At 61.9% G+C, this 57,671-nt stretch carries 45 protein-coding genes (2 of these 45 cut by a window edge); 19 read left to right on the forward strand and 26 right to left on the reverse strand.

The window, feature by feature from the left end:
* Positions 1-1,044, reverse strand: partial view of a methyl-accepting chemotaxis protein gene (locus tag GJA_RS22050; protein WP_038496631.1) — the 5' portion only. The gene continues 606 nt to the left of window position 1, outside the view; the window shows 1,044 of its 1,650 coding nt (coding positions 1-1,044); its start codon is at positions 1,042-1,044; the stop codon falls past the left edge of the window.
* A gap of 338 nt (positions 1,045-1,382) precedes the next feature.
* Positions 1,383-3,557: a DEAD/DEAH box helicase gene (locus GJA_RS22055; protein WP_081905669.1), complete on the reverse strand. Its 2,175-nt coding sequence runs from the start codon at positions 3,555-3,557 to the stop codon at positions 1,383-1,385.
* A gap of 312 nt (positions 3,558-3,869) precedes the next feature.
* On the opposite strand from GJA_RS22055, the gene GJA_RS22060 reads away from it, so the two are divergent.
* Positions 3,870-5,507: a M28 family peptidase gene (locus tag GJA_RS22060; protein ID WP_038496633.1), complete on the forward strand. Its 1,638-nt coding sequence runs from the start codon at positions 3,870-3,872 to the stop codon at positions 5,505-5,507.
* Between the two features lie 394 nt (positions 5,508-5,901).
* Here the strand turns inward: GJA_RS22060 and GJA_RS22065 are convergent, their stop codons facing one another.
* From GJA_RS22065 to GJA_RS22080, 4 genes are all read right to left on the reverse strand, one after another.
* Positions 5,902-6,336, reverse strand: coding sequence for an SRPBCC family protein (locus tag GJA_RS22065; protein WP_038496636.1), 435 nt, complete (start codon positions 6,334-6,336; stop codon positions 5,902-5,904).
* Between the two features lie 125 nt (positions 6,337-6,461).
* On the reverse strand, positions 6,462-7,160 hold the full coding sequence (locus GJA_RS22070; protein WP_038496639.1) for a dienelactone hydrolase family protein: 699 nt from the start codon (positions 7,158-7,160) through the stop codon (positions 6,462-6,464).
* A 114-nt stretch (positions 7,161-7,274) separates the two neighbouring features.
* Positions 7,275-10,292 carry a polymer-forming cytoskeletal protein gene (locus tag GJA_RS22075; protein ID WP_038496642.1) on the reverse strand — a complete coding sequence of 1,006 codons (3,018 nt, stop codon included), beginning with the start codon at positions 10,290-10,292 and terminating at the stop codon, positions 7,275-7,277.
* A 168-nt stretch (positions 10,293-10,460) separates the two neighbouring features.
* Entirely contained in the window at positions 10,461-10,664 is a 204-nt protein-coding gene (locus GJA_RS22080; RefSeq protein WP_038496645.1) for a hypothetical protein, read from the reverse strand.
* A gap of 29 nt (positions 10,665-10,693) precedes the next feature.
* Here GJA_RS22080 and GJA_RS28540 point away from each other — a divergent pair, with 29 nt between their 5' ends.
* Positions 10,694-10,825, forward strand: a complete 132-nt coding sequence (locus tag GJA_RS28540) for a hypothetical protein (protein WP_277914407.1) — start codon at positions 10,694-10,696, stop codon at positions 10,823-10,825.
* Between the two features lie 26 nt (positions 10,826-10,851).
* On the opposite strand, the gene GJA_RS22085 is transcribed toward GJA_RS28540, so the two are convergent.
* Positions 10,852-12,156 carry a glucoamylase family protein gene (locus GJA_RS22085; protein WP_339325668.1) on the reverse strand — a complete coding sequence of 435 codons (1,305 nt, stop codon included), beginning with the start codon at positions 12,154-12,156 and terminating at the stop codon, positions 10,852-10,854.
* Between the two features lie 339 nt (positions 12,157-12,495).
* Here GJA_RS22085 and GJA_RS22090 point away from each other — a divergent pair, with 339 nt between their 5' ends.
* The 3 genes from GJA_RS22090 (at position 12,496) to GJA_RS22100 (ending at position 13,572) form a co-directional block, all read left to right on the forward strand.
* Positions 12,496-12,783, forward strand: coding sequence for a PQQ-dependent sugar dehydrogenase (locus GJA_RS22090; RefSeq protein ID WP_038496650.1), 288 nt, complete (start codon positions 12,496-12,498; stop codon positions 12,781-12,783).
* The gene (locus GJA_RS22095) at positions 12,777-13,019 is read left to right on the forward strand and encodes a hypothetical protein (protein WP_038496653.1); all 243 of its coding nucleotides are present in this window, start codon (positions 12,777-12,779) and stop codon (positions 13,017-13,019) included. The genes GJA_RS22090 and GJA_RS22095 overlap by 7 nt, the downstream gene beginning before the upstream one ends.
* A gap of 109 nt (positions 13,020-13,128) precedes the next feature.
* Positions 13,129-13,572 (forward strand): thioesterase family protein, encoded by a 444-nt coding sequence (locus GJA_RS22100; protein WP_038496656.1) that lies wholly within the window; start codon positions 13,129-13,131, stop codon positions 13,570-13,572.
* A gap of 14 nt (positions 13,573-13,586) precedes the next feature.
* Here GJA_RS22100 and GJA_RS22105 read toward each other — a convergent pair whose 3' ends face one another.
* Entirely contained in the window at positions 13,587-14,078 is a 492-nt protein-coding gene (locus GJA_RS22105) for a DUF3016 domain-containing protein (RefSeq protein ID WP_038496659.1), read from the reverse strand.
* Positions 14,079-14,460: 382 nt separating this feature from the next.
* Here GJA_RS22105 and GJA_RS22110 point away from each other — a divergent pair, with 382 nt between their 5' ends.
* A complete protein-coding gene (locus tag GJA_RS22110) occupies positions 14,461-15,975 on the forward strand; it encodes a DUF3369 domain-containing protein (RefSeq protein WP_038496662.1) in 1,515 nt (504 codons plus the stop codon).
* A 15-nt stretch (positions 15,976-15,990) separates the two neighbouring features.
* Here GJA_RS22110 and GJA_RS22115 read toward each other — a convergent pair whose 3' ends face one another.
* Positions 15,991-17,931 carry a GAF domain-containing sensor histidine kinase gene (locus GJA_RS22115; RefSeq protein WP_038496665.1) on the reverse strand — a complete coding sequence of 647 codons (1,941 nt, stop codon included), beginning with the start codon at positions 17,929-17,931 and terminating at the stop codon, positions 15,991-15,993.
* 301 nt (positions 17,932-18,232) lie between these two features.
* Between GJA_RS22115 and GJA_RS22120 the strand changes: the two genes are divergently transcribed.
* The 5 genes from GJA_RS22120 to GJA_RS22140 all read left to right on the forward strand — a co-directional run bounded on the left by GJA_RS22120 (position 18,233) and on the right by GJA_RS22140 (position 25,692).
* Positions 18,233-19,639 (forward strand): C13 family peptidase, encoded by a 1,407-nt coding sequence (locus tag GJA_RS22120; protein WP_051781244.1) that lies wholly within the window; start codon positions 18,233-18,235, stop codon positions 19,637-19,639.
* A 25-nt stretch (positions 19,640-19,664) separates the two neighbouring features.
* A complete protein-coding gene (locus GJA_RS22125) occupies positions 19,665-20,012 on the forward strand; it encodes a hypothetical protein (protein ID WP_038496668.1) in 348 nt (115 codons plus the stop codon).
* A 94-nt stretch (positions 20,013-20,106) separates the two neighbouring features.
* The gene (locus GJA_RS22130; RefSeq protein WP_038496671.1) at positions 20,107-21,330 is read left to right on the forward strand and encodes a TolC family protein; all 1,224 of its coding nucleotides are present in this window, start codon (positions 20,107-20,109) and stop codon (positions 21,328-21,330) included.
* 12 nt (positions 21,331-21,342) lie between these two features.
* Positions 21,343-22,530, forward strand: coding sequence for an efflux RND transporter periplasmic adaptor subunit (locus tag GJA_RS22135; RefSeq protein ID WP_038496674.1), 1,188 nt, complete (start codon positions 21,343-21,345; stop codon positions 22,528-22,530).
* Positions 22,531-22,548: 18 nt separating this feature from the next.
* The gene (locus GJA_RS22140; protein WP_038496677.1) at positions 22,549-25,692 is read left to right on the forward strand and encodes a CusA/CzcA family heavy metal efflux RND transporter; all 3,144 of its coding nucleotides are present in this window, start codon (positions 22,549-22,551) and stop codon (positions 25,690-25,692) included.
* Position 25,693: 1 nt separating this feature from the next.
* On the opposite strand, the gene GJA_RS22145 is transcribed toward GJA_RS22140, so the two are convergent.
* Both GJA_RS22145 and GJA_RS22150 read right to left on the reverse strand, forming a co-directional pair.
* Positions 25,694-26,191, reverse strand: coding sequence for a hypothetical protein (locus tag GJA_RS22145; protein WP_038496680.1), 498 nt, complete (start codon positions 26,189-26,191; stop codon positions 25,694-25,696).
* 122 nt (positions 26,192-26,313) lie between these two features.
* Positions 26,314-26,490, reverse strand: coding sequence for a hypothetical protein (locus GJA_RS22150; RefSeq protein ID WP_156484136.1), 177 nt, complete (start codon positions 26,488-26,490; stop codon positions 26,314-26,316).
* A 314-nt stretch (positions 26,491-26,804) separates the two neighbouring features.
* Between GJA_RS22150 and GJA_RS27570 the strand changes: the two genes are divergently transcribed.
* Both GJA_RS27570 and GJA_RS22165 read left to right on the forward strand, forming a co-directional pair.
* Entirely contained in the window at positions 26,805-27,272 is a 468-nt protein-coding gene (locus tag GJA_RS27570) for a hypothetical protein (protein ID WP_144241621.1), read from the forward strand.
* 241 nt (positions 27,273-27,513) lie between these two features.
* Positions 27,514-27,882 carry a hypothetical protein gene (locus GJA_RS22165; protein ID WP_038496693.1) on the forward strand — a complete coding sequence of 123 codons (369 nt, stop codon included), beginning with the start codon at positions 27,514-27,516 and terminating at the stop codon, positions 27,880-27,882.
* A 3-nt stretch (positions 27,883-27,885) separates the two neighbouring features.
* Here GJA_RS22165 and GJA_RS22170 read toward each other — a convergent pair whose 3' ends face one another.
* A complete protein-coding gene (locus GJA_RS22170; protein WP_038496696.1) occupies positions 27,886-30,936 on the reverse strand; it encodes a CHASE domain-containing protein in 3,051 nt (1,016 codons plus the stop codon).
* Between the two features lie 419 nt (positions 30,937-31,355).
* Here GJA_RS22170 and GJA_RS22180 point away from each other — a divergent pair, with 419 nt between their 5' ends.
* Entirely contained in the window at positions 31,356-31,760 is a 405-nt protein-coding gene (locus tag GJA_RS22180) for a hypothetical protein (RefSeq protein ID WP_038496701.1), read from the forward strand.
* Between the two features lie 52 nt (positions 31,761-31,812).
* Here GJA_RS22180 and queC read toward each other — a convergent pair whose 3' ends face one another.
* A complete protein-coding gene (gene queC / locus GJA_RS22185) occupies positions 31,813-32,526 on the reverse strand; it encodes a 7-cyano-7-deazaguanine synthase QueC (protein WP_038496704.1) in 714 nt (237 codons plus the stop codon).
* 207 nt (positions 32,527-32,733) lie between these two features.
* Here queC and GJA_RS22190 point away from each other — a divergent pair, with 207 nt between their 5' ends.
* Entirely contained in the window at positions 32,734-34,617 is a 1,884-nt protein-coding gene (locus GJA_RS22190; protein WP_038496707.1) for an autotransporter assembly complex protein TamA, read from the forward strand.
* Positions 34,617-39,059 (forward strand): translocation/assembly module TamB domain-containing protein, encoded by a 4,443-nt coding sequence (locus GJA_RS22195; protein ID WP_038496710.1) that lies wholly within the window; start codon positions 34,617-34,619, stop codon positions 39,057-39,059. Before GJA_RS22190 ends, GJA_RS22195 begins: the two co-directional genes overlap by 1 nt.
* An 18-nt stretch (positions 39,060-39,077) precedes the next feature.
* Here the strand turns inward: GJA_RS22195 and GJA_RS22200 are convergent, their stop codons facing one another.
* The 3 genes from GJA_RS22200 to GJA_RS22205 form a co-directional block, all read right to left on the reverse strand.
* Positions 39,078-39,314: a hypothetical protein gene (locus GJA_RS22200; protein ID WP_038496713.1), complete on the reverse strand. Its 237-nt coding sequence runs from the start codon at positions 39,312-39,314 to the stop codon at positions 39,078-39,080.
* 16 nt (positions 39,315-39,330) lie between these two features.
* On the reverse strand, positions 39,331-39,471 hold the full coding sequence (locus GJA_RS27890; RefSeq protein ID WP_167541141.1) for a hypothetical protein: 141 nt from the start codon (positions 39,469-39,471) through the stop codon (positions 39,331-39,333).
* A gap of 78 nt (positions 39,472-39,549) precedes the next feature.
* Positions 39,550-42,039, reverse strand: coding sequence for an alpha/beta hydrolase family protein (locus GJA_RS22205; RefSeq protein ID WP_038496716.1), 2,490 nt, complete (start codon positions 42,037-42,039; stop codon positions 39,550-39,552).
* Positions 42,040-42,232: 193 nt separating this feature from the next.
* Between GJA_RS22205 and GJA_RS22210 the strand changes: the two genes are divergently transcribed.
* A complete protein-coding gene (locus GJA_RS22210; RefSeq protein ID WP_038500770.1) occupies positions 42,233-42,751 on the forward strand; it encodes a CcdC protein domain-containing protein in 519 nt (172 codons plus the stop codon).
* A gap of 225 nt (positions 42,752-42,976) precedes the next feature.
* Here GJA_RS22210 and GJA_RS22215 read toward each other — a convergent pair whose 3' ends face one another.
* The 5 genes from GJA_RS22215 to GJA_RS22235 form a co-directional block, all read right to left on the reverse strand.
* Entirely contained in the window at positions 42,977-45,805 is a 2,829-nt protein-coding gene (locus GJA_RS22215; RefSeq protein WP_038496719.1) for an ATP-binding protein, read from the reverse strand.
* Positions 45,806-45,813: 8 nt separating this feature from the next.
* The gene (locus GJA_RS22220) at positions 45,814-46,548 is read right to left on the reverse strand and encodes a hypothetical protein (protein ID WP_038496722.1); all 735 of its coding nucleotides are present in this window, start codon (positions 46,546-46,548) and stop codon (positions 45,814-45,816) included.
* The gene (locus GJA_RS22225; RefSeq protein WP_038496725.1) at positions 46,541-47,923 is read right to left on the reverse strand and encodes a hypothetical protein; all 1,383 of its coding nucleotides are present in this window, start codon (positions 47,921-47,923) and stop codon (positions 46,541-46,543) included. Before GJA_RS22225 ends, GJA_RS22220 begins: the two co-directional genes overlap by 8 nt.
* 427 nt (positions 47,924-48,350) lie before the next feature.
* Complete coding sequence (locus GJA_RS22230; RefSeq protein ID WP_051781245.1) at positions 48,351-49,124, reverse strand: DUF3108 domain-containing protein; 774 nt, start codon at positions 49,122-49,124, stop codon at positions 48,351-48,353.
* Position 49,125: 1 nt separating this feature from the next.
* On the reverse strand, positions 49,126-49,914 hold the full coding sequence (locus tag GJA_RS22235) for a DUF3108 domain-containing protein (RefSeq protein ID WP_242404600.1): 789 nt from the start codon (positions 49,912-49,914) through the stop codon (positions 49,126-49,128).
* Here GJA_RS22235 and GJA_RS28375 point away from each other — a divergent pair.
* Positions 49,902-50,270 carry a hypothetical protein gene (locus GJA_RS28375; RefSeq protein WP_242404601.1) on the forward strand — a complete coding sequence of 123 codons (369 nt, stop codon included), beginning with the start codon at positions 49,902-49,904 and terminating at the stop codon, positions 50,268-50,270. The genes GJA_RS22235 and GJA_RS28375 overlap by 13 nt on opposite strands.
* A 147-nt stretch (positions 50,271-50,417) precedes the next feature.
* Positions 50,418-51,089: a PhaM family polyhydroxyalkanoate granule multifunctional regulatory protein gene (locus tag GJA_RS22240; RefSeq protein WP_038496728.1), complete on the forward strand. Its 672-nt coding sequence runs from the start codon at positions 50,418-50,420 to the stop codon at positions 51,087-51,089.
* 54 nt (positions 51,090-51,143) lie between these two features.
* Here the strand turns inward: GJA_RS22240 and GJA_RS22245 are convergent, their stop codons facing one another.
* From GJA_RS22245 to GJA_RS22265, 5 genes are all read right to left on the reverse strand, one after another.
* Positions 51,144-51,359, reverse strand: a complete 216-nt coding sequence (locus GJA_RS22245) for a hypothetical protein (RefSeq protein ID WP_038496731.1) — start codon at positions 51,357-51,359, stop codon at positions 51,144-51,146.
* Positions 51,360-51,584: 225 nt separating this feature from the next.
* Positions 51,585-53,270 (reverse strand): response regulator, encoded by a 1,686-nt coding sequence (locus tag GJA_RS22250; protein ID WP_038496735.1) that lies wholly within the window; start codon positions 53,268-53,270, stop codon positions 51,585-51,587.
* Positions 53,271-53,295: 25 nt separating this feature from the next.
* On the reverse strand, positions 53,296-53,976 hold the full coding sequence (locus GJA_RS22255) for a sensor histidine kinase (protein ID WP_242404602.1): 681 nt from the start codon (positions 53,974-53,976) through the stop codon (positions 53,296-53,298).
* A 267-nt stretch (positions 53,977-54,243) separates the two neighbouring features.
* Positions 54,244-55,791 carry a histidine-type phosphatase gene (locus GJA_RS22260; RefSeq protein WP_038496740.1) on the reverse strand — a complete coding sequence of 516 codons (1,548 nt, stop codon included), beginning with the start codon at positions 55,789-55,791 and terminating at the stop codon, positions 54,244-54,246.
* A 3-nt stretch (positions 55,792-55,794) separates the two neighbouring features.
* Positions 55,795-57,671: the 3' portion of a TonB-dependent siderophore receptor gene (locus GJA_RS22265; protein WP_038496743.1), read on the reverse strand. The gene runs 274 nt beyond the window's last position; 1,877 of the gene's 2,151 nt are visible here — the last part of the coding sequence; the start codon falls outside the window, past its right edge; it ends in the stop codon at positions 55,795-55,797.

The following is a 57,671-nucleotide window of genomic DNA, read 5'->3' on the forward strand; positions in this document are numbered from 1 at the left end:
ATTGCCGCCCTGCGCGGCGATCGCCGACGCCTGCAGCGCCAGTTCGTTGGCGCTGCTCACGTGGCTGGCGCTGTTTTGCACGGTCGACGTCAATTGCTCCATGCTGGCGGCGGTTTGCTCCAGGCTGGACGCCTGCGATTCGGTACGGCTCGACAAATCCATATTGCCGGTCGCGATTTCCGCCGTGGTGACGCGGATATCCTCGAAATTGGCGCGCACGTCGCCGATGATGCTGTGCAAATTGATATTGGTCTGGCGCAAGGCCGCCATCAACTGGCCCATGTCGTCGTCGCGCACCTGGTCGATCACGCCGGTCAAGTCGCCGCCGGCCATCTTGCGCGCCACGCCGACCGCCTCTTGCAGCGGCGCCACCAGCGCATTATGCAGGCTGAGCCAGAAATACAGCATCACCACCACCGACACCGCCGCCGCGCCGCTGAGCCAGCTGCGCAGCGCATTGCTGGTGTTGCCGTCGATAGTACAGATGGCGCTGCCCAGCATCATCAGCACGAGCGTGATGAAAATCGCATTGAGACCGATATGCCCGGCCAGGCTCAATTTGCGCCACTGATGCAATTTTGCGGCCCAGCCTTGCTGGATCACGCGGCCCTTGCGGATCGCCAGCCGGGCCGGATTGCCATCTTTAAAACCCTGGTACAGTGCGCTGGCTTCACGCACTTGCTCGCGGGTCGGCTTGGTGCGCACCGACATGTAGCCGATCGGGCGGCCGTTTTCGATGACCGGCGTGATATTCGCCAGCACCCAGTAAAAGTCGCCATTCTTGCAGCGGTTCTTGACCATGCCGGTCCACGGCATGCCGGTCTTGATGGTCGCCCACAGGTCGGCGAACGCTTCCTGCGGCATGTCGGGATGGCGCAAGATGTTTTGCGGCGCGCCCATCAAGTCGGACTCTGAAAAGCCGCTGACTTCAATGAAATATTGATTGGCGTAGTTAATGTTTCCCTGTAAATCAGTGGTGGAAACAATCGTCATGCCGTCATTTAAAACATATTCATTTTGCGTGATAGGCGTATTGACCCGCATCGTCGCTCCCTTAATTTTTTGCAATTACCATAGTCTAGGCAGAAAAACAATATAACACATCAACAGGGGGCGACAAATCAAACTCATGCTATACAGCAATATATCAAATGGTAAAAAGAATTTAATTTACCATGGATATTATTAATTAATAATAAATTAAATTAACGATCTAAAACCGCTACACAGCGTTTCATCCGGCTTGGCCGTGCGCCGTGGATGCGTGATCCAACAATGACATGGAGAAATAATGCGGCGCAAAATGTCTCCAATCCGATACAGACAAAAAAAAGGACAGGCATGCAGCCTGTCCCTTTTTTCAAGTACTGATTAACTTGACATTACTTATAGGTCTTGCGCGGTTTCGATTTCGATTTATCGTCGAAGGAACGCGGTGCCGATTTGAATTCAGGCTTGCGCGGCGAAGTGCCGTCATCGAGCTTGATCTCCAATTGCTTGCCGGCGACCCAGACTTTTTTCAAATGGTCGAGAATATCGGGTGGCATGCCCTCGGGCAAATCCAGCACGGTATAACCGTCGAAAATATCGATGCGGCCGATATGTTTCGCTTCCAGGTTGGCTTCATTGGCGATCGCGCCGACGATATTGCTTGGCGTCACAGCATGGTCGCGGCCCACTTCAATCCGGTACGCGGTCATGCCGGCCTTGGCCTTGGCTTCTTTTTTCGGACGCACTGGAGCGGTCTCGGCGGCGGCCGCGGCAGCCAGCGCCGCATCGCTGAACGATGGCTTGGCCGCGGCTTTGCGCGGTGCGGCGGCTGGCGCCAGGTTAGGCGCTTCGCCGTCGCGGCTGATGCGCAATTGCTGGCCGGCGACCCACACGGTTTTCAATTGGTCCAGCAATTCGTTTGGCATGCTGTCCGGCAAATCCAAGACGCTGTAGTCGTCGTAGATTTCGATGCGGCCGATGTTTTTCGAATCGATGCCGGCTTCGTTGGCGATCGCGCCGACGATATTGCCCGGCTTGACGCCGTGCGCATGGCCCACTTCGATGCGGAAGGTTTGCATGCCGGCGTCGGCCGGACGCATGATGCGTTCTTTTTTAGGGAAGGCCGGACGCTCGCTGCGTTCAAAACGGTCATTGCGCTCGAAGCGCTCATTGCGCTCAGGACGGTCAAAACGTTCCTGGCGGGCCGGACGCTCGTCTTGCCAGGCCGCTTGCGGTTCGCGTTTGTTTTTGTCCAGCAGCAAAGGCACATTGCCGCGTGCCATTTTTGCCAGTGCGGCGGCGATTTCAATCGCCGGAATATTCTGTTCGCGCTCGAAATCTTCGATCAGCGACTGGAATTGTTCCAGTTCGCCCAGCGCCAGCGTCTGGCTGATCTGTTCCTTGAACTTGGCGATGCGCACGTCGTTGACCGCCTGGATGGTCGGCAATTCCAGCATGCCGATCGGCTGGCGGGTCGAACGCTCGATGGCTTTCAACAAGTTCTTTTCACGCGGGGTAATGAACAGTATCGCTTCGCCGCTGCGGCCGGCGCGGCCGGTACGGCCGATCCGATGGGTATAGCTTTCAGGATCGTGCGGCACGTCGTAGTTGACCACGTGGCTGATGCGCTCGACGTCCAGACCGCGCGCGGCGACGTCGGTGGCGACCAGGATGTCGATCTTGCCATCCTTCAATTGCTGGATGGTGCGCTCGCGCTGCGCCTGCTGGATGTCGCCATTGATGGCGGCGGCAGAGAAACCGCGCGCCTGCAATTTGCCGGCCAATTCTTCCGTGCCCAGCTTGGTGCGCGCAAAAATGATCATGCCGTCGAATGCTTCGGCTTCCAGGATGCGGGTCAGCGCGTCGAGCTTGTGCATGCCCGACACCAGCCAGTAACGCTGGCGGATATTGTCGGCGGTGCCAGTCTTGGCGGCCACCGTCACTTCGGCCGGCTTGTCCAGGTAGGTGGTGGCGATGCGCTTGATGACGGAAGGCATGGTGGCCGAGAACAGCGCCGTTTGATGGCCTTCCGGGGTTTCTTGCAAGATGCGTTCGACATCGTCGATAAAGCCCATGCGCAGCATTTCATCGGCTTCGTCCAGCACCAGCGTTTTCAGTTGCGACAAGTCCAGCGAACCTTTGTCGAGGTGATCGATGACGCGGCCCGGCGTGCCGACAACCACGTGCACGCCACGGCGCAAGGCCGACAATTGCGGACCGTAGCTTTGGCCGCCGTAAATCGGCAATACATGGAAACCCGGAATATGCGCGGCATACACCTGGAACGCTTCGGCGACCTGGATCGCCAGTTCGCGGGTCGGCGCCAGCACCAGCGCTTGCGGGGCAACTTGTTTCAAATCGATGCGCGACAGGATAGGCAAGGCGAACGCGGCGGTTTTGCCGGTACCGGTTTGCGCCTGGCCCAACACGTCGCGGTTGGCGAGCAATAATGGAATCGTGGCCGCCTGGATAGGCGACGGTGTTTCGTAACCGACATCCTTGAGCGCCCGCACCAGCGCTTCGCTCAAGTTAAGGTCGGAAAATAGGGAAATTGGTGTATCAGACATGAATTCACTCACAAGTTCGCTCGAATCGCCCAATGCGAAAGAGTGTAGCCGCTAGTTTACTCTTTACTGGCACGATTCGTGCTGTGGCAATCCATTATTTGTCGGATTTTTAAGGCAAAAATCCGACAAATACCGCTAATCGGCGCGAAAAATGACAAATATTGTCGGTAACATCACGTTTTTACACTTTTCGACCAGCAGCACCGGCATGGCCGATTTGGCGCTTTTCCCGCCTATACTGTAGAGTAAGTCCGCCCATCGGCTGCCTGTCCGCCCCAGGCAGCCGCCACCCTTACTTTTCTCGGAGTTTGCATGCGTCGTCATTTCACCCCTGCCCTCGGCTTGGGCCTGGCCCTCGGCTTGGCCAGCAGCCACGGATTTGCCCAGCAATTGCCGGTCGTTAGCGAAGCGCCGTTGCGCGCCCACTTGTCGTTCCTGGCCGACGACTTGCTCGAAGGCCGCGGCACCGGCCAGCGCGGCGGCGACCTGGCGGTGCGCTACCTGGAAACCCAGGCGGCGGTGATCGGCTTGAAGCCGCTGAAGAACGGCGGCTACCGCCAGGCGCTCAATATCGTCGGCAGCAAGGTGTTGCCGGAAAGCCGCGTCACCTTCGAGGCCGGCGGCCAAACGCTGAGCCCGGCCTTCGGCAGCGGCATCGTCTACGGCGCCTCCAACGGCAAGGCCAGCGTGGCCTTCGATGCGCCGGTGGTGTTCGTCGGTTACGGCATCCGCGCGCCAGAGGAGCAGTGGGACGATTTCAAGGGCGTCGACGTCAAGAACAAGCTGCTGGTGATGATGGTCAACGATCCGCAGCCAACCGCCGGGGAACCGAACCGTTTCGGCGGCAAGTCGCTGACGTTCTATGGCCGCTGGGTCTACAAATATGAAGAAGCGCTGCGCCAAGGTGCGGCCGGGGTGTTGCTGATCCACACCACCGAATCGGCGTCGTATCCCTGGAGCGTGCCGGTCAACGGCTTCAACCATGAACGCTTCAACCTGGCAGGCGCCGGCAACCAGCTGGAAGGCTGGCTGCAGGAGGACGCGGCGCGCGACCTGTTCAAGGCCGCCGGGCAGGATCTGGATGCGTTGCGGGCCAGGGCCGAGTCGCGCGACTTCCAGCCGGTCGAGCTGAACGCCAGGGTGCACGTCAAGCTCGATAGCGCGATCCGCCATATCGAGCAATACAATGTGGCCGGCATCGTGCCGGGCACCGATGCCAGGCTGAAACAGCAGGCAGTGATTTATTCGGCCCACTGGGATCACCTGGGCATCGATCACGAGCATGTCGGCGAAGACAAGCCCGACCACATTTTCAATGGCGCGGTCGACAATGCGTCCGGCGTGGCGGCCTTGCTGGCCATGGCGCAAGTGGCGGTGCAGCATCCGGCCAGGCGCACCCAGATCTTCCTGTGGCCGGCCGGCGAAGAAACCGGTTTGCTGGGCAGCGCCGCCTATGTGCGCGACCCGATCTGGCCGCTGGCGCAAACCGCCGCCGACCTGAACCTGGACAGCATGAATTTTGTCGGCAAGACGCATGACATCGGCGTCGCCGGCGCCGAGCGCAGCAGCCTGTACGCCAGCGCCGGCAAGGTCGCCAGGGCCATGGGCTTGAAGCTGGCGCCGGCGATCCCCGACTTGTCCGGCTCCTTCTTCCGTGCCGACCATTTCAATTTCGCCAAGGCTGGCGTGCCGGCGTTCAACGTCGGCTCGGCGGTGTTTTCCGGCGATGGCTACTTTGACTTCGTCAAGGACCCGGCCGCGTCCGGCGCCCGGATGGTGGCGTTCAAGAAGGATTACCACCAGGTCAGCGACGAATACCACGCCGACTGGGATTTGTCGGGCATGGTGCAGCAGGCGCAATTTACGCTGAACCTGGGTTATGAAGTGGCGAACGGCAAGACCATGCCGGTGTGGAACAAGAACGACGCGTTCGGCAAGGTCAGGCGCTGATTAATCTGCACCGGCGCAATGTCGGGTTACGCTCTGCGAGCTAACCTGACCTAAGTAATCCCCGGGAAATTATTGTGAATTTATGACGAACAGAACTGGATGCGGTGCAAGGCGCTCGTTGCGACGCAGTGCGAGCACTGCTAGCAGCGAGCAACACAGCAACGCGCCGGTTATGGCAGTCAGAAATCACAATAATTTATTGGGGGTTACTTAGAGCCTATCCCAGTAGTGAGAGCGTCTTGTTCTGGCCGCGCATCGGGAGCGCGGACCAGGCGTGAGGAGGACGCGTGGCGGGCCACGCGACGACGAGCAACGCAGTCCCCGTTCCTGAGGAGCGCCAGAACAGGGCGTATTCATCTACTGGGATAGGCTCTTAGCTCCAGCCAACGGCCAATCAGGCGATCACGTCGCCGGCGATGCCCATGATGCGCTTCAAGTCGACGAACGCGCTTTGATACAGATGCTGGAAGGCGCCCACCATGGCTTCTTCCGCGCCAGCCACCGCATCGAAGGTGCCCGACCATTGCACCAGGCAATCGGCGGCGCCCGGCTCGCCGCTCACGCGCAAGGTCGAACGGTAATTGCTGACCGGTATAGGACCGGATACGATCGCATAGGTATAGCTGCGGTCTTCTTCGCTGAAGTTCAGCAAGCGCTCGGCGATCACGGCGCCATCGGTGGTTTTCAGGCGCCGTACGCGGCCGCCCTGTTCCGGCACGCTGCTCTTGATCGATCCCGACCATTCGACCAGCGACTGGAAGCCGCCGATGAAATCCCACACACGTTCGGCGGGCGCCGCCAATTTCACTGTCACGATTACTTCGGCCATCTTTATTCCTAAATCCTACCTTTATTATTTTTCAAGCAAGCACTAACGCTCATCCGGACCGGGCAGCTCCCGGCACAGGCGCTATTTTAGCGCCCGGCTCGCTTGCTTGCAGGCAATTGCCCGTTTTACAGGTTTTCAGCCAGGAACAGCAGCGAGTTGCCGTGCGACTGGGCCGCCGCGCGCTGCTGGTAGCTGGCCCGGTGCGAGCAATTGAAACCGTGCTCGGCGCCCGGATAGATATGGATTTCCACTTCCGGATGGTCTTCGAAGCGCTCGGCGATCTTTTGCACGGCGTCGTTCGGGATATGGCTGTCCTGGCCGCCGAAATGCATCAGCAGCGGCACCTTGATCTGGTCGGCCAGATCCAGCTTGTTCTGGATGCCGCCGCCGTAATAGGCGATCGCCGTATCGACCCATCCTTGCGCCGCGACCTGGTACGACAAGCGGCCGCCGAAGCAATAACCGATCGAGGCGATCTTGCCTTCGACGCCAGGCAGCGCGCGCAAGGTCTTGACGGTGGCATCCAGGTCGGCCAGCACGTTCGGGTTATCGGTGGCTTGCATCAGCTCGACCGCGCGTTTCCAGCCGGCTTCCTCGTAATCGAGTTCGATGCGCGGGCCGCTGCGCCAGAACAGGTCCGGCACCAGCACCACATAGCCATCGGCCGCGTATTGGTCGGCCACGCTGCGGATGTGCGCGTTGACGCCGAAGATTTCCTGGATCAGGACGATGCCCGGTCCCTTGCCGCCGCGCGGCAGCGACAGGTAGGCGCCGAAGGTGCCGTCGGCGGCTTGAATGTCGATCCATTTCGAAGTTGCAGTCATGTGTTTTTCCTGTGGGCGTAAATGTGGATGAAGGGAGGCGATTAACGTGGAAAACATGTTACTGCGTTTTGGCTGGCTTTGCTTTGAAGCGCCTTAAACTGCCTGATTAATAGGCTAATAGGCTTCCCGGACGTAGATCACCGGTTCCGAACGCAACACCCCAAACACGGTGCGGCCGACCGTGCCGGGCAGGTAAGGCGTGTTCGTGACCGACACCTCGACGCTGCCGTTATTGCCGGTGCCGGGCGGATTGAGCCCGAATATGCCCACGCCATTGCTGAATTGCGCATTGCTATTTTTTACCGACAACGCCGCCTTGCACGTCGCCTTGCTGTCGGCAGCAAGGTTCTTTTTGCAATTCGCCAGGACCAGTGCGGCTGGCGGCAACACGGTGATGCTGTCCGACACATTGTTACTCCAGGCGCCAGCCGCACTCCAGTATTGTGCGAACACCTTGATCTTCATCGGCAATAGTTCGGAGCCATAACTGTGTTGCACCATCGCACGGCCGCTCAGCACCGTCAACTGGCCTTCCACCGTGGCGCTGGGCGGATTGCGCAGCGAAGTCACGTTACCGTCGGCTTGCCTGGCGCGCAACAGGATATCGGTCGGCGCCGCAAGCTGGCCGCTGTTGCCGGCCGCCGCATACGCATTCGCGAACTGATAATTGACGCTCACCCTGGCCTCGCCATTGTTAAAGGACGCCAGCGGAATCACGGCATTATTGAGCGTATTATTGGCTGGCGCGGCCGGTGGATTCTTGTTTTTCCCGCTGGCCGCATCCCATGCTTCGAGCACGCTGTCTTTCGCGTAATTGGCATTCACGGTTTCTTTGCCAGAATAGTTCTGCGTGGTGACGCCCTGCGCATTGCGCGCCAGCACGCTGACGCCGAAATTTTTCGCCGAGTAGACAAAAACGCCCTTGACGCCAGTACTGCCCTTGGCCGCTCCGGCACACGGCAGCCAGGCCGTCTGGCAATCGCCAGGGAAACCATCATTGAGGAAGTTCGCGATGATGGCGCTGTCGAAATGGTCGGGAATGAAGACCAGTCCGCCGCTGTCGCCGAGCGGCTTCAAGCCGCTGTCCAGGTAACCGTTGGGATTATTCAGCGATGCTTGCAGGCTGATCTTGCCGACCTCGCCCCACGCCAGGCCATTGGCCGCCGCCACGCCCTTGATGAAATTGTCGAAACCGCCGCTCAGGCCCGGATTGACGCCCGCTGTCTTGCCGGTCCCAAACACCGGCTCCACATAGGTTTTCAGCACTTGCACGGTTTGCGGTGCCGTTTCGGCGCCGAAATTGGGCGTCGCCGCGCCAGCGCTATTGAGCGCCGACAAGGTGGCCGGCAGCGCCGCGCCGGCGCGCAAGGTCTGGTTCAGGCCGCCAAAGGCGAACGAGGCCGGCGCGACGATGGCCAGCCCGGAACCGATCACCGCGGTATTGGCATCGGCGCCGGGCGCGGTATAAGCAGCGCTCAGGCTGACCCGGCCGGCGTCGGCGTACAGCATGGCCGGCTGGGCAATGCCATTGGCGTCGAAGGCCAGGCTGACGCTGGCGCCGCTGCTGCCGCACGCGCTGGCCGCATTGCCCGCCAATGGAAGATAACTTCCATTGGCGGCCGCGATCTGCGACGCGATACGCACCGGCAAAGTACCGGACGATGGATTATCGTAGCCGCATTTGAGATTGATATTCTTGCTGCTGCTGGCAAACAAGGGCACGCAAGACTGGCCGCCGCCTGGATCCTTCAATGCCTTGATCGTAAAAGCCGTGGCTTTTTCGGCAAACTGCGGCGGCACGCTGATTTCCAGGCCGGTGTTGGAAAATACCATCGCACAGCTATTCGAACCGGTCACGCTATTCCTGCAGACCAGCGCGCCGCTTTGCGCCGGCGTGCCGCTCAGGCTCAGATTGCTGACGCCGGGCGTCGATTGCTGCACCGTCGCCACCGTGGTGACGCCGCTGGCCCCGATCGTGAAGGGCTGGTTACCCGGCGTCATCACCACCGTCGCGCCATTGGTATACGTGCTGCTGCAACTACTGTTGGCGCAAGCGGTCACCGTCACGGTTTGCGGGCTGCATGTCAGGGCCGTGCCGCCATGGGTGATCTGATAATGATCGACGGCGCTGGGCGGCAGCGTGCCGGGACTGCACACCGGTCCCTGGGTGGTGCCGGCGTCGTAGCCGCTGTTATTGCTCACGCAGCGGCATGGGTTGGCGGGAGTGGAGATATTGCAAGTAATTTTCTGCTGTACCCGGCCATGCCAGCCGAGGATGATGGAATCAACCCGGGCGTTGCCGGCGATGGTCGCATCGGACGATTGCAACTCGACCGCGCCGCCGATGACATTGCCCGAAATATTTCCGCTGGAACCGAGATTGAGCGATTTCGACGCCGTCACATTGCCGTTCACTACCACATTCGACGAATCGAGCTGCACCGTCGGCGACGTCAGGTTGCCCTTGACGGTATTGCCCGAGCCCACGGTTATCGAGGTGGATGCGACGATATCGCCAGTCACCTGGGTGCCCGACGCTTCGATGCTGACCAGCGGCGCCACCAGCTTGCCGGTCAGGCGCCCGCCCGACGCCAGGTTGAACGAGGTACTGGCGCTGACGTCGCCATTGATCGTCACAGGCGAGCTGGTGCGCACGGTGCTGCCGCTGAGCGGTCCGTTGATGGTGACGTTCGATGCGATATCGATGGCGCCGTCGGAGGTCAGCGTGCCGGTGACGTTGGTGGTCGAACCATCGCCGATATGCAAGACGGCACCGCTGATGTTGGCGACGATGGTTTGCGCCTGGCCGCCCATGCTGAAGGTGCCGCCCTTGGCGCTCAGGCTGCCGCCGCTGACATTCAGCAACGACGTGCTGATATTGCGGATATCGAGGTCGCCATTGACCACCAGCGCCGCCGTGCCGCTCATGGTCAAGCCATTGTTGAAACCGAGCGCGATATTGCCCGGCACCGTCACCGTATACCCGCTGGCGATCGTGATGCCATCGTTGAAATTGGGCAGATCGAAGGCGCTGCACGTGTATTGCTTGCCTGATAGCGCGCATTTCGATACCGTTGCGCCATTAAAATTCAAGTTACCGGCCTCGGCCAGACCGGTGATTGCCAACAGCATCAAGCCTGCCGCAAGATATGTGATCGATGCTTTATTCATGCGCCCGATTATAGAATGCTTATCTGCCTCATCAGCAATCTATGTTGACTTTTGGCATGCAACTTCAGCATCAGTCTTGATATGTAGCAAATCCTTCACGCCCATTGCATCAGCTTGCCGCAAACATGTTCAATCGATCAGCGCCTCGATCAGCCGTAGCCCGCGCTGACACATCGCGCCGGAAAACGCCGCATCAAAACCGGCCGTGGAATCGACCCGGACCGCCTCGACGCCCATGCCCTTTGCCAGCGCGACCCAGTCGAGCGACGGATTGCCCAAATCAAACAACGGCGCTGCCAGACGGCCATCGCTCGATGCGCCGACGCGCTTCAATTCATTGCTCAGTATCTTGTATCCGCCTGGTGCACCCGTCCACCACCGCGCACTGGGAATTGGTGAGCGGCGCCGCCATGTGCGCGGCCGATACCCACGGGCCGGTGATCGGCGATATACCGGAAGTGGTGTTGCAAGCGCTACTGGATGGCTTGGGATGAGCGGTTCTTTGCCTGAGCAGCGGGCATCATGCGAGCCAGCCGCCGCGAAATCCGGCGCGCCGCAAGCCGGTCTTGATAAACGGGCATTGGCGCGTCAGCGACCAGACCAGGTCGCTGCGGTAGTTTTCGATCATGATCACGGTCGGCCCTTCATTGATGCCGAAATGATAGGGCGAGACCCAGCCGCAGCGGCGCTGCGCATCGCAGGGATAGGTGGGGTTGAACGATGCCTTGAAGCCGTAGGGATTAACTTCCCGCAACTGCAACTTCTGGAAATACCGCACGGTCGGCAACACGATTTCCGGCGCGAATGGCAAACACGCCACCACCGCCCACGGCGCCAGCGTGCCGTCGTCGGGACCGTAAGGCACGCCGCGCGCGACATAATCGTGGAAAATCCGTTCGACGCCATTGATCTTCTTGCTGGTATCGCCCGGACCGTCGCTGGCCGTGATGCCCCAGCAAAACTCGCCGTATTGCTGGAAGCCGAGCGGGTTATGCATCGCATATTGCTGCTGTACCCGCGTGGCGCGCCGGCTATTATCGAAATAATCGCTGCCATGCCGGCGCATGAAGTCATCCTGGATGGCCCGGAAATCGATCCATACATGCGACATCTGGTGAATGAACAGCGGGCCCGCATACAGGAACTCGATGCCATATACCTGCTTCCATTCATAGCTGGCGGTCCACGCCGTGTAGCTGTCCGGTCCGACTGGAAAAGTCGGCGACCCCAGCGCCAGCACATACAGGATCAGCGCCTCATCATAGCCTTCCCAGCGCCATGGTAAAAAGCCGTGTTCGGGAGTCCAGCCATGGCAAATCAGCGTATTGCCATTGAGCATCCAAGTCCAGTCGACACGCCGGTACAATTGCCCGGCCAGGCGGCGCACTTCGCTTTCATCCGGCGTATCGTTTTGAAAATACGCGGCGGCGGTCAGCATGCCGGCAATCAATAGCGCGGTATCGATGCTCGACAATTCGCTGCCCCATGCGCGGGTACCGCTTTCCATGTCGAGGAAGTGAAAATAAAAACCCTTGTAGCCGGTGGCGCCGGCACCGCCGCTCTGGTCGCTGCCGGCAAAAAAACGCAGCGTCAGCAAGGTGCGGGCCAGCGCCGCGTCGCGGCTCATGAAACCGCGTTCGACGCCGACCGGATACACCGTCAGCGCCATGCCGACCGCGGCGATGCTGGCCGGCCAGCCGGCGTGGGTCTTATCGCAAATCAGGCCGTTGACGGAGTTGTATTCGTGCAGGAAATACTCGAATGAATCGAGCTGCAACAGGTGCAATAACTCTTCGATATTTTGCTCAGCATTTTGATTTGTCACTGCGTCAGGTTCCAGCATACCGCTCTCCCCTCGATAATGTAGAGCAATTCTAGCGCCGGCCAGCAATACGCGGCGGACGCCATGCGCAGTCCCTATCTGTCGCCGTGTTTGCGGCTGATCAAGACCTGCTGATGATTCTGGCCGACACGCAAGCACAGAACCTGAACCTGCCACGCACCTGTTCAAGCTGCAAAAGCCCGGGTGCATCACCGTTGCACTTGCCGCCGGAGGCTGACATGCTGATCCATTACCACACTTGTTATACGGCATTGCTGTCGAGATTGACCGCAATGCTGCTCTGTTTGTTACTGCCCCGGCTTTTCCAGCCATAACGGCGGCTTGCCGAGCTTCGGCCTCGACGGTTTCCTGTATGCCGGCGCCGGCGATCCCCCCGGCAATGGTCAAAACCTGAATGTCTTGCTGGGCAAAATGCTGCGCCTCGATGTCCGCACGGCGACCGTCGCGCAAGCGTATCTGATTCCGCCCGGCAATCCCTTCATCAACCAGTCCGGCAAGCGCGGCGAGATCTGGGCCTACGGCTTGCGCAACCCGTGGCGCTACGCCTTCGATACGGTCGACAATCGGCTGTACCTCGCCGATGCCGGCCAGCGAATACGATCATGGTAGCTGGCGGCCACGTGCATCGCGGCAAGGCGCTGCCGGAATTGAATGGCCATTATCCGTATTCGGATTATTGCGACGGCGGGCTGAAAAGCTTTGCCTACCGCAATGGCACGCTGACACAGGCGAACGACTGGGGCATCGCCAGGGGCGGCAATATCATGTCCTTCGGCCAGGATGGCCAAAACGAGCTGTATATGCTGAGCGGCGCCGGCGGCGTCTATCGCATCGTCCGTCAATAATCGGACCGCAACAGCGATTGGCGCCGTTCGCATCTTGCGGCGGGACACGCTAAAATTGGCTTTTCCCGCAAAGCGTTGCGACTGAGCATGCGTCGCCCAAGAGAACCCCATGGCCCGTTTGAACCTTGATTTTCCTGAAGATCAATACTGCTATTCATCGCAACTGACCGTCCGCGTGACCGACATCAATGGCGCGAATCACCTTGGCAACGATTCGATGATTTCGATGATCTCCGAAGCCCGCGCGCGCTTTCTGCTGGAATTGGGCGTGCGTGAAACCGAGAGCGACGGCACCGGCATGATCGTCACCGACCTGGCCACCGCCTACAAGGCGGAAGCCCATGCGCATGACCAGTTGCTGTTCGAAGTAGGCGTGATGGATTTCAACAAATACGGCGGCGACATCACCTTCCGCATCAGCCGTCCGCGCGACCAGGTACTGATCGCGCTGGCCAAATCCGGCTTTGTTTTCTTTAACTATAAAAACAGCCAGGTGGTGCCGATGCCGGACGAATTCCGCAGCCGGTTCCCGCAAGTGAACTGGATCGACTGACGCCTGAAGCCGATTTATTTGCTGCTGGTCTGCGGCTTGAAAGTCTTGTTGAACCAGTCGTCGAGCATCTGTTTTTCATAACGCAGGCTTTCGCCGGACGGGTAGCGGTTGATGCGGTTCAGGTAAGACAGGTCCGACAACTGGGCATCGCCGCTGCTGATCACCTTGCCATCGGCTTCCAGCTCATACGTCACATGCATGCGCGGCCAGTCGGCGCCGCCGTTCATGATGCGAATATCGTCCAGCGCGCGCCGGCTTGGCTGCAGCCGTCCGGCCAGGTCGATATCCAGCACTTCCACTTTCAGGTTTTGACCGGCAGGCAAATTTTTCCCCAGCAATTCCAGGTGCTTGCCCACTTTATCCAGCACCGCCTCTTTTTCACTTTGATTAAAAGGCATGTCTGAAAACTGTTCCGGCTTGACGAAATCGACCGTCACGCCCGCCCACGCGGCGCTACTGGCCAGCAAGGACAAGCTCACGAGCAAGGTTTTGGAAAAAGGTTTCATGGTAATTCCTTTCGATAAGGACGGCGCCGCGCCCCAGCTGGAACGCGTTTCATTTTGACTATAGTCCCTTTTCCGGCGGCGGGCAGCGAAAACAATATTTTGTTACTTTTGCTTGCCATGATGCACTATCATGATAATTTAAATATTAAAGTAGCAATCTTGTTAAAAATAAAGTATTGTCTGTAGCTATATTGATACGTGCTCAATGCAATATCTGCCCTGTGATATCTGCAATTATTTTTGCATGTTGTTAATAGCTCGCCGTCCGTCTACAATCGATCGAATGCGCCTAAAAAATGCGCAGCGCCATGCAGCTCGGGGCTTCCCTGTGTCGCGGCGTCCAGCATTGCGCCAGTTGTGCCTTTTTGCGGAACTCGTCCCTATGTCTTTTTTGTCTTCAGCCTCGCCCAAGTTAGCGCCGTGGAAAATCCTGCTCGTCGATGATGAACCCGATATCCATGACATCACCAAACTGACGCTGAACCGCTTCCGCCTCGAAGGACGCGGCCTGAGCTTCGTGCATGCGTACAGCGGCGCCGAGGCCAAGCAAGTGCTGGCGGCCGAGGCCGATATCGCGCTGGTATTTCTCGACGTGGTGATGGAAAAGGAAGACAGCGGCCTGGAAGTGGCGCGCTGGATGCGCGAAGACCTGGGCAACCAGTTCACCCGCATCGTGCTGCGCACCGGACAGCCCGGACAGGCGCCGGAAGAACGGGTGATCGTCAATTACGACATCAACGATTACAAGGAAAAGACCGAACTCGACCGCACCAAGCTGTTCACCACCACCTTTGCCGCGCTGCGCGCCTACCGCGACATCATGAAAGTCGAAGAAGCGCGGCTGGCCCAGCTGAATTACCGCGAAGGCCTGGAACGGGTGATCGCCGCGTCGGCCCATATTTTCCAGCAGCGCAACCTGCACGATTTCGCCAGCGGCTTGCTGCAGCAAGTGGTCGCGCTGCTGCGCCTGGAAACCAGCATGCTGCTGCGCCTGCGCGGCGCCAGCGCCATCAGCGGCGAGCAGGATTATGAAATCCTGGCGCGCATCGGCGCCAACGACACCGACGACGACGGTTTCCTGCATCCTGAATTGCTATCCCAGCTGGACGATGCGAAAAGCAACAAAATCTCGCGTCTGCATGGCGATACCTATGTCGGTTATTTCCCGAACAGCAGCGGCAAGGCATCGTTGCTGGTGTTAAAAGGCGTCGATGAAATTTCCGACATCGACGCCCAATTGCTGGAAGTCTTTTGTTCCGGCGTGGCGATCGCCTTCGACAATATCTTGCTGACGCAGGAAATCACCGATACCCAGGCCGAACTGATCCTGCGTCTGGGCGACGTGGTCGAATCGCGCTCGCACGAAGCGGGCAACCATGTGCGGCGCATGGCCGAGGTATGCGCATTGCTGGCCAAGGCGTCCGGCATGCCGGACGATGAAACGGCGGTACTGAAGCACGCCGCGCCGATGCACGACATCGGCAAGATTTCGACGCCGGACGCGGTCTTGCTGAAACCGGGCAAGCTCGACGCCGGCGAATGGGAAGTCATGAAACAGCATCCGTCTGTCGGCATGTCGATACTCGACGGTTCGCAGCGCCCGCTGTTAAAAGCGGCGGCGGTGATCGCCCACCAGCATCACGAAAAATTCGATGGCAGCGGTTATCCGCAAGGCTTGGCCGGCCAGCAAATCCACCACTACGCGCGCATCGTCGCGGTGGCCGACGTGTTCGACGCGCTGATGCACAAGCGCTGCTACAAGGAAGCATGGCCGGTCGGCCGGGTGGTCGATTATTTACGCGAAGTAAGCGGCAAGCACCTCGATCCGCTCTATGTCGAATTGCTGATCCAGCATATCGACAAGGCGCTGGCGGTCAACCAGCGTTTCCCGGATTGATGTCGGGCGCGGAGGTCAGGCGCGCCGGCTTTGCGGAAACCGCAGCCGGTAGCGCAAGCCCTGCCCCGGCGCGCTGTCGGCCTTGACGCTGCCGCCCAGCGGGCCGGTAACCAGGTTGTACAAGATATGCGCGCCCAGGCCGCTGCCGCCGGAACCGCGCTTGGTGGTAAAAAACGGATCGAATAATTGTGCCAGCGTCGCGCCATCCATGCCGATGCCGTCGTCGCTGTAATCGAGGTACACCTGGCCCTGATCGAGCCGCACCGCGATCGCGATATGGCCCGGCGTGTCTTCCGCAAAACCGTGCACCAGAGAATTGACCACCATATTCGTGACGATTTGCGACACCGCGCCCGGGAAACTGTCCAGTTGCAGATCCGCCGGGCAATCGAGGGCCACCTTGACCGGCTTGCCCTTCAACTTGGGCTGCAGCGACAGCAGCACTTCAGCCAGATAATTGTGCAGATTGAAGCTGCGGATATCGTCCGACGACTGGTCCACCGCCACTTGCTTGAAGCTGCGCACCAGCGCCGCCGCGCGCTGGGTATTGGTGGTCATGATGCGCAGCGTCTGGTCGATGATGTCGAAAAACTGCTGCAAGCCGTCTTCATTCAACTCGCCGGCGGCCAGCTCTTCCCTGGCCAATTTCAATTCCTGCACCAGATGGCTGGTGGCGGTGACGCAAATGCCCAGCGGCGTATTGATTTCATGCGCGACGCCGGCCACCAGCCGCCCCAGCGAGGCCAGTTTTTCCTGGCGCACCAGTTCCGATTGCGCTTCCCGCAACGCGGTCAGCGCCGAATTGAGCGCCGCATTCTGCTCTTCCAGCGTCTCCTTGGCCTGGCGTATCGCGCGGTCGGCTTGCATACGCGCAATCGCCACCGCCACGTGGCTGGCCATGAAGGCCAGGATATCCAGGTCCGGCTGGCTGTAAATCACCGACTGGTCGTAGCTTTGCACGATGATCACGCCATAGGCGCGGTCGCCCAGCAGCATCGGCGCGCCCATCCAGCTGGTCATGCCGGCATTGCCCAGCGCCTCGTCCATTTCGCCGCTGGCCACCAGTCGTGCATAAGCGGCCGCATCGAGCAGGCTGGCTTGCTTGCGCGCCAGCACATAAGAACTCATGCCGACGCCGTAATGGAAACGCTGGACCGGTGCTTGGGCATCTTTTTCATCGACAAAATACGGGATGCTGATGTCCTTGCTGTCCGGGTGATACAAGGCGATCAGGAAATTCTTGGCTGTCACCAGTTCGCTGATAATTTCATGCAAGCGCTGATACAAGGTGCCGGCGTCCGACGCCAGCGCCGACAAGTTGGCGATTTCATACAGCGCATGCTGCAGGTTTTCGGCGCGGCGCCGCTCCGCCACTTCATGCGCCAGCAAGGCGGTGCGCTCCTGCACCGCGCGCTCCAGCCGGTCCATGCTTTGCATGCCTTGCAAGGCGCTCGACACATGGTTGGCGATCAGCGCGAACAGCGCCTGGTCTTCCTGGTGGAAAGTATGCCGCGTATCGTAACTCTGGATCACGATCGCGCCCAGCGCCTGGTGCTGCTGGTCCAGCAGCGGGCAACCCATCCAGTGCTCGGCCGAGGTGCCGCCGCCCCAGGTGCTGCCGTCGCCTTTCTTGGCGGCCTCTTCTTCCGCCGTCATCACCAGCCGCTGCCGGTTCAGCATCACCCAGGCGGTCGGCGACTGTTCGCTCGACGCCAGCCTGACGCCCACCTCCGGATCGGGCGGCAAATCGAATTCATCGACGAAATACGGAAAGCGCACCAGGCCGTCGTCGCGGTCGCTCAAGGCCACATAAAAATTGGCGGCGTACATGATGCGGCCCAGCGCCGCATGCACCGCTTGCAGGAATTCGCTGATGTCGCTGCAGGTGCTCGACCTTTGCCCGATTTCCAGCAACACGGTTTGTACGGCTTCGAGACGCTTGAGACGGTTTTCCATCAATCTTCCTTATGAGCACCTCGAAAAACCTACTGCGCCGCCCACTTCCGGGCCTGCGTTGCTCGCTGACTCGGCGTCTCCGTACCTCCGTACAGCTGTGCTACTTGACCCGGAATTGAGCTTGCTCGCGACGGTTTTTCGAGGTGCCCGATTGTGACGTAGGGCGGTTCCATAGTACAGATAGGAAATACTATCAGTTCAGCAAGGCATTGGCACTGGCCGGCATCAAAATTGGCGTGCCGATTGCGCAATCTTCAACAGAAAGGCACACTATGCCGTTTTCCACCCAAAAACCGAACTCATGAACCGCATCTATCCGCATCCATGGAAACCGTTGTTATCCCGGCTGGCGATCGCCACCGTGCTGGTATGCGGCGCCGCTGCGATTGCCTCGCCGCAACCGACGGCGCAAACGGCGGATGGCGGCAAATATTACGGCCCGCTGGTACATGGGAAAATGCAAGGCAGCGGCAAGCTCAGTTATGCCAGCGGCGCGTATTACGAAGGCCATTTCGAGCAGGGCTTGTTTTCGGGCAGCGGCAGCTACCACCAAAGCAACGGCACCGTGTCGCAAGGCGAATTCCATCAGGGCGTGTTCCAAAGCGGAAAATTCACTGATGCCGACGGCAATGTCTACCAAGGCAAGTTCGCCGCCGGCCAGCCGGTCGGCAAGATCATCTGGCGCAGCAAGGAAGGCGACCGTTACGAAGGCCAGTTCAAGGAGTGGAAATTCGACGGCCCCGGTTATCTGCGCAGCGCCGAAGGCGATGAATACCGCGGCAATTTCCGCAATGGCCTGTTCGAAGGCGAAGGCACGCTGACCTACGCCCAGCCGCAGCCGGACGGCCGCGGCACCTTCAGCGGCACCTGGCGCGAAGGCGAGTTCCAGGATCCGGTCGCCGACCGGCAAACCCGGGCCAATATCGAAACCGCGCTATATGGCCAGCGCGCCCTGCTCGACCGCACGCTGGCCGGCTTGCTGCCGCATCAGCCGGGCAAGATCAATCTGTATTTGCTGGCGGTCGGCGGCGATGGCGCACAAGAAGTCTTCCACCGCGAAACAACATTCGTGCAACAGCAATTCGACCGCGATTTCGGCACCAAGGGCCGCTCGATGGTCTTGCTCAACAGCCGCAACACCGTGGCGCAACAGCCGATGGCAACCGTGACCAGCATCCGCGAAAGCCTGGCGGCCATCGGCGCCAGGATGGACAAGCAAAACGACATCCTGTTCCTGTTCCTGACCAGCCACGGCTCGCCCGACCACCAATTGTCGCTGGCGCAAAACGGCATGGACTTGCAAAACCTGGAAGCGAAGGAACTGGGCACGCTGCTGAAACAAAGCGGCATCCGCTGGAAAGTGGTGGTGCTGTCGGCCTGTTATGCGGGCGGTTTCATTCCCGCGCTGCAAGACGAGCATACCCTGGTCATCACGGCGGCGCGCAGCGACCGCAGCTCCTTCGGCTGCGCCGACGATAGCGAATTCACCTATTTCAGCGAAGCCTATTTCAAGGATGCCTTGCCACGCAGCAGCAGCTTCATCGACGCCTTCGAGAAGGCCAAGGTACTGGTCGCCGCGCGCGAAGCGGAAGACTTCAAGCAGGCCGGTGCCGATGACGAAAAAAATCATTCCGAACCGCAAATCCATCATGCGGCACCGATCGACCAGTACTTGCACACCTGGCGCACAGAACTGAAACAACCTTGAAGCGCTGGTACAATAAGCACCGCTTATGAAAAAATTCTTCCTGATCATGCTGTTGTTCGTGCTTCCGCTCCAGTTGTCCTGGGCAGCGGCGAGCGCCTATTGCATGCACGAAGAAGGCAAGGCCGCACGGCACCTGGGCCACCACGGCCACCAGCACCAGGCCAAGTCCGACCAGCCGGCCGAAAAAAAATCGCCCGGCCAGCCGCATAGCGATTGCAACTTTTGCCACGGCATCGGCCAGGCATCACTGCCGGCGCCGGCCAGCCTGATGTTGCAGCGCCAGGGTTCAGTGGCCATCGCCGCATCGCCCTTCTTTTACGCTTCCCACATTCCGGACGGCCCCAAGCCACCCGATTGGACTCCCGTCGATTAGCTCGACGGGACCACACATACACTATCAACGCTGATTTCCCAGCGCGAAGATGCCCTGGTCTCGTCGAATTCCTTCCATTCTTCAGGAGAATTCGATGCACCGTTTTTTATTGTCATTCAGCATGGCCGTGCTTGCCATGCCCGCCACTGCCGCCACGGCACTGGAACCGGCCGCGCCATTGACCTTGCCGGCGGCGCTGAACCTGGCCTTGCAAGCCAATCCCGACCTGTCCGCCGCGCAACATGAGCTCGATGCGCTGGGCGGCGCCACGCTGCAGGCGCAAGCGTTGCCGAACCCGGAATTGCAAACGCTGGTCGAAGATAGCCGCAAGGCCAGCCGCACCAGCACGCTGCAGCTGAACCAGCTGGTCGAACTGGGCGGCAAGCGCGCCGCGCGCATCAAGGTCGCGCAGCAAGAGCAATCCGCTGCCCAGGCCGAGCTGGCGGCGCGCCGGGCCGATACCCGGGCCGCCGTCATCGGCGCGTTTTTCGACGTGCTGAGCGCACAGCAAGGCTTGTCGCTGGCCGACAGTTCCAGCGCGCTGGCGCACCGTGCCAGCGACATCACCGGCCGCCGCGTGATCGCCGGCAAGGCGTCGCCGGTCGAGGAAACCCGCGCCAGGGTCGCCGAAGCGAGCGTGCGGCTGGACTGGAACCTGGCGCGCAGCGCCTTGAACACGGCGCGCCAGCGGCTGGCCGCCTTATGGGGCAATCCGGCGCCGCGCTTCACGATGGCCGAGGGCGCACTGGAGCAGTTGCCGGACTTGCCGCCGCCAGAGCAGCTGGCGCAGCGGCTGGAACAGGCGCCGGCCATGCTGAAGGCGCGCAGCGAACTGGCGCGGCGCCAGGCGATGGCGGACCTGGAAAACCGGCGCCGCATGCCGGACCTGACCGTCAGTGTCGGCATCAAGCGTCCCGAAGAACTGGGCCGCAACCAGGCCATCATCGGCGTATCGGTGCCGCTGCCCTGGTTCGACCGTAACCAGGGTAATTTACTGGAAGCATTGCGGCGCGGCGACAAGGCCAGGGATGAACTGGCCGCCACCGCCATCCGCACGCACACCGGACTGGCCGAGGCCAGCGAGCGGCTGGCCGGCGCGCGGCACCAGGTCAACGCGCTGCAAAACGACATCCTGCCGGGCGCGCAAAGCGCCTACGACGCCGCGTCCAAGGGTTTCGAGTTCGGCAAATTCGCCTTCCTCGACGTGCTCGACGCCCAGCGCACTTTGCTGCAAGCCAAATCCCAATACCTGCGCGCATTGTCCGAAGCGCATCAAGCCGCCGCCGAGATCGACCGCATCCTCGGCGCCACGGAATAAGGAAACCACACCATGACATTTAATCTGAACAAGAAGCAAGGCATCACCATCGGCGCCATTGCCGCCATTGGCCTATTGCTGGCCGGACTGATACTCGGCACCGCTAACACCACGCACGAAGCACCGGCGCCAGTCGCCGAAGCCGAGGCCAAGGCCGGCCACCATGAAGAAGGCAAGGTCGCATTGAGCGACGCCAGTATCAAGGCGGCCGGCATTACCCTAGCCGCCGCCGGTCCGGGGCGCATCAAGACCAGTATCGCCCTGCCCGGTGAAATCCGCTTTAATGAAGACCGCACCGCCCACGTCGTGCCGCGCCTGGCCGGCGTGGTCGAGCTGGTGCACGCCGACCTCGGCCAACTGGTCAGGAAGGGCCAGATCCTGGCGGTGATCGCCAGCACCGGCTTGTCGGAACAGCGCAGCGAATTGCTGTCGGCGCAACGCCGCCTGAGTCTGGCGCGTTCGACCTACGAACGGGAGCACAAGTTGTGGCTAGAAAAAATCTCGGCCGAACAAGATTATCTGCAGGCCCGGCAAGTGTTGCAGGAAGCGGAAATCGCGGTGCAAAACGCCAGCCAGAAACTCAGTGCGCTGGGTGCCAGCGCGGCCGGACCCGGTGCGCTGAACCGTTATGACATCCGCGCACCGTTCGACGGCATGGTGCTCGAAAAACATATCGCGCTGGGCGAAGCGGTCAAGGAAGACGCGAACATCTTCGTCATTTCCGACTTGTCGACGGTGTGGGCCGAAATCGCCGTGCCGGCCAAGGACTTGAATACCGTGCGTGTCGGCGGCCAGGTCGCCATCAAGGCCAGCGCGTTCGACGCCAGCGCCAGCGGCACCATCACCTATGTCGGCGCCTTGATCGGCGAACAGACCCGCACCGCCAAGGCGCGTCTCACGCTGGCCAATCCGGCGATGGCGTGGCGGCCCGGCCTGTTCGTCACGGTGGAAGTGGTGTCCGGCGATGCCGACGCGGCCGTCACGGTGGCCAGCGACGCGATCCAGAGCATCGAAGACAAACCGGCCGTGTTTATCAAGCTCGCCGACGGTTTCAAGGCCACCCCGGTGACGCTGGGACGCAGCGACGGCAAGCTGACGGAGATTACCAAGGGATTGCCGGCCGGCGCCGTGTATGCGGCCAGCGGCAGCTTCGTGCTCAAGTCCGAGCTGGGCAAGGCCGGCGCCAGCCATGAACATTGATGCGGAAAGGTCAACAGCATGTTTGAACGATTGATACGCTTTGCCATCGAGCAACGATGGCTGGTGATGCTGGCGGTGGCCGTGATGGCTGGGCTGGGCATCTACAATGTCCAGAAACTGCCGATCGACGCGGTGCCGGACATCACCAATGTGCAAGTGCAAGTCAACACGCAGGCGGCTGGTTATTCTCCGCTGGAAACCGAGCAGCGCGTGACTTTTCCGATCGAAACGGCGATGGCAGGTTTGCCCAACCTGGAACAAACCCGTTCGCTGTCGCGCTATGGCCTGTCGCAAGTGACGGTGATCTTCAAGGATGGCACCGATATTTATTTCGCGCGCCAGATGATCAACGAGCGCTTGCAGCAAGCGAAGGAAAAGCTGCCGGCCGGCACGGTACCGGCGATGGGACCGGTTTCCACCGGCCTCGGTGAAATCTACCTGTGGACGGTGGAAGCCAGGCCCGGCGCGAAAAAGCCGGACGGCACGCCGTACACGCCGACCGACTTGCGTGAAATCCAGGACTGGATCATCAAGCCCCAATTGCGCAACGTTAGCGGCGTCACGGAGATCAATGCCATCGGCGGTTACGCCAAGGAATACCAGGTTGCGCCGCTGCCGGAAAAACTGGCGTCGTACGGCATGAGCTTGCAAGATATCGTCACCGCGCTGGAGCGCAACAATGGCAACGTCGGCGCCGGTTATATCGAAAAACGCGGCGAGCAATTATTGATACGCGCGCCGGGCCAGGTGCGTTCGATGGACGATATCCGCAACATTATTCTTGGCAATGTCGAAGGCGTGGTGATCCGTATCGGCGATGTCGCCGAGATCGGCATCGGCCGTGAATTGCGCACCGGCGCGGCGACCGAAAACGGCCGCGAAGTGGTGCTTGGCACGGTGTTCATGCTGATCGGCCAGAATAGCCGCACGGTATCGCAAGCCGTCGACAAGAAGATGCTCGACATCAACCGCACCTTGCCGGAAGGCGTGCACGCCGTCACCGTGTATGACCGCACGGTGCTGGTCGACAAGGCCATCAATACCGTCAAGAAAAACTTGCTGGAAGGCGCGATCCTGGTGATCGCCATCCTGTTCCTATTCCTTGGCAATATCCGCGCCGCCATCATCGCCGCGACGGTGATTCCGCTGGCCATGCTGTTCACCTTCACCGGCATGGTCCATTACCACGTCAGCGCCAACCTGATGAGCCTGGGTGCGCTGGACTTCGGCATCATCATCGACGGCGCCGTGGTGATCGTCGAAAACTGCGTGCGCCGGCTGGCCCATGCGCAAGAAAAAATGGGCCGTCCTTTGACGCGGGCCGAACGTTTCCAGGAAGTTTTTTCGGCCTCGCAAGAAGCCCGCCGGCCGCTGCTGTACGGCCAATTGATCATCATGGCGGTGTACCTGCCGATCTTTGCGCTGAGCGGCGTCGAAGGCCGCATGTTCACGCCGATGGCGCTGACGGTGGTGATCGCGCTGCTGGGCGCGATGGTCTTGTCGATCACCTTCATTCCGGCCGCCGTGGCGCTGTTCATCGGCGACAAGGTGGCGGAAAAGGATAATGTCCTGATGACTGCCGCCAAGCGCTGCTACGCACCGGCGCTGGATAAGGTGATGGGCAACACGCCGGTGCTGCTGGCCTTTGGCGCCGTGCTGGTGATACTGTCCGGCTTGCTGGTGACGCGCATGGGCAGCGAATTCGTGCCCAGCCTGAACGAGGGCGATATCGCGATCCAGGCGCTGCGCATCCCCGGCACCAGCCTGACGCAATCGCTGGCCATGCAGCAGCAGCTGGAAACCGCGCTGCTCCGGCGCCATCCGGAAATCGAGCGGGTGTTTGCGCGCACCGGCACGGCGGAAATCGCGTCCGACCCGATGCCGCCGAATATTTCCGACGGCTACATCATGCTGAAACCGCGCAGCCAGTGGCCGCAGCCGGGCAAGACCAAGGAGAAATTGCTGGAAGAAATACAGGCGACGGCAGAAGGCTTGCCTGGTAACAACTACGAGTTTTCCCAGCCGATACAGCTGCGCTTCAACGAATTGATTTCCGGCGTGCGCAGCGATGTCGCGGTCAAATTGTTTGGCGACGATATGGACGTGCTGGACGATACCGCCGCGAGCATCTCGGCGGTGCTGGCAAAGGTTCCCGGCGCGGCCGAAGTCAAGGTCGAGCAAACCACCGGCTTGCCTATGCTGACAGTCAATATCGACCGCGAACAAACCGCGCGTTACGGCTTGAACATCGCCGACGTGCAAAACACCATCGCCACCGCGATCGGCGGCCAGCAAAGCGGCACGCTGTTCCAGGGCGACCGCCGTTTCGACATCGTGGTGCGGTTGCCGGAAAACCTGCGCAACGATGTCGAGCAACTGAAACGCTTGCCGATACCGTTGCCGCGCGGTGAAGGCGCAGACAAGCGCGCCAGCTTCATTCCACTGGGCGAAGTGGCCAGCCTGGAACTGGCGCCGGGGCCGAACCAGGTCAGCCGCGAAGACGGCAAGCGCCGCATCGTCATCAGCGCCAATGTGCGCGGGCGCGATATCGGCTCCTTCGTCGCCGACGCCGAGCTGAAAATCCGCGAACAGGTCAAGGTGCCGGCCGGCTACTGGACCAGCTGGGGCGGCCAGTTCGAGCAATTGCAATCGGCCACGCACCGCTTGCAACTGGTGGTGCCGCTGGCGCTGTTGCTGGTGTTTATCTTGCTGTTCGCCATGTTCGGCAATCTCAAGGATGGTTTGCTGGTGTTTAGCGGCATCCCGTTCGCCTTGACCGGCGGCATCATCGCGCTGTGGCTGCGCGATATCCCGATGTCGATCTCGGCGGCGGTCGGCTTTATCGCGCTGTCCGGCGTGGCGGTGTTGAACGGGCTGGTGATGATCGCCTTCATCCGCCAGCTGCGCGAACAGGGCCGCACGCTGGACCAGGCGATACGGGAAGGTGCGCTGACGCGCTTGCGGCCGGTGCTGATGACGGCGCTGGTGGCGTCGCTGGGCTTCGTGCCGATGGCGATCGCCACCGGCACCGGCGCCGAAGTGCAGCGGCCGCTGGCCACCGTGGTGATCGGCGGCATCCTGTCATCGACGGCGCTGACCTTGCTGGTGTTGCCGCTGCTGTACCGGCTGGCTTACCGGCGTGAAGAATCGTACGTCAAATGAATCAAGGCTTCCGGTAGCCGCCTTCGATCCATTTGGCGGCGCTGGCGGCGCTTAACTTGAACCCGGCCGAGGTACGCACCTTGGCCAGTTGTTCGCCCTCCTGGTCGTAGGCGCTCAGCTCGGCGTACGGATGGTCTTCATCCGGCACGATGTCGAGCATGACCTTGATCTGTCCATCGTCAGTGCTGACGTACAAGGTCTTGTGCAATTGCGCGTGCAATTGCTGTTCATGCCGGCGCAGCACTTCCGACGCGGTCTTGACCAGCGTATTGAAGGCGTTGACATCGAGCGGCTTCGGATTTTTCTTGTCGCGCCCCATGGTCCACGGGCCGACCAGCGCCGGTTCCGGTTCGCCATCCTTGATCATGGCGACCGCCCAGCCTTCATCCTCTTCATTCTTGATGACGCGCGCGGTCCAGCCATTGCCTGCCCACAGGCGCGGTTCCTGGATCGGGGCGCCATCGTCCGGCTCGGGGATATCGGTGAATTCGGTACTCATGGGGGCAAACTCTATCAAGATGGGGAGGCTGGCATGATAGTCGAAATCAGCCGGCCGCGCCGCATCATCGTGTGTTTACCACGAGCATTATTCCCGAAACGAATCCCTTAACGCCGGTCCAGCTACAAGGACATCGATGGCCGGCACGGCGGCCTGACCGGCGGGCCGGGCGGGCGCCGCTGCGGGTCGATGGCCGGACCCGGCGTATGGTAGCTGAATGGCGTGATGATGATCGGCGGAATCGCCGGCGGCGCGCCCTTCGGCCCTGAGCAATCCATCTGTGCGCTACGCTGGCGCATGGTATTCAGGGATATCGATTGATCCCCGGTCGCAAAAAACACAAGCATTTTGAGCCTCCCTGAGTCTCCCTGCGCAAGTGCAGACATTCAGTATAGGACGCTATTACTCCAATACAAGTTAAATCGACCACATTGTTCATGCAGCGGTCTTGCAGAATATGCTCATCAAGACTCTTGAGGCATGGGCGCCGGTAAGGTAAAGTCATTGTCAACGCCGGCCCAGGCGCTCGATCATGCCGGGATGACTGGGACATGGCGCTATTTTTTCGCTGCCGGCCAACAGCGGCCCGTCCCCAAACAAGTTGACTTTGATCATGACTTCATCCATCACCAGAAACCGGACCACCCTTTTGTCGGCAATTTTGCTGATCGCGATTGTTGCCTGTAGCAATGACTCAGAGCTCAGTGGTTCGATTGGTGAACTCATACGGACACCGGACACGCAGAGCATTCGCCTGGCGGACGCTACCCGCTTCGAGTGGGATCAGGTCTACCTTTTCGCCCCTTATGCACCACGATCAGCGGTGTGCGGCACATTGCATATCTCCGTCAACGATTGCGCGCGTCTGGTTCCCTTTGAGTCCAGGGATGACGGGGAAATGTCGCTGGCCTTCCTGGCACGCGGCCGCCTGGTTCATTATGCGCGGCACGACCGCAAGAATGGCGACTTCACTCCGCTGCCTGCCAGACAGCCCATTCCGGTCACATCCGCGGTATTTCGCGTCGTGCGCAAAGGCGTAGCGAGTGACCTGCCGGCCTGGCGCACACTTGTGCTGGAATGACACGCCATCGACAAGTTCCACCCCTGACAGGCAAAGGAAAATGGTGTTTTCCTTGTCACGATGGATACAAGGGAAGAACTCCGAAGCACGGCACGGCGGAATAATATTGGCATTCATCGGCTGGAAAAACCGTTCATGCCGCGGATCTGACGGCCTGTCGCACGGCGCTCGATCCAGGGAGCGGCGCTGGCTACAGTAGCAATATCGCCAACCGTAACACCACCATACTCAGGGGACCATCATGAAAAAATTCCTTACGCTCGTCATCGTCTTGTTGATCGCCATGCTGATGCTGAAATCGATAGGTTCCCATGACATGATGGTCCGCTGGGATGGCGATGACATCGGCGGGCCGGCCGGCGCGCTGATCGCCATGCTGTTTGCCGGCGGCGGCCTGATCTTCGGCGTGGTGGCGCTGCTGTGCGCCGCGCTGTTCACCATGGTCGTGCTGGCCGGCGTCAGTGTCTTGGCGGCAGGCATTATCGCCATGTGCGTGCTGCTGGCCGTGGCCTTCAGCGCACCGTTGCTGCTGCCGCTGCTGATCGTGGCCACCATCGTGTGGCTGGTCGCGCGTAACCGCAAGCAGCGCAATGCCAGCCAGGCTGTGTAAATATTAATTTGCCGCCTGTTTACCGATCCAGCCGGAGCCGCCGCTGATACTCTGTTCGACCCGGTTGCGCCCGCCGCGCTTGGCGCAATACAGGGCCTGGTCGGCGCGCAGCAGCACCGAGTCGCAATCGGCTTCGGCGCCGGACATCGCGGCGATGCCGATGCTGACGGTGACCGCGATATTGCCGTAGCCATTGCTCAGTTGCAATGGCGTCTCGGCGATGTGGCGCCGCAGCCGCTCGGCGTACAGGCCGGCCGCCACGGTGTCGGTGCCGGGCAACAAGATCGCGAATTCCTCGCCGCCGACGCGTCCCAGGGTATCGACCTTGCGCTGGATTTGCCGCATCAAGCCGCCCAGGTGGCGCAAGACCGCATCGCCGACCGCGTGGCCATATTCATCGTTGATGTGCTTGAAGTAATCGATATCGAGCATCAATACACTGGCGCAGCTTTCGATTTCGCGCTGCAAGCGGGCTTGTTCATCATCGAGGCGCGCCATGAACTGGCGCCGGTTCGGCAAGCCGGTCAGGAAATCGGTGGTCGCCAGCAACAGCAATTCGGCGTTCATGCGTTTGCGTTCGGTAATATCGAGCGTCGACACGATGACAAAATCGAGGCTGTGTTCATGGCCCGGCATCACCAGCAAGGTCAATTCGTTTTGCCGTTCGACACCGTCGAGCCGCAAGAAACTGCTTTCGCATTCGAACAGATGGGCGCCGCGCGCCAGCGCCGCCAGCGTCCGCGCAAAACTTTCCATCGCGCTGTCGTCGAAATTTTGCGCCAGGCTCAGGCTGGCGATTTCGCCGGGTCCGGCCGCGCCGACCTGGGCCAGCGCCGCGGCGTTGACGTCGAGTATCCTGACCATGCCGGCCAATTCCTTCAAGCGCTGCGGAGCGGCCAGCAAGTGATGTTCCAGGTCTTGCACGCCGGACAAATCGAGCTCGGCCAGCGCCTGGTTCAAGGCCGACCAATCCTGCTCCCACAAGGCGACCGGGGCATTGTCGTACAGGCTGCGGAAACGCGCTTCGCCGGCGCGCAGCGCCAGCGCCGATTGCGCCTGTTCGATCGCGATGCCGGTCAGGTGCGACGCTTCTTCGATCAAGGCAATATTGGTCCGGCTGGGCCGGTGCGCGCTGCGGTGGTAAATCGCGAACGTGCCCAGCAGCTTGCCGCTGGCGCCGCGTATCGGCTCCGACCAGCACGATCCAAGCTCGGCGCGCCGCGCCAGCTCGCGGTAGGCCGACCATAAGGGATCGCTGGCGATATCTTCGGCAATCACCCTTTTGCCACTGCGCAGCACTTGCCCGCAAGAACCTTGCAAAGTGTCGAGCGAATGGCCATGCACTTCGGCGTTAAAAAAAGCCGGCAGGCTGGGCGCGGCCCCGACCAGCAAATGCTTGCCCTCGGCATCGAGCAGCAAGATGCTGCACAACATGCCGGGATTGGCCAACTCGACGCCCAGCACCACGTTTTCCAGCACCGCGCCCAGCGGCGCGCCGGTGGCCAGCAATTCCAGCACATGGCGCCGCGTCCGTTCGCGCTGCTCCACCTGGTTGCGCTCGGTGATGTCGCGGAACGACCATAGCCGCGCCACATCATTGCCCAGTTGCATGCTGCGGATGAATTGTTCAAATACCCGGCCGTCGCGCAGTTGCAGGATATCGCGCTGTTCGCGGTGGCCTTGCGGCATCTGCTGGCGGCCCAGGTTCAACGGCGCGGCTTGTTCCAGCTGCTGCTCCAGATAGTCGAACAAGGCGGAGCCGTTGGCTTGCCAATCGAGCGCATCGGGCACATGCCACAATTCGCGGAAGCGCCGGTTCGACGTAAAAATCCGCCCCTCGATGGTATCGACCAGGATGCCGTCGACGGTCGAATCGAGTATGCTGCGCAGCATCGCCTGGCTGCGCTGCGACGCTTCCGCCATCGCCAGCAGGCTGGCCTGGCCATCGTTCAATTGCCGCGTCAGCAAACCAGCCTGGTGCAGCGCCGCCTTGGCGTGGAAGCGGCTGCGCGCCAGCAGCCAGGTCAGCACCGTCAAGCCGAGGCTGAGCAGCACGCCGGCCCAGGCGATCAGGCGCGGCTTGTCGGTCACGGCCTCGTCGAAGCCGGGCAAGGCGCCGACCAGCACGGTCCAGCGGTGGCCGGCCAGCGCGATCTTTTGCTGCGCGGTGCGGCGCATGCCGTAGGCCGCGCCGGGCGCCGCGTCATACATGCGGCTGGCCTCGCTGACCACGTCGCCATCGTAGATTTCCAGGTCCAGCAAGCTGGCATGGGCGCCGCTCAGGCCGGCCATCAAGTCGTCGATGCGGAACGGCGCAAAAATCCAGCCGAGCAAACCGCGCCGGCGCTGCGCCACCGTGGCCGACGGACGGCTGTTGTCGTAGGCCGGCAAGACGATCAGGAAACCGAATTGGCCGGCCCGGCCCGGCAGCGGCAAGCCGGCCGCGTCGTTGTCCTGCACCAGCCGTATCTTGCCGGTCATCGCCGCCTGCCCGCTGTCGCGCGCCCGCTCCAGCGCCGCGCGCCGCAGCGGCTCGGAATACACATCGAAGCCGAAGGCGCGCAAATTGCTGTCGTTGAACGGTTCCAGGAAAACGATGGGCGCATACAGCGCGCGCTGGCCGGCTGGCCGGATCGCATACTCGGGAAAACCTTCCGCCTTCAGCGCCGCGACATGCGCCTCGCGCGCGGCCAGCGGCACTTGCGGAATATAGCCGACGCCATGGATGCCGGGGAAATGCTGGTCGATGTGCTGCACGTCCAGGTAGGCATGGAAAGCCTGGCGGTCGATCACGCCGTTGCTGTTATACAAGCCCTGCACGCCATACAAGACTTGCAGATAAGTTTGCATGCGCGATTCCAGCTGTTGCACCAGCTCGCGCACCCGGTAATGAAAATCGGCTTGCACCTGCTGCTCGGCGGCATCGCGGGCACTGCGCCAGACACCCACCGTAAACCCCAGGCAAATGGCCAGCGTCAACACGGCGACAAACCGCGGCTGCATCCAGTCCGGAAATACGCGGATGGCGGTAGGCGGAGCGGCGGGTTTGTTCATGACAGGATGAATTGTTTGACCGGTGAAACCCATCAAAACGTCGCAACGGCGGCCGGCAGGCTCCGCATTCCCAGCCACTATTGGTCAAGGATAACAATGATAGTACGTGACAGTGCACCGCCTTGCAATAAAGTGCATGTATAAAAACGACCACATGTATTCATTCAGCAAAACTGCTTTCATTGCATCGTCCGCCAGGCCCGCATGTGACTGGCAAGACGATAGGCGCCGCTGCCGGTCGCCACGGCATGACTTCCGATCAGCCCATCGCTAACGTCGGGCGCCTTGCCGGCGCCGGCCTGCCTGGCCCCCGAGAATTGTTGCAATAATAGTACAATAAAAGAAAAGTTGGCACGCCATCGCCGGCATTCCGGACTTTCCCCGACCGGCCTCGGGACGTGCGTCATCAGGAGTCTTCCATGCCAGAATTGCTCGCGCTGATCGCTGTTGTCGCATCGCTGCTGCTGGGGCCGTGTCTGATCAAATTGGCCGCAAGGATATTGCGGCGCATAGCCGTCAGTTGGCAGGATTGCTTCCTGTTCTCGCTGCTATTGACGGCGCTGTACATGATTCCGTCCATGGCCGGCATGTCATGGCCGAAAGGGCTGCCGCACAGCGTGACCGGAACGATCACGTTCGCGCTGATACTGTTCCTGAGCACCTGGTATTTCAGCACGCGGGCCAGCACCGCACAAGGCGTGCTGCTGGGCTGGCGCGGCGCCTTGCGGCTCAGTCTGGTGGCCGGCGGCCTGGCGCTGGCGACGACACTGGTGCTGGCGGCAATAACCTTGCTCGGCCTGGTGCAGGTCTTCCGCCATCTGTAGCACTCGTCAAGCATGCTCTCGGCGGAGCATGCATCGTCTGCCGAAACAGCGTTTAAACGGCGCCGCTGCGCGCCGCATATTCCTGGTAACCCTTGGCGCGCAAGGCGCAGGCCGGGCAAGTGCCGCAGCCGTAGCCCCAGTCGTGCAACTGGCCACGTTCGCCCAGGTAGCAAGTGTGGGTGCCGCTGCGGATCAGGTCGACCAGCGGCTGGCCGCCCAAGCCATGCGCCAGGTCCCAGGTCTGGCTCTTGTCCAGCCACATCAGCGGGGTTTCCACTTTCAAGCGGGTCGCCATGCCCAGGTTCAGCGCCACTTGCAGCGCTTTCATCGTATCGTCGCGGCAATCCGGATAACCGGAGAAATCCGTTTCGCACATGCCGCCGACCAACACCGTCAAGCCGCGCCGGTACGCCACCGTGGCCGCAACCGTCATGAACAGCAAGTTACGACCCGGCACGAAGGTATTCGGCAAGCCGTTTTCCTGCATCGCGATTTCGACGTTTTGCGTCAGCGCCGTATCGGAAATGGCGGCGATCAGCGACAGGTCGATCATATGATCCTGTCCCAGGCGGCTATGCCACTCGGCCGACTGGCCGCGCATCTGCTCCAGCAGCGTCGGGCGCACCGTCAATTCGATCGCATGGCGCTGGCCGTAGTCAAAACCGATGGTTTCAACCCGCGCATAATGTTCCAGGGCCCAGGCCAGGCAAGTGGTGGAGTCTTGTCCACCGCTAAACAGCACCAGTGCGGAGTCAGTTGCAAGCATAGTAGTCTTTCCTTATTTCGTGGTGTGAACGCCGCGACACGCATTCTCAGCAGCATTAAAATTATTCGTCCGCCATCGGTTTCCCTATTCCGGTAACATACAGAAAGCACACCATCCTGGAGCAACATGTTTCCTGTACAACCCATCCAACGAGCCGCCGGCGATCCGGCAAGACCACGAATTTTGGCACAAGTGGTGACAAAAGTAATGGGACAAATGACACTGGCGGTGGCCAGCGGCGCCGTGCTGGCCTTGCCGGTGCATGCTTTTGCCGCATTGCAAGACGCAGCGGCTAACGAAACCGAAGCGTCCCCGGCCGCGGCACCAGCCGCATTGCACTATGTCGTCAAGGTCGACGCCCCCGATCCGCTCGATGACTTGTTGGAAAAAAACCTGGACCTGTTCCGCTTCCAGGACAATCCGCGCACCGACCGCGAGCAATTGCAGCGGCTGGTGCGCGGCGCGCCGGAACAAGTCAGGAACCTGGTCGCGACCGCCGGCTTTTACACGCCCGACGTCAGCGTCAGGCTCGATGACGGCAGCGGCACGCCGACGGTGCATATCAAGGTCGAGCCGGGCCAGCCGGTGGTGGTCGGCCAGGTTGAACTGGTATTACAGGGTTTTGATACCACGCCGCCGCTGGCCAGCAGCGATCCCTTCGATACCGACGCGTTGAAAGCCAGCTGGACCTTGCAGCAAGGCCAGGTATTCCGCCAGGCCGAGTGGGAACAAGCCAAGCGCGGCTTGCTGCGGCAAGTGGTGCAAACCCGCTACCCGCGCGCGCAACTGGTCGACACCGAGGCGCAAGTCGATCCGGACACGCATACGGTGGCCTTGAAGGTGGTGCTCGACAGCGGTCCCGAATTACGGTTTGGCGAATTGCGCATCGAAGGCTTGAAGCGCTATCCGGCCTCGGTGATCCGTAATCTGAACCAGATCCACCCCGGCGATTATTACGATGAAGCATCGCTGCAGGCCTACCAGGCGCGTTTGCAAGATACCGGTTACTTCGCCAGCGTCGAAGTCAGCGCCGACATGAGCAGCGTGCTGAGCGAACAGCTCGATGTCGTCCAGCAAAGCCAGGAAGTCAGGCAAGACCCGGCCGCCGTCAAGCCGAAAGGCCCGGGCGTGATGGCGCCGCTGCCGCTGCTGGTGCGCGTCACCGAAAACAAGCAGCAAAACGTCAGCGCCGGTCTCGGTTACAGCACCAATACCGGTAACCGCGCCCAGTTGAACTATGACAACCTGAACGTCATGGGCCTGAAGTTGAAAAGCGCGCTGACGATGGAAACCAAGAAACAAAGCGCGCGCGGCGACTTTTATTTCCCGACCACGCCTGACGGCTACAACGACAGCGTCGGCGCGTCGTTCGAGCGCAGCGACATTTCCAACGAAATCACCAGCGTGTCGACCATCGCCGCCAAGCGCCGCTGGGGCACGCCGCAGCTGGAACGCAGCCTGTCCTTCGAATTCTTGAGCGAGGGAAAAACCGTCGATGGCCTGGACCCGACCCGCAGCAAAAGCTTGCCGCTGACCTTTTCGCTCACCAAGCGCCGCCTCGACAATCTTTTATTCCCCAGCCAGGGTTACGTCATCAACGCCCAGCTGGGCGGCGCCCTGCTGCCGATCCTGACCGATGAACGCTTCGTGCGCGGCAGCGCCAAGTTCGTGTACTACCAGCCGGTCGGCGCCAAAGGCACGGTGATCGTGCGCGGCGAAGGCGGCGCGCTCGGTTCCAAGGAAAAAGCCGGCGTGCCGGCGGTGTACCTGTTCCGCGCCGGCGGCGACCAGTCGGTGCGCGGCTACGCCTACCAGGACCTGGGCGTGCGCGAAGGCGACGCCATCGTCGGCGGCCGCTACCTGGCCACCGCCAGCGCCGAATACCAGTACTGGTTCAAGCCGAAATGGGGCGCCGCCGCGTTCTACGACGCCGGCAATGCGGCCGATACGCTGAAGGACCTGCATCCGAAATCCGGCTATGGCCTGGGGGTGCGTTATAAAAGTCCGGTCGGCCCGATCAATGTCGATGTCGCGTATGGCCACGCGGTCCAAAAATACCGTATGCACTTTTCTCTGGGATTCACGTTCTAATGTCCGATACCACCCCACCTACCCCGCCTGACTCCCACGTCCCCGCGCCGGCGCCACAGGCAGCGCGGCGCTGGCCGCGCTACACCCTGATCGGCATCGGTTCCGCCGCCGTGCTGCTGGGCGGCGCGCTCTGGCTGCTCGGCCGCGAATCGACGCTGCAAGCGTTGCTCGACAAGGTGTCCAGCGCCAGCGGCGGCCAGATCGTCGTCAGCGGCGTGTCCGGCTCGCTGTACAACAAGATGCACCTGGGCCACGTCAGCTACCGCGGCAAGAGCCAGACAATTACTGCCGAGAATATCGACATCAACTGGTCGCCGTTGCAGTTTTTTTCGGAAGGCATCGCGATCAGCGAATTGCACGTGGCCAGCATGGTGGTGAAAAGCACCGGCCCGTCGGAACCGTCGACCTTGCCCACCAGCCTGGCCGCGCCATTCCAGCTGAGCATCGCCGATGCGCGGCTGGACAAGATCACGCTGCAAGGCGACAGCGGCAGCAATGTGATCGAAAAAGTGCATTTCAATTTATCTGGCGGCAAGACCGAATGGCGCCTGCAAGACGCCAGCGCGATCACGCCGTGGGGCGCCGTGACCGCCAATGCCAGCGTCGCTACAAATGCTCCGTTCAAGCTGGACGGCAAGGCCGGCTGGGCGCAATCAGTGCCGGCCGCCGGTGAAAAACCGGCGGCGCTGACGATGCAAGTGGGCGGCGACCTGGCGCTGGTCGATATCAAGGCCAGCGGCAGCGCCGGCCCGGCCAGCGCCGATGCGCACCTGGCGCTGGCGCCGTTCGACCCGGTGATCATCTTGCGTTCGGCCAGCATCCAGGGCCGCAACATCAATCCCGGCCGCTACGACGCGACATGGCCGCAAGCCGAGCTGAGCCTGGATCTGGACGCAAGCATCGGCAGCAAGCAGGAAGTGTCCGGCAAGCTGGCCATCAGCAACACAGCCGCGCCCGGCCCGCTGGACCGGCAGCGCTTGCCGCTGCACAGCATCAGCGCGCAAGTGGGCGGCACGCTGACCGCGACCACCATCACCAGCGCGCTGCTCGACTTTGCCCAGGCCGGCAAATTCACCGGCAGCGGCAGTATCAACCGCGATGCGGCGGATGGCCCGGTCGGCAGCGCGCTGTTCACCTTGCACACCGACAAGATCGACCTGAAGGCGATCCAGGGCAGCCTGAACAGCACTCATATCGCCGGCGACATCAAGCTCGGCAGCGACGGCAAGACGCATACCGTCAGCGCCAGGCTGGCCGAACTGGGCAAGACCACCTTGCGGCTCGACGTGCAGGCCAGCCTGCTCGACTCGCTGCTCAGCATCCAGCAGGCGCGCTTGCAAGCCGGCAAGGGGCAATTGACTGTCAGCGGCCAGGCCAGCTTGAAAGATGCACAGCAATTCAAGGCCACGGCCAGCGCCAGCCGTTTTAATCCGGCCGATTTCGGCGCCTATCCGGTGGCCGACCTGAACGCCGCTATCAACGTCGACGGCCATGTGGCGCCGCAATGGCTGGTCAACGCCGACGTGGCGCTGCGCCCCAGCCGCTTGCTGAACCAGCCATTGAGCGGAGCCGGCAAAGTCACCGCCGATGCGCGGCATGTCAGCGGCGTCGACGCCAGGCTGGCGCTGGGCCGGAACTCGGTCGAGGTGCGCGGCAACTTCGGCGCGCCGGGCGAGCGCTTGAACTGGACAGTCGACGCGCGCCAATTGTCGGCCGCGCACAGCGACTTGCTGGGCTCCCTCAACGCCAGCGGCGTCGCCAGCGGTACGCTGCAGGAACCGCGCAGCACCTTTGTCGCCGACGCCAAAGGCCTGGGCCTGAGCGCCGCCAAACGGCCGGGAGTGGGCCAGGACAGCGTGCTGCACGCCAGCGGCGAAGTCGGCTTGAGCGGAGCGAAACAGGTCGCCGACCTGAAGCTGACCGGCTCCGCGCAGAAATTCAATCCCGCCGCCTTTGGCGCTTATCCGAGCGGCAATATCAATGCCGATTTTAATGGCGGCGGCCGCCTCGGCGGCGACTGGAAACTGGCGCTGAACCTGGCCTTGCAACCGGCTTCGACGCTGCAAAATGTGCCGCTGACCGGGTACGCCAAGGTCAGCGCCGATGCCAGCCGCATCGACAGCGCCGACATCGATCTGCACCTGGGACCGAACAGCATGCAGGCGCGCGGCAGTTTTGGCGGCGCGCGCGACAAGCTGGACTGGAAACTGGATGCGCCGCAACTGGCCAGCCTGGGTGCGCAATTTGGCGGCGTGTTGCATGGCAATGGCGCTTTGTCCGGCAGCATGAAAGCGCCGGCGCTGAGCTTGAATATCGATGGCCAGCAACTGCGTTTCTTTGGCGAACACCAGGTCAAGGCGCTGCGCGCCAGCGCCAGCCTCGGCGCCGGCCAGGGCGCGGCCGATCCGCTGGTCAGCGATATCGACGTGACCGGCTATAGCAGCACCGCCTTCAAGCTGGCCAGCGCGCGCCTGTCGAGCAAGGGTACCCTGGCGGCGCACAGCCTGCAACTGACGGCGCGCAACGATGACTTCGACGTGTCGGCCACGGTCAAGGGCGGCTTGAATCAGGGTGTGTGGCTTGGCAGCCTGGACGCGCTGCAAAACCGCGGCCGCTTTGCGCTGGCCTTGCAGGCGCCGGCGCCGATCCGGGTCGCCGGTCCCAAGGATGGCGGCCTGGCGGGACTGATGCATCCGGAACAGATCTCCGTATCGAATGCCGTCATCAAATTGCCGGCCGGTAGCATCAGCCTGCAAAGCCTGGAAAAAGCCGGGCCGCGCTGGGCCAGCAGCGGCCAGGCGGCCGGCGTGCCGCTGAATTACCTGACCCAAGCGGTGCCGGATTTGCAGCAAACCATGCGCAGCGACATGACCCTCGGCGCGCAATGGAATCTGGATCTGCGAGCGGCGGCCGGCAAGGACCCCGCGCTGGCCGGCATGCTGCATGTCTTCCGCGAAAAAGGCGACATCACGGTCGGCAGCGAACAGCCTCTGCTGCTCGGCTTGCGCACGCTCGATGCGCGCGCCGACGTCGCCAACAGCCAGTTGCGCATGCAAGTCGCGCTGGACGGCGCGCGTTCCGGCCAGGTGCGCCTGGACGGCACGGTGCAAATGCAGCAAGGCCGCATCGCCGGCGACAGCCCGCTGAACTTGACCGGCAGTATCGACATGCCATCGCTGGCGTGGCTGGGGCCGCTGACCGGGCAAGCGGGACTGGAGCTGGGCGGCGCGCTGAAACTGGCGCTGACCAGCGGCGGCACCATCGCCGCGCCCTCGCTGAACGGCGACCTCAGCGGCGATAAACTGGTCGTCAACTGGGCCGACCAGGGCTTGAAACTGCGCAATGGCGTATTGCAGGCAAAATTGGCCGGCGACCAGTTGCAATTGCAACGCCTCGCCTTCGATGGCGGCGACGGCAAGGTGCAGGCCGACGGCTGGGTGCGCTTTGCAAATGCCGAAGCCAGCATGGAATTGAAACTGGTGGCCGACAAGCTGCAGGCACTGGCGCGGCCCGACCGCACGCTGGTACTCAGCGGCAGCAGCACGCTGGTGCGCAACGACAAGCGCTTCAGCTTCGAAGGCAAGTTCAAGGCCGACCGCGCCACCATCGAACTGGCGTCGCAAGATACGCCGACCCAGAGCGATGACGTGGTGGTGCTGGGCAAGGCCGGCAAGGGCACCGGTCCCGGCGGCGCCAAGGCGGCGCCGTCGCTGCCGCTGAATATCGACCTGGAAGCCGACCTCGGCAACCGTTTCCATTTAAAAGGCATGGGCCTGGACGCCGACCTGGGCGGCAACCTGCGCATCCGCGTGCTGGACCGCCGCCCGCCGCGCATCACCGGCAGCATCCGCGTCGACAATGGCAACTATGCCGCCTACGGCCAGAAGCTGAGCATCGAACGGGGCGTGATCAACTTCACCGGCGCCTACGACAATCCGGGCTTGAACATCCTGGCGGTGCGCAAGCGGCCGGAAGGCGAAGCCTTATCCGAAACCAACGTCGAGGCCGGGGTCGAAGTGCGCGGCACGGCGCAGGCGCCGACCGCCAAGCTGGTATCGACGCCCTCGGTGTCGGACAGCGACAAACTGGCGTGGCTGATCCTCGGCCATGGCACCGAAGGCACGGCCGGCGATGAAATGGGCTTGCTGACCACGGCGGCCGGCGCATTGTTCGGCGGCACCGGCGGCGGTATGCAAGGCAAGCTGGCCAACTCGCTGGGACTCGATGAAGTGGGATTATCGCAAGCCAAGGGCCTGGAAAGCACCGTCGTAACGGTCGGCAAGCGCATCTCGTCGCGCGCCTACCTGAGCTTCGAGCAAGGCGCCAGTTCGGCGTCCAGCCTGGTCAAACTGCGCTATAAATGGAACCGGCGCATCACCTTGCAATTCCAGACCGGCACCAATAATGCCCTGGACGTGTTGTACACCTGGGCATTCGATTAATTTGCCGAAGAGCGCGGCTTACTCCAGGTCGAGGCCGCGCTCGATCATGCCTTCGACATAACCCGTCAGATATTGCAGCAAGGCGGGACCGGACAACACATTGCCGGTCAGCGCGCCATGCGGCGAACCCTTCAGGTCGCCATCGCGGTACACCCGTGCAATCCACGCCACGTCCGTGCCCGGTGTGTAGTCGAGCTCGTAATCGAATACTTCACCGCTGACCTTGCGTGTGTACGCTTCCTTGATAATTGCCATGTAAAAACAGCCTTTCTTAACTGGGGTTGGGATCGGGTACGGGATCGTCTTGCGGCACCGGATGCACCGGATGCGGATGCGGCGACGGTTCCGGCATCGGGTCATCCACCGGCGCCGGGTCTGGCGCGCGGTGGGCGTGAATCGCGACTGGGTCCATGGCGAGTCCTCCATACTGATGATGAAAGGATGACATTACCATGAGTCGGGCCGAACCCGCCAGCATCGGCCAACCGTCTCACTGAAACTTGTTACTTACCGCTTCCGGCCTGGCGTTCTTCACATATTTATCCAGCCAGTTATTGGTTTCATACAACATCTGCATGATCGATTCGCGCGCCCGGTAAGCGTGGCTTTCATTCGGTAACATCACCAGCCGCGCGGTGCCGCCCAAGCCCTTGATGGCCTGGAACATGCGCTCGCTCTGGATCGGGAACGTACCGGGATTATTGTCTTGCTCGCCGTGGATCAGCAGCATCGCATCCTGGATCTTGTCGGCGTAATTGAATGGCGACATGGCCTGGTAGACGTCTTGCGCCTTCCAGAACGGCCGCTCTTCCGACTGGAAGCCGAATGGCGTCAAGGTGCGGTTATAGGCGCCGCTGCGCGCGATGCCGGCGCGGAACAGGCGCGTATGCGCCAGCAGGTTAGCGGTCATGAACGCGCCATACGAATGGCCGCCGATCGCGATGCGGTGGCGCTCGGCCACGCCGCGCCGCACCACTTCATCGACCGCCGCCTGCGCATCGGCCACCAGTTGCGGCAGATAGGTATCGTTCGGCTCCTCGCCGTCCTTGCCGCCGACAATCGGGAACGATGGATTGTCGAGCACCGCGTAGCCCATGGCCAGGAACGCCGACGGTCCCGAGTAGCCGACCGCGTTGAAGCGGTACGGCGAACCGGTGGTCTGGCTGGCGGCGGCGGCCGACTTGAATTCATGCGGATAGGCCCAGATCAGCATCGGCAATGGGCCGTCGCGCCTGGCGTCATAGTTCGGCGGCAACAGCAAGGTCGCGGTCAGGCCGACGCCATCGGCGCGTTGATAACGGATCTGCTCTTTCTGCACATCCTTCAATTGCGGCAGCGGATGCGGGAAATGCGTCAGCGCGGTCAGTTGTTGCGCCGCATCCAGCTTCAGGTCGCGCACATAATAATTCGGCCGCTCGGCCGGCGATTCGCGGGTCGACAGCAAACGGCTGCCGTCGTCGCTCAATACCGCCACCACGTTTTCATAATACGGCGCGGCGCTCTGGAACAGCCGTTCCTTCTTTTTAGTAATCAGGCTGAGCCGGTCGATGAAGGGACGGTCGCCCTCGCTCGACGCGCCCGAACCGTCCAGCAAGATGGTGTCGCCGGGGCCGATCAGCAAACGCGGCAAGCCGGCGCTGTCCGGCTGCATCACCGGCTTGCCCGGATCGTTGTAGCGGTCTTCCGACGAACCGGCGTACACCAGTTCGGCTTCCTTGCCCGGCTGGTCGGGGGCGATACGCCATTGTTTCAGCGCGCGGGTCTGGTACCAGTGTTCGACCAGCAAGGCCATGTCGCCGCGGCCCCAGGCGATGCCGGCATAACGCGAACCGAGTTGCGCCAGCACCTCCGGCCGGGCCGTGAACGGCGCCGGCTGGCTGTAGACGATGTCGCGAATGTCCGCCGCCCTGGCCGGATCGCCGCCATCTTGCGCTTCGACCCACACCAGCGTGGCCGGCGCATCGACGCGCCAGGACACTTCGCGCACGCCGGGCGGCACCGCATCGTTACCTGGCGGCAAGCCCTCTTCCAGCGCGCGCTTGAGCACCGTGTGCACCACCCGGCCTTGCAAGTCGCGCACCTCGATGCGCTTGCCGAAGCTCGACGCCGGCACGATATAGGAATACGGCCGCTCTATGCTTTGCGTCAGCAGATATTGGCCGCCCGGCGCGATCGACACGCGCGAAAACTGGTCCGGCGCACCGATCGGGCGTGTCTTGCCGGCGAGATCGATCTGCGCCAGTTGCACCGTCACATAATGTTCGAACAGCCTGGCGTCCGCTTCATTTTTCAACAGGTCGGGATAAGTGCGCAATTGCCGGATGGCGCCGCCCGGTTCGCTATCCTGCGTACTTGGGCCGCCCGGAATGCCGTTCGAGCGCGGCGCCTCGCCCAGCTTGGCCGGTTTCAATTGCACGATCAAGCCTTTGCTGTCCGGCAGCCACGAAAAACCGCGGCCATACACCGCCGACAATGGCTGCGCGGCCAGCTTGCGCGCGACCTTCGTACGCACATCGAGCAGCCACAGTTCGACACCCGGATGTTGCGCGCCAGCCGCTTCGGCATACGCGATATGGCTGAAGGCCAGGTAATGCTGGTCCGGCGACCAGGCCAGGTCGGCGATGCGCAGCGCGGCCGGCAAGCCGCTGATCTTGATGTCCTGCTGGGTTGCAATGTCCAGCAAGCTCAAACCGGCGCCAAACGAAAAACGGCTGGCCGAATAGGTGCGCGGGTTGATGCGCAGACCGGCCAGCTTCAATTCCGGCTGCGCCACTTCGCTCATGCCCGGCAAGGCCGGCGTTTGCAACATCGCCGCCAGATTGCGTTTCGGGCTCAGGCTCAGCGCCGGCGCGCGCGGCGCATCGACGATGGCTTGCAATGGCGCCGGCGGCAATTGATAAGCGGCATTCTGGGCGCCGGCCGTCGAGGAAGCCGCCATCAAGCCTAGCGTCACCGGCAGCAGGGGGGAACGTGCAGTCATGAAAATCCGATCAGCAATGACAAGGAGGAAAGTCGGCACCATGCCGTGCGTGGCGGCATTTTGTGATCGTTTATATTGCTTTCATGCCATAAAAATGTCAATAAGCAATACCGGGATCAGCTGCCGCGGCAACGGCAATCTGGCTTACAATCGTCGTTTTATTTGCGCCCGTCGCGGGCTGCCGGATGCCTTCATGGAAACCACTACTCTTGCCCTGCTCGTCCTCGTCCCCTTGCTGGTCTGGCGGATTTATTCGCGTCTGAAACGTTTGACGGCGCGCCAGCAATCGCACCTGTGGCGCCACTGGACGGCGGTGATCCTGTGCCCGCTGCTGCTGCTGGGATTGGCGTTCTCGACCAGGTTCGACGTGCTGCCGCTGTCTTGCCTGGCGGCCGGCGCACTGGCTGGCGGCTGGCTGGGTTTTTTCGGCATCAAGCTGACCCGTTTTGAAAACCATGGCAAGGCGCTGTTCTACACGCCGAACCGCTATCTGGGCATGTCGGTGGCGATGCTGTTCGCGGCGCGCATGATTTATCGCGGCATGGAGCTGTACATGAATAGCCGCGCGCTGATACCGCAACCGAACGAACCGTTCGGCCAAAGCCCGCTGACCTTGCTGACGCTGGGCCTGGTGGCCGGTTATTACGCGGTCTACGGCTGGGGCCTGGTGCGCTGGCGCCAGCGCCAGAAAGCGCTGCCGGCAAGCGCCTGACGGTTTTCGTTTTCCCCCGCGCCGCCTTTGCGACGGCGCAGCGCCGCCATCATGCCCTCCTATTCCTGTTAGAAATTTCTGCACCCGAACGGCTGGCGATGACGGTGTAAAACACGACAGGCTGGCCATCATGCGTCGGCGACTGGTGATCAGCCGCGCTGCACTCCGGCAAGCTGGAAACCCATAACAACGCGGCGATTTTCCGCGCCAGCGAGGCGCGCAAACTCAGGCCGCCTTGACCGCTTCGGTAATACGCCGCTGCAACACGAAAATCGGCTGCGCCCATTCCGTGTCCTTTTTCTTTTTGCTGGTGATCAAGGTCAGCTCGGAAGGGTCGTAGACATCGGTATTGTGGGTCAGCGGCGTCGTCATCAGGTATTGCGCCTCGGTATTCTTGAGGAATTCGCCGACCAGCTGGATGTTGCGGATATCCAGGTGGGCGAACGGTTCGTCGATGAATACGAAGCCGCCGGAACCGTCTTCCGATTTCAGCAAGCCGATCAGCAATACCAGCGACTTCATCACTTGCTGGCCGCCCGACGCTTCGCCGTCGTTCATGCCGATCGGCCCCTTGCCGTCGAACTTGAAGCGCACGTGCAAACCCGCCTGCGACAATTGGGTATCGTCGTTTTCCAGCCGCACCGGATCGGCGTGCACTTCGATGCCGGCCAGTTCGCCCAGTTCCTTGATGTTCTTGCTGTAGGTCTTGACGGTGTAGCGCAGCCGCTCGATGTAGGCGCCGCGGGCGTTGGCGGTCGCTTCGATCGCGCGGTTGTTCTGGTAGCGGCGCTCGTCGGTTTCCGACTGGCGGCCATGCAATTGCTCGGACAGGCGCTGATGCTGGTCGATCACCGTCGCGTCCAGTTCCCAGTCGTCGCGCGCCAGGCTCACTTGCAGGCTGGCGACGCGCAAATCGACCTGGTGCGCATTCTGGTGTTCGGCCACCAGCGCGGCGCGGCGCTTCGGCCGGCGCCAGCTTTTCGGCAAATGGCGCCAGTTATGACGCAGGGCCAGCAAGGCCCGCGCATGGTCGCCGCGCTGCTCGATCTGGCGCTTGTAGTTCAGGCGCAATCCGGCTTCGGCTTCCGACAAGGCGAAGCGCGCGTTTTGCCATACCGTATCGGCGCGGGTGCGCACCACGGTGGCGTTCTTGACCAAGCCCTGCAATTCGCCGAGGCGGCTGCCCACTTCCAGGCGCTCCGCTTTCAACGGGCCCGAATTGCGCAGCGCTTCATCGAATTCCGCCTGCCGTGCCGCCAATTCCTTGGCCGCGTCGACCCCGGCCAGACGCGCTTTCAGCGCACCGGTTTCCGACGCCAGCTTGCTGATGGCCAGCGTCAGCGTATCTTCCTGCGCTTCCAGCGCCGGCAGCGATTTTTGCAGCGCGTCCAGGCGCTGGGTGCGGCCGGCCGAGCCGAAGCGGTAACGCGACGCTTCGACGAACAGCGAGCGGCCGCCGCGCCGTTCGCGGTGATAGGCGTCCGGCGTGATCCACTCTTCGGCATTGCCCAGCTTGAAACCGGCTTCGACCGAATCGACCCGTGCAATGCGCGACAATTGATCGACCAGCCAAGCCGGCACCGGCGCCGAAAAACGCACCACCGCCAACAGGCTGTCGTCCTTCGGCGTCGGCGCCGTGACCAGCTCCGGCACGATGAAGTGGCGATAGCGCTCCTTCTCGGCCAGCCGGTAGGCGGCGGCCGCGTCGCGCGCTTTTTCCAGCAGCACCACCGACGCGTAGCCGCCCAGCACGCCCTCGACGGCGCCCTGCCAGCGGCTGTCCGTCACTTCGACGATATCGGACAACATCGCGTGGCCGATGCCCTCGTCGCGCAATGCGCGGCGCATGCCGCGCACATTGTCCGGCTCCGGCATCGCGGTCTTGCCTTGCAGCGCCGCGATGGTCGCGTGTTCGCCGGCGATGCGCGCCGCCAGCGTATCGCGCGCCTGGCGCTGGCGCAGCAATTCCGCTTCCTTCTGTTCCAGCTGCAGCGCCACTTCGGCGATGTCGCTGCCGGAATCGGCCGCCAGTTTCAGCAGGCGTTCCTTTTGTTCCAGCAGGCTGTCGAGCGGTTTCAGCTTGCCGTTGACCAGCGACAGCCGGCTTTGCAAGCCGATCGATTCCTGCTCCAGCAGGGTTTCCTGCATTTGCGCGTCCGACAGGGCCTTGGCCTGCACCGCCAGCGCATGGCGCTTGTCGCTCAATTGCTGGTCGGCTTGCGCCATCGGCTTGCGCGCTTCGCGCAGCTGGCGGCTGGCTTGCCCGGCTTTTTCACGCGCTTCGTGGTACTGCAGGCTCGGCAGCACTTCTTCCAGCAAGTTGCGGCGTTCCTTGTGCAAGCCTTCCCACTGGTGATAATTGGCGACCCGCAGGCGCAAGCCTTCCAGGTTGGTCCTGGACGCTTCCAGCTCGGTTTCAAAACGCTTCAATTCGACTTCGGTGTCGCGCTGGTGGCGCTTCGCTTCGTCGTAGGCGTCCAGCACTTCCTTGTCGCCGAAGACCTGGAACACCAGGTCCAGCAACTGGCGCGGCGCATATTCGCACAGCTTGTCGGTTTCGCCCTGCTCCAGCGCCAGCACCTTGGCCATCGCCGGCGACAGGCCGGCGTTGGCCAGCCGCTTGCGGTAGTTTTCGACGCCCAGCCAGTCGTTGGCGTCGCTGATATCCTCGATCTGGATATTGCCCGGACGCATCAGATACTGGCGCTTCCAGTCGCCGCCGTTTTTCTGGATCTGGCAAAACAGCGTCACTTCATCGTCGCTGAAAAAGCCGGAACTGCGGAATGGCCGGTTCGACAATTGCTTGCCGACGGCCTGGTTGTCGACCACCGCGCGCAGCCATGCGGTTTGCTGGCCCGAGTGGCGCGCATAGTGCTTATAGGTGCGGCCCATCGAGCAATCGAGGCCGAACAGCGTGCGCAGCGCATCGAGCAAGGTGGTCTTGCCGGAACCGTTCTGGCCGGCGATGGTGATGATCTTGGCATCCAGCGGGATGTTCTTGATGCGCTGCCAGTAATCCCAGTGGACCAGCTCTAGCGATTTGATATGAAACATGGCGGCTCTCAGTCAGGGGTGTCGGAGGTAGGCTCGGCGGCATCGGCCGGCGCCGTTTCGACCGGTTCGGCCGCGGCGTCGACGGCGGGCGCGGCCGATGGCACCGCCACCAGCTGCGCCGGGGCGCGCTTGAACACGTCGGCCAGCGCGCCGTTGATGATGCGCTCCTTGAGCACGTCGGTATCCATCATCAGGTCCAGCAGCGGGCCTTCGACGATGATGTCGCCGCGCCGCTCGATGAAGCCGAGCTTGGCCAGCGTGCCGAGGTTCATGTCCATCCGGGTTTTCTTGCCCAGCTTGTCGCCGAAGTCGGCCAGCAGCGCCTTGTAGGCGATGCCGATCGAGGTGTCTTCGGCGCGCGGCAGCGGTTTTTCGGTGCCGAACATATCGTTCTGGTCGTCTTCCGCGTGCTGGTGGGTTTCCTGCCGTTCGCGCTTGGGCAGGATGATTTGCGCCCACAGCACCACCAGCAAGGCCACGCCATCGCGCGCCAGGCCGAAATTATTGTTTTGCCAGACGTCGCGCGCGCCGAAGATCTTCGGCTCGATGGTGCGCGTCAGCGCCAGCGTCACATGGTCGGCGTAGACGTTGTCGAGCAACTTCAGGCCGCAGGCCAGCAGGCGCGCATCGACTTCGGCGCGGAACAGTTCGTCGGACAGCACGCGCTTGACCAGCTTGTCGTCGCGGCGCAGGGTTTGATGCGTCAACAGGCGCGCAATCAGGATTTGGGAATCGTCATTCATCGGCCGGGCCGCTATCTAAATCAAGTGAAACAGTCAGTGAAAGCGAGGCGATCGACATGGCCGCCACATGCGGGTCGGCCAGGTGGACCAGCTCGTCGGTCGGCGTAAAGGTGATCGGCAGGCGCGCCAGTTCGGCGGTCGCGCCTTGCAGGCTCGCTTCCGACACGTCGCCCAGCAGCGGCAGCATCGACGCGCGATAGGAAGCGATGGCAAAACTGGCCGGCAGCAGCGAATCCTGGATCGCCACCGACTTCGGCGCTTCTTCGCCTATGCTCGGGAAATTGCCGAGGCTGGCGAAATTCGACAGCCGCGTCAGCCACTCGTCCAGCTCCAGCTGCACCGCAGGGCCTTCGCTGATGGTGGTCGGCGCATCCTGGCCGCTCGGCAGCCCGGTCTGCGCGACGCCGGCAGTGCGCTCCGCCAGCAGCTCGGTTTCGGCCACGTCGATCATTTCGGCCGGGGTCGAGAACAGCGGCACCACCGGCTGGTCGATCGCGCCCTCGGCCAGTTGCGCCAGGTCGTCGTGCTGCAGCAGCCAGCGCTTGATGTCGGTGGTCGACAAGCCGGACTGGCCCAGGTGCACGCGCTGGCGCTCGATCTGGTTCAGCGCGCGCGAAAACATGCCTTGCATGTTCAATAATTTACTTTGCGCGCGGCCGATCGCCTGCGCCGCCTTGTGGGTGGCGCCGTCGGCGTTTTCATCGGAAGTGATGGCGCGCAGGATGTCCGAGCCCTTTTCGACCCAGTCGCAGGCCATATTCCATTTCGCCTGCGCGCTGCGCAAACGGAATTCGGAACCGGAGGCGATCGCATCGGCGAATTCCTCGGTCAGGTCGACCAGCCGGCCCAGCAAATGCTGCAATTGCTCGACCGATACGCCGCCGACCGCCTGCGCACCGGCCACCTGCGACAGCAAAAAGCCCATTTCGGCTTCGTCCTCGGTCTGGCCCAGGCCCAGCAAGCCATCCAGCGCCGACAAGACATTGCGCGCCATCGGCGTGACGCGGTACACCGCCTGCTGCGCATCCCAGGCCAGCAACTGGTTGCTGCGCAGGCGCAGCAGCACGGTTTCCAGGCTTTCCGGCAGCAGGTAGGCCAGTTTCTGGTTGATGTCGGCGCGCGTGAATACCGACGACGCCGTATCGGCCGCCAGTTCGCGCAGCACCAGCAGGCGCACCAGCACGCCGTCGAAACCGCCGTGGAACAGCGCGGTGAATACCTGCAGCAGCGGCTGCGCCCGTTTTAAGTGATAGACCTGCTCGATCTCATCGGCCGACACATGCGGATGAAAATGGGCTTGCAGCGAATCCTGGTGCTCTTGCTCGGTTTGAGGTATCTCGGCGGCCGCAGCCGCGCTTGCCATTATGTCTATCATTCTGTTCCGGATCGGTGGTCAACCAGCTGCGCAAAGCGCTTGCCGCGCTCCGCTGCAACCGGTACGCGGGGGGCGTCAGTATATCAGTTCCAAGTAGCAGTTCTAACATGCCATGGCGGACGGACGGGGCGACGGCCGGATATGGCGGCCAGAATTGTTGGCTGACGCCGTGCCGGCTAAGAGCCTATCCCAGTAGACGAATACGTCCCCTGCTGGCGCCCCTCAGCAGCGGGGACTGCGTTGATCGTCGTCGCGTGGCCCGCCACGCTTCCTCCTCACGCCTGGTCCGCGCTCCCGATGCGCGGCCAGCAGAAGACGCTCACTACTGGGATAGGCTCTAAGCCACGCTACCGGATACAGCCGGCGCAGGTCGGATCGGCACAGCGTCATCCGGTATTATTATGCCGACCACAAAGAGTGCAAGCACTTACTTCTTGGTGATCTTGTCCAGCGTCTGTTCGACATAATCGCCATCGTCGTCGGCAAACTTGACCTTCACCGGGTACCAGTCGAGCGACGGCGCCAGCCACAGATCCACTGCCTGGCCCTTGGCGTCCGGCGGCGGCGTCTTGACCAGGTGCAGCGCGCTCACGTCGCCCTGGCCGGTGCTGACGGTTTCCTGATTGACGACCTTGAAGATCCACGGATCGGCATCGCGCCGGCCCGCCACGAACAAGGCCCATTGCGAACCCGGCACGAATTTCTCCGGCGCGCCGCGCGCGATCGCCAGCAATTGCCAGGCCGCCGTGCTGCGGTCTTGCTCGCCGCCCTTGATCGGATAGCTTTCATCGGAATCGCCGAACACAATGGTTTTCGTGTCGCGCTTGAAGGTGGTGGTGCTGGGATCCTTGCGGAAGCGTTTTTCGACAAATTGTCCCGGCGCGATGCCGTAGTCGTCGATCGTGCCTTCGCTGTTGTGCTCCAAAATCTTGCCGAACAGCGGCACCTTGGTGTCGGTATGCAGCGCGTACTTGCCATCGCCGGTCTGCCATACGGTGACGGCTTCGCCATTCAGGCTGATGCCGCGCTGGCGCGCCTGGATCTTGTAGCTCAGGTCGGCCGATGGCGGCAGCTTGTAAGGCCGCTTGATGCTCGGATGATCGACCGGCGCAACCTTGTCCTTGTCGGCGGCGAACACCGGCGCCAGCGTGGCCAGCAGCAAGCCGCCGGCGAGGGTGTGTTTCAGCATATTGTTCAGCATATTATTTTCCCGATGGTTCAGTTGCAGTTATTTTAGTCACCGTCTGGGTGGTCACCGCGCCACTCGCTTCGGTATTGCGAATTTGTACCGGATACCAGTTCTGGCCCGGCGCCAGCCAGATATCGAGCTGCGACGAATAGCTGCCCGGCTTCGGCGGCCGGCTCAAATGCCAGGTCGTCAGGCGTCCCATCCTGGTGTCCAGTTCCTCTTGTCCGACCAGCTTGAAGCGGAACAAGCTCGCATCCGCATCTTCGCCGACGAAGATATCCAGGTCGCCGGACAGTTGCTGGAAGTCGGCGCGGCCGATGCCGGCCAGCTGGAACGGCAGGCTGGCCTTGTCCTGCGCGCCGGCCGGCAGCGGATACGAGGCGGTACTGGCTGAAAACGTGATCACCTTGCCGGCCCGGTTGAAATGGGTCGCCGTCATCGACCGGCCCTTGCGTTTCTCGGTCGCCGTCACCGGCGCGATGCCGCCGTCGTCGATGTCGCCTTCGCTGGTCAGCACCAGCAGGTTGATGCGGGTGATCAGCACGCTCAAGCCCGCTTCCATGGTCACCTTGTAATGGTCGCCGCTGTTTTTCCACGACATCACCGCCACGCCGCTCCACTTGGTGCCGTCGGCGTCGACCCGGCGCAGCTCCATGTCGAAGTCGGCCGGCGCCGGCAAGTCGACATTGTAACGGCGCGCGGCGACGGGCGCCGGTTCGGCAGGCTGCGGCGCCGGCACGGCTGGCGCCGGCGGCGGCGGCGCGTCCGGCGCCGCGGCCGGCTGCACCGATGGCCCGGCCACCCACGGCGGGCGTATCCGCTACCGCCGGCGCCGGCGTATCGGACAGCAGCGACGATGGCGGCCGAGGCGACTCGGGCGCGGCAGGGAGCTTCGGCTTGGGCGCCGGTTTCGGCCGCGGCTTGGGCTGCGGTTTAGGCGGCGCTGGCGGCGGTTTGGGCGCCGGCGGCGGCGCCATGATCAATTGCGCGGTGATCTCCGTTCTCACCGGTTTTGCCAGGCTGGCATCGGACGGTCCAAGATGTTCTTCAAGCCACCAAAGCAGCAGCAAATGCAGGACGATCACGGCGCAGCACATCAGGATGGACCGGCGGCGAGAGGCGGAAAAGAAGGAAACTGGCGTCATTTTGCTAGTGTAACCCGTCCGCCTGAAGAGACGCTGACAGTTGCAACCATGGCGCTTGGGTCTGGAGACCCGCCTGTTCAAAAACAAGCGTGCCAAGTATTTTTGAATGACCTTGTTTTATCTGCTACGCTAGGGGCAAGCAACCCATGAGGAGACATTGATGGCTACACCCCACATGCCGAATATTCCAGGCGCCGCAGTGATGACGGACACGCTCGACTTTGTCAAAAACCTGTGGGGCAGCATGAACGTACCCGGCATGAGTATCCCCGGCATTACCGCGCCGACGCTGTCGGTCGAAGAGCTAGACAAGAAGATCAGCGATTTGAAGGCGGTGGAATCGTGGCTGAACCTGAATACCAGCATGTTGCGCGGCAGTATCCAGGCGCTGGAAGTCCAGCGCGGCACCATCGCCACGCTGAAATCGATGGGCGCCTCGCTGGCCGCCGCGATCCAGCAACCGGGCGCCGGCGAAAAAACCCTGTTCGAATCGTCGCCTTACGCGTCGGCGTTCTTCCAGCACGGACAGGCGCCGCAAGCGCAGCCTGAACCTGCCCCGGCGGCGCCGCCGGAACCGCAGGCAGCCCAGCCCGCCCCACAAACGCCAGTGCCAGACAGCCCGGCCGCGCAGATGGCGAATCCAGGTGTGTGGTGGAATTTATTACAAGATCAATTCAAGCAAGCCGTCAGCACCGCGATGGCGTCCGATACGGTAGCCGGTGCAGACAAGACACAAACGCCGGCCAAGACCCCGGCTACCGCAACCCGCAAGGCGCCGGCCAAGCGCGCGGCGGCGGCCAAGCCGAAAGCCAGCCGCGCCGCCAAGCCTTGAGGCCGCGCCGTCGCTGAGTGGAGGACGCTGACGCAATCGAACTGAAGAAACTACTTAAGCGATCCGGTGAATCCGGATTGCTTCAATTAAACCATCGCCCTGGCGCTTGATACCGCCGATGGTGATCAAACCCTCTTCTTCCAGTTGCCTGGCGCTGTCGTGCGCGGACTGGAACGATTCTATCGTATCACCCTTGGCTGTCACAGGACGAACCCAGGCGACGCTGCCAACCTTCATTTTTGCATACACTTCTTTGGCGACATCACGCATTATTTCTTCCTTATTGTTATAAACTTTCGCCACCTGCCCAACCTGCTGCGCGGTACAGTTTTCGGCCGGCGATGCTCACTATACATTCGTACAGCGCCGCTACTCCGCCAAAACTTGAACCGCTCGCGACGGTTTTACAAGCGTCTCTCAGCGCGGGCCAGCCCGTGCTGAGCCATAGTTTATCATCCGACAGGAAAGAAGCAGAATGGCGGCGCAACAGCTGGGTCAGACGGCATCTTCTTCGACCGGCGCGGCGGCCGCGTCTTCGGCCGGCGCCGGCGGCGTCAAGACGCCGAGTTGCTCCATCAATTGCGCAAAGCGCTGCTGGCCCGGCGCGATCTTGTCCACATAAAGCAAGACCTCGCTCGCTTCAGCGGCCAACGCCGCGCTAAAACCGCGCTGTTGCATATGCGACACGATGATTTGCACCGAGTTGAACAAGATCCGCAAATTGGTCGGCAACTTCAGGCGGGCGGCCCGCATCCACGCCACGGCCTCGTCGAGTTTGTCGGTTTTCCACAACAATACGCCCTTGTTCATCAAGTCCGACGCTTCCTTGCGCGACGATAGTATCAAGGAATTTCCCTCGTCGCCCATGCGTGCCTTGTCGAAGATTTTTTGCACCGCATCCTGCAACACCTGGTTGTCGTGGTTGTTCTTGACCACGTAGCACAGCAGGTCGACCGGCGCTTCCTTGACGCCGACCGCGAACAGCATCGTCGCCAGGTCCATGCAGGTATTGGTGTCCGGGCGCGCAATGTCCTCGGCCAGCATTTGCTCCAGTTCGTCGCCGCATTTGCGGGCGCGCCGGTAATCGCCGGTTTCGTGGTGCACCATGCCTTCGGTGATCTTGGCGCGCAAGCCGATCTGTTCCGGCGAAAATTCGCGCTGCGCCAGCAACAGCCATTGCAGCGCCTCCTTCGGCTCGTTCTTCAAGCCGCACACGCGCGCCAGGCCCAGGTAGGCGTCCGGCGTCTTCATCACCGAATATTCGCCGATCGCGACGCATTTGCGGAACGCCTTTTCCGCCATCGCCACATTGCCCAATTTGAGCGCCACCATGCCCAGGTTGCGCTGGCGCGGCACCGAGTTGGGCGACAGTTTCGCCGCTTTTTCCAGCACCCCGCACGCTTCTTCATGCTGGCCCATCAACTGGTAGGCGGTGGCCATCTGGTCGTAGGCGTCGATGTAATACTTGTTTTCGACGATCACGCCCTGGAAAATCTGCCGCGCCGCCTCGTGTTCGCCATTATTCATGCGGATCTTGCCGAGACCGGCCTTGGCCCAGCTGTAATCGCGCTCGGCCAGCACTTGCTCGTACACGACGCGGGCCTTTTCCGGCTCGCCGCTCTTCAGCAGCAGGCTGGCCTTCATGCGCTGCAACTCCAGCGCATGCACCGGATTGAGTTCGATTTGCGTATCGCACAGCTTGGCGGCGCGCAGATAGTCCTTGTCCAGGCAAGCCTGGTCGATTTCGCGGAACACCTGTTTTTTATGCCAGACCCGGTTCAGGCGCGTCAGCAGCACGCCTTCGGTGATCGGCTTGATCAGGTAGGCGTCGGGCTGGTGTTCGGCGGCGCCGATCACCGATTCGACGCTTTTTTCGGCCGACACCATCAGCCACACGCTGCTCGGCGCGGTCAGGTTGCGGACCCGGGTTTCTTCCAGCACTTGCTGGCCATTCTTGCCTTCGCCCAGGTTGTAATCGCACAGCACCACGTCGTAGCGGGTCTTGGCCAGCAGCTTCATCGCCTCGCCGCCGCTGGCGGCCTGGTCGATATGGCGCGCGCCCAGGTTGCGCAGCGATTCGCGCAGCAAGATGCGGATGCCGACAAAATCGTCGACCAGCAAATAATTCTTGTCGGCCCAGTCGGTGGGCGTATTCTCGGCAGTGACCGGTGGATTGTCCATGATGTGCTTTCTATCCGATATCGGCTCAGGGCAGGCGCAGGATGAAGCAGCCGCCGCCGAGTGCGCCGCCGTTTTCCAGCGCGATGCTGCCGCTGCGGGCGCGGGTTTTATGCATTTTCGCCACGACACTGGAAAAATACAGGCCCAGGCCGGTGCTGTTGGTCGAAAAATCGACGCCGGCCGACAAACCATGCATCGCCGCCGCGCCAGCCTCCAGCAGCGCCGGCGAAAAACCGTCGCCATTGTCTTCGACCCGGAATTCCAGCAAACCGTCCGCTTCCCGCGCCGACAGGCGGATCGTGTCGCGCGTGTAGTGGATCGCATTATTGATCGCGTGGCCCAGCACGCCGATAATCAAATCCTCGTCGAAATACCAGATCAGCTCGGGCGGAAATGCGGTCTGCATGACGATGCCCTTGGACGACAGCAGGATTTTTTCCTGGTCGACCACCTGGCTGACCAGTTGCCCGACCATTTGCGGCTGCACGTCGAACGGATAACCGGGCTTGCCGACGTCCTTGTACAGCGCCAGCAACTGGATCAGGTTATCGTTGAGGCGCTTGGTCTGGTACAGCATGTGCGCCATCTTCAGGAATGCCGCATCGTCGCCATTGTGCGTGCCGCCATTGGCCAGCAACGATTCCAGCGTGCCGCTGACGACGCTGATCGAATTCTTCATGTCGTGCACGGTGGACGCCAAAAACATGAATAGTTCCGGAGAGCTGGTCTGATCTTCCATCTGTGATGCCTCCCAAGGCGCAAGCGCCATCGGCCCTGTCGCGGCCAGCTTCAAAATGTTGCTAAGCACAAATTATAGCCGCTGATGTACTGCCGACAAGTAAAAAAGCCGGCATCCGGGAAACACCCGTACGCCGGCTTGCAACTGAGTATCCTTGCGATCAGCGGCGTGCGCCCGCCAGGCGGCGCACCACGGCGCTCACTCCATAGAGTAAATAGCGACGCCCTCTACCGTTTATAGCAATTCTTTATAGCAACTTCTTAATTGGGAGTAGCGATAGAAATGGCTGGCCGGGGCAATCCTGGCGCTGTCGCAGGCGGGCTTGAAGTCGGTTTCTTTTTCGTTGTATAACATGCGCAGCAATATGTCGCCCTTGCCACCCTTGCCGTCGGTGTACACGTCCCATTGGATGTTGGCAGCCATCGGTGCAACCGTGGCGCCGCGCCATGGATTATTGTCGTAGCTATACATGGCAGCACGCGGCAACTGCGCCGCCATGCCGGGCAGGCCGAGGATAGCCGCCATGGGAATCACGATTTCGGCGTGGGAAAAGCGCAGCTTGGCCGCATGCGACAGGTCACCGCCGGCAACGGCGTCCACCTCATTGAAAAAGTCGCCCAGCAGCGTAGTGGCCATGCGGTAGTTGAGGTCGCCGTTTTCGGCGATGCCGGGCCCTTTGGCATAGAAGGATTGCGCATCGTCGACAGCAGCGAACACCTCGGCCTGCGCGGGCGGCAGATAGCGCGTGAAGTCGGCGGCGACTTCGTGGCGCATGCCGGCCGCTGCCGCATACAGTTGGTACAGCGCCAGCGCCGCATCGGTGGCGGAGGCGATCACGGCCGCGCCGTCGCCGCTCAAGGTATTGGTGAACTTGCCGTCGGCGCTGGTGTAGCTGTAGCTGCCGGTGTTGGCGATCCGGTAGCGTCCCTGGTCCAGCGCGGCAACAAAGGCTGGCGTGAACAGGCGTTCCAATACCGTTTTCGCTGCGGCGGCCAGGCGCGGCTGCGCCAGTATTGCGGCCTGGCGGGCGCGCAGCTCACCGCTCTTGAGCCAGGCCTGGTAGGACTGGCTGGCCTGGTAGGCCGGGTAGAGCGGATCGGTGGCGGCGGCCACCCGGTCCTGCTTCGCGCTCAGTTTATGGAAATACAGCAGGTAGCGGTCGCTGCCCCTGGGACGGCTGTCGTGGCTGGTTTCGGCCAGCGGGGCCAGCGAGTCGGGGTAGGCCAGCAGCGGCGCCAAACTTGTTTGTTGCGCCAGCAGCGAGCGGGTAAAGAAGTAGCCGCTGTCGACGGCGCGGTCCTTGCCGGAAGTGACAACGACGATCTGGCGCGACTGGCCGGCGGCGTCCTGGAACAGTTGCGGCAAGCGCTGGTACAGGCGCTGCGCCAGCTGCGTGTGCTCGGCCACGCCCTGCATGGTTTCGTTGCCGTAGCCTGGCTTGCCGATGCCGTCCACCCCATAGCCGAGCAGGAAATTGGCCTTCATCAGTTGCACGATATCCGGCCCCAGCTGCCGGCCCAGCGGAGTCAAGGCATGCTGCTTGCCGGCCTGTTGCCACAGATTGTACAGCGCCAGGTCGGCCTTGAAGCTGCTCAGGCCACGCGAGCCATGGCGCGCCAGCAGCTGCGTATACACAGGACGATAGCCTGGCGGCGCGGCTTCATAGCTGGCGCCGTCCTGCTGCGGCGCATAGGGCGTTTTGCTTTGGTAGTACTGCTCGCCGTAAGCACTCAACAGCAGCAGGGATAGCGCGGCGCCGGCCGCAAGACGGAAGGCTTTCATGGCTTAGAAGTCTACCCGGAGATTCACGCTGGCGGTGCGCGGCGAGCCGACGTTCAGATAATTCTCCTGATAGTAAGTCCAGTATTTGCGGTTGGCGAGGTTCGCAATGTTCGCGCGCACGCTGACCATCTTGCCGAAATAGCGGTGACGGTAGTTGAAGCCCGCGTCAAACAGCGCGTAGGACGGCAGCGAGTTGGCGTTGGCGGCGTCCATCGCCAACTCGCCCAGGTACTGGGCGCCAGCGTGCAGGGCCAGGCCCGGCAACACTTCGCGCCAGGTCGCCTGCACCGAAGCCTGGCGGCGCGGCGCACCGACGGCATGCTTGCCGCTGTAGCCGGGCGCCGCATCCCGCAAGGTCGCATCGAGCAGCATGATGCCGCCTTCGATCGACAGGTTTTTCGCCGCCTGCACCACCGAGTTGAACTCCACGCCCTGGTAGCGCGTCTGGCCGTCCGCCACGAAGACGTTGCCGGCGTTGGTGTACTGGGCGCCGCGCTCGATCTGGAACAGCGCCGCGCTGGCGTTCCAGAAGCTGCGTTCCGTCTTGATGCCGAGTTCGCTCTGCTTGCTCTTGATCGGCGCAAAGGTCTGTAGCGCGTTGACGGTGGAAGTCGGCGCGCTGGCGGCCTGCTCCAGGGCTTCGACATAGCTGCCGTACAGTGTGGTGTCGGCGGCCGGCTGGTACATCAGCGCGATGGTCGGCGTGGTTTTGTCGGCCGGATAGCTGGCGGTGACGGCGCCCTTGGTGGAAAAAGCGGTGTCCTGGAACTGCGTGTAGCGCAGGCCGCCCAGCACCGACCAGTGATCGCTCAGCTTGACCGTATCGCTGGCAAACACCGCATCCTGGCGGGTCGCTTCATCCTCATACAGGCCGCCGCTGTAGTTGGTGCCCGAAGCGTTGAAGATGGTCGGCGCATACAGGTTGCCGGTGCCGATATAGAGCTTGGGCGTGACGACGGAACCGGTCGACACCAGGTTCTGCGACATCAGACCCGCCACGACTTCATGCCGCAGGCCGAAGGTAGCGAACTTGCCAGTGATACTGGCCTGGACCTGGTCAAAATGGTAGGCATGCAGCTCGGACGTGACGCGGTCCTTGTAGTTGCCGTTGTTGTTGGTGATGTAATACTGGTCCTTCTTGTAGACGCGGGTCGAATCGGAGGTGCGGTACGAAACGTTGGCGCTCCAGTCCGGCGCCAAACGGTATTCCAGGCCCGTCGTATACAGCGAATATTCGACATCGCTGCCGGCGCCTGTGCTATTGAGCTTGCTGTCGCCGGCGATCGGCGCGGGCACCTTGAAGCCGGGTGCAATCACGATGTCGGTGCCGCCGACAGTGGCGCGGCGCTGGTAGAGCACATCGTAGTTCAGCGTCAGATCCCGGGTCAGGCGCCAGTCCAGGTTCAGGCTGGCGGCATTGCGATTGATGGAGCCGCTTTCTTCCTGCACGCCGCCGTCTTCGTGCAGCAGGTTCAAACGGTAGCCAAAGGCGCCGTCTTCGCCCACCCGGCCGCCGGTATCGATATGCTCCTTGATCGCGCCGCCTTCCTGGTAACCCAGCGCCGCGCTGAAACTCTTGTCGGTGGTCGGGCGCTTGCTGACGTAGTTGACGATGCCGCCCGGCGAGCCGAAGCCGTACATATAGCCCGACAGGCCCTTCAGCACCTCCACGCTTTCGAACATCTCCAGCGGCATTTCGGTGCCGCGGTTGATATTGGCCAGGCCATCGACCTTGTAGCCGTTCAAGTCATCGAGGCGCAGGCCGCGCACCTGGATGGTGGCCGGATGGGTGCTGATCGGCGGGCTGATGGCGGTGACCGAGGCATCGTATTTCAGCACTTCGGCAATGCTGGTGGCCAGGCGGTCTTCGATTTCGTCGC

Origin of the sequence: Janthinobacterium agaricidamnosum NBRC 102515 = DSM 9628, assembly GCF_000723165.1 — a bacterium.
Lineage (GTDB): Bacteria > Pseudomonadota > Gammaproteobacteria > Burkholderiales > Burkholderiaceae_D > Janthinobacterium > Janthinobacterium agaricidamnosum.

Coding starts and splice junctions, on each gene's coding strand:
- GJA_RS22190 (WP_038496707.1), top strand. CDS start 32,734: ATGGGACAAATGACACTGGCGGTGGCCAGCGGCGCCGTGCTGGCCTTG.
- GJA_RS22205 (WP_038496716.1), bottom strand. CDS start 42,039: ATGACTGCACGTTCCCCCCTGCTGCCGGTGACGCTAGGCTTGATGGCG.
- GJA_RS28375 (WP_242404601.1), top strand. CDS start 49,902: ATGGCCCGGCCACCCACGGCGGGCGTATCCGCTACCGCCGGCGCCGGC.
- GJA_RS22220 (WP_038496722.1), bottom strand. CDS start 46,548: ATGAATGACGATTCCCAAATCCTGATTGCGCGCCTGTTGACGCATCAA.
- GJA_RS22170 (WP_038496696.1), bottom strand. CDS start 30,936: ATGAACAAACCCGCCGCTCCGCCTACCGCCATCCGCGTATTTCCGGAC.
- GJA_RS22075 (WP_038496642.1), bottom strand. CDS start 10,292: ATGCTGTTGGCAATCACCGGTCTGGCCGAGGCCGGTAACTTGAATTTT.
- GJA_RS22225 (WP_038496725.1), bottom strand. CDS start 47,923: ATGATAGACATAATGGCAAGCGCGGCTGCGGCCGCCGAGATACCTCAA.
- GJA_RS22135 (WP_038496674.1), top strand. CDS start 21,343: ATGACATTTAATCTGAACAAGAAGCAAGGCATCACCATCGGCGCCATT.
- GJA_RS22065 (WP_038496636.1), bottom strand. CDS start 6,336: ATGGCCGAAGTAATCGTGACAGTGAAATTGGCGGCGCCCGCCGAACGT.
- GJA_RS22195 (WP_038496710.1), top strand. CDS start 34,617: ATGTCCGATACCACCCCACCTACCCCGCCTGACTCCCACGTCCCCGCG.
- GJA_RS22095 (WP_038496653.1), top strand. CDS start 12,777: ATGGTAGCTGGCGGCCACGTGCATCGCGGCAAGGCGCTGCCGGAATTG.
- GJA_RS22140 (WP_038496677.1), top strand. CDS start 22,549: ATGTTTGAACGATTGATACGCTTTGCCATCGAGCAACGATGGCTGGTG.
- GJA_RS22200 (WP_038496713.1), bottom strand. CDS start 39,314: ATGGCAATTATCAAGGAAGCGTACACACGCAAGGTCAGCGGTGAAGTA.
- queC (WP_038496704.1), bottom strand. CDS start 32,526: ATGCTTGCAACTGACTCCGCACTGGTGCTGTTTAGCGGTGGACAAGAC.
- GJA_RS22150 (WP_156484136.1), bottom strand. CDS start 26,490: ATGCGCCAGCGTAGCGCACAGATGGATTGCTCAGGGCCGAAGGGCGCG.
- GJA_RS22120 (WP_051781244.1), top strand. CDS start 18,233: ATGAACCGCATCTATCCGCATCCATGGAAACCGTTGTTATCCCGGCTG.
- GJA_RS22240 (WP_038496728.1), top strand. CDS start 50,418: ATGGCTACACCCCACATGCCGAATATTCCAGGCGCCGCAGTGATGACG.
- GJA_RS22215 (WP_038496719.1), bottom strand. CDS start 45,805: ATGTTTCATATCAAATCGCTAGAGCTGGTCCACTGGGATTACTGGCAG.
- GJA_RS22210 (WP_038500770.1), top strand. CDS start 42,233: ATGGAAACCACTACTCTTGCCCTGCTCGTCCTCGTCCCCTTGCTGGTC.
- GJA_RS22105 (WP_038496659.1), bottom strand. CDS start 14,078: ATGAAACCTTTTTCCAAAACCTTGCTCGTGAGCTTGTCCTTGCTGGCC.
- GJA_RS22070 (WP_038496639.1), bottom strand. CDS start 7,160: ATGACTGCAACTTCGAAATGGATCGACATTCAAGCCGCCGACGGCACC.
- GJA_RS22245 (WP_038496731.1), bottom strand. CDS start 51,359: ATGCGTGATGTCGCCAAAGAAGTGTATGCAAAAATGAAGGTTGGCAGC.
- GJA_RS22145 (WP_038496680.1), bottom strand. CDS start 26,191: ATGAGTACCGAATTCACCGATATCCCCGAGCCGGACGATGGCGCCCCG.
- GJA_RS27570 (WP_144241621.1), top strand. CDS start 26,805: ATGACTTCATCCATCACCAGAAACCGGACCACCCTTTTGTCGGCAATT.
- GJA_RS22250 (WP_038496735.1), bottom strand. CDS start 53,270: ATGGACAATCCACCGGTCACTGCCGAGAATACGCCCACCGACTGGGCC.
- GJA_RS22125 (WP_038496668.1), top strand. CDS start 19,665: ATGAAAAAATTCTTCCTGATCATGCTGTTGTTCGTGCTTCCGCTCCAG.
- GJA_RS22255 (WP_242404602.1), bottom strand. CDS start 53,976: ATGTTTTTGGCGTCCACCGTGCACGACATGAAGAATTCGATCAGCGTC.
- GJA_RS22180 (WP_038496701.1), top strand. CDS start 31,356: ATGCCAGAATTGCTCGCGCTGATCGCTGTTGTCGCATCGCTGCTGCTG.
- GJA_RS22130 (WP_038496671.1), top strand. CDS start 20,107: ATGCACCGTTTTTTATTGTCATTCAGCATGGCCGTGCTTGCCATGCCC.
- GJA_RS22100 (WP_038496656.1), top strand. CDS start 13,129: ATGGCCCGTTTGAACCTTGATTTTCCTGAAGATCAATACTGCTATTCA.
- GJA_RS22055 (WP_081905669.1), bottom strand. CDS start 3,557: ATGTCTGATACACCAATTTCCCTATTTTCCGACCTTAACTTGAGCGAA.
- GJA_RS22115 (WP_038496665.1), bottom strand. CDS start 17,931: ATGGAAAACCGTCTCAAGCGTCTCGAAGCCGTACAAACCGTGTTGCTG.
- GJA_RS22230 (WP_051781245.1), bottom strand. CDS start 49,124: ATGCTGAACAATATGCTGAAACACACCCTCGCCGGCGGCTTGCTGCTG.
- GJA_RS22110 (WP_038496662.1), top strand. CDS start 14,461: ATGTCTTTTTTGTCTTCAGCCTCGCCCAAGTTAGCGCCGTGGAAAATC.
- GJA_RS22260 (WP_038496740.1), bottom strand. CDS start 55,791: ATGAAAGCCTTCCGTCTTGCGGCCGGCGCCGCGCTATCCCTGCTGCTG.
- GJA_RS22165 (WP_038496693.1), top strand. CDS start 27,514: ATGAAAAAATTCCTTACGCTCGTCATCGTCTTGTTGATCGCCATGCTG.
- GJA_RS27890 (WP_167541141.1), bottom strand. CDS start 39,471: ATGGACCCAGTCGCGATTCACGCCCACCGCGCGCCAGACCCGGCGCCG.
- GJA_RS22060 (WP_038496633.1), top strand. CDS start 3,870: ATGCGTCGTCATTTCACCCCTGCCCTCGGCTTGGGCCTGGCCCTCGGC.